The organism is Moraxella sp. K127 (assembly GCF_015223095.1).
Taxonomy (GTDB): Bacteria; Pseudomonadota; Gammaproteobacteria; order Pseudomonadales; family Moraxellaceae; genus Moraxella.
Genome location: NZ_JADFBZ010000003.1, coordinates 1 through 57,671 on the forward strand (window position 1 = coordinate 1; position 57,671 = coordinate 57,671).

The following is a 57,671-nucleotide window of genomic DNA, read 5'->3' on the forward strand; positions in this document are numbered from 1 at the left end:
GTGTTTTTGTTTGGGGTAGGCTAGTCATTGACAGGCTCGCCGTCGCCTTCGGGGATAATCTCATCGCCAGAGCTTTCGGCAATGTCTGTGCCTAAGAACTCATCGGCAAGGGCTTGCTCGGCTTCTTCTCGTGCCAGCTCTTCTCTTTCTAGTTCGTCTTGGGCAATCTCTTCGATGGCTTCGGCTTCGTTGTCATCGGTGATGCTGATGACTTTTTGCTCGGTCTTTTTGCTTTTGGCGATATTGCCATCATCCACCCATTTGATGGGTTCGCCCCTTAGTTGGTGTCTCATAAAATCAGTCCAAATCGGCATGGCAAGTGTGCCACCAAAGGCACCTGAACCAAGTGATGCTGGCTCATCATAGCCCAGCCAAACCACTGCCACATGATTGCGTTGAATGCCCGCAAACCACACGTCTTTGGCTTGGTTGGTGGTGCCTGTCTTGCCCCCTAAGTCAGAGCGAAAGTTGCCCCTTCTGCCGGTGCCACTTGTCATCACGTCTTTTAACATGCTACTCATGTATCGAGTGGTACGCACCGATAGGATGCGTGGGGCTTGCTCTGAGATGCCGTACTGAATGGCTTGTTTGGGGTTTAGGCGGTCAAAGATGGGGGCGGCATCCAAAGTTGGGTGTTCGTTGCGATGGTCGTCTTGACGTGATTGCAATTCTTTTTTGGCGGCATTGGCACGGGCGATTAGAGCTTTGGTGCGGTCGGCACTTTGTGGTGGGTCTTGTTCTTTTTGATTGGATTGGCTGTCGGTGTTGTCGTCTTTGTCTTGGACTGATTTGTCATTTTCTGTATGACCAAAGCCATCTAGCAGGCGAGTATTTACCTTGCTTAGTTCTTTGTTAAAGCATACGGCACAGGCTTGGACGGGATTGGCTTGGAAAATGGTTTCGTTGTGAAAATTATAAATGCGTTCGATGATATAAGGTTGAATGCGATGACCGCCATTGGCAAATGTGGCATAAGCGGTTGCCATTTGTAAGGGTGTGGCATCGGTTGCCCCTAGTGCCAATGCCAAAGATTGTGGCAGACGGTCTTTTTCTAGGCTGAAATAAGACAACATCTCACGGGTGGGCTCAACCCCTGCTCGTTGCATCATGCGGATGGAAGGTAGGTTAAGTGAGCGTGCCAAAGCGTTAGAGATGGAGACAGCACCGCCTGCACCCCCGCCAGCATTTTTGGGTCGCCAGTTGCCGATAACGATGGGGTCATTTGAAATGATGTCGCTGGGGCTTAGTTTGGTGTTCTCAAAAGTGGCGGCATAGACCAATGGCTTGATGATGGAGCCCGGTTGGCGATAACCTTGGGTGGCACGGTTAAATTTACTTTGGTTAAAGTGAAAACCACCAACCACGGCTTCTAAGGCACCATTTTGGGGGTTCATCGCCACCAATGCCCCTTGGGTGCGTGGCGGTTGAGTCACATACCAGCTGTTGCCTTGTTTGCTGACTCTGATGATGTTACCCACTTCAATGGCGGGTTTTAGCTCTTTTCTATCACCAGCGACCAAATTGGTGCCAAAGCCACGACGCTTGCCCCCGACTCTGCTGTCAGCGTAATGCATGTTCATGATGACACGCACGGTCTCGCCTGATTGGAGCTCGGCTCGGATTTGACCGTTTTTGACTTCTACCACTTTGGCGGGGAGCATATCACGAAATCGCTCACCATCTCTAAATGTAAAGGGTTTAAAATTGGCTAAGTTGCCTGTCAATGCTTCAACACCACGATAAGTGGTATTGGCAGAAGCGTTGTGACCATAAGTGCCATTTAAAATGGATTGCCTTGCTTTGATTTGGTCGGTACTATCAATGGTCAGTTGCACTCGCCAGCCACTGTCCATGACTTGCGTGCCATAGCGTTCAACCAAGGCGGAGCGTGCCATCTCAGCGATATAAGGCAAATTGACATCCAACCGCTCTTGATACATGTTTAGCCCGATGTCAGCAGACAGTGCTTCGTCGTGCTCGGCTTTGGTGATGTAACCTTCGGCAAGCATTCGCCCGATAATCCAGTTGCGTCGCTCTAAGGCACGTTTGGGGTTAATGACAGGATTAAAGTCGGATGGGGCTTTGGGCAAGCCTGCCAGCATCGCCATCTCTGCCACGGTTAGGTTATCTAGCGATTTGCTATAATAACGTTTGGCAGCAGCACGGATGCCATATGCCCCTTGACCTAAATAAATCTTATTGACATATAAGGTCATGATTTCTTGTTTGTTGAGTTCGTTTTCGATTTTTCGGGCGATGAACATCTCATTGAGTTTGCGTTCAAAGGTCTGTTCAGGACTTAAAAAGTAGTTTTTGGCAACCTGCTGAGTGATGCTAGAGCCGCCCGTTTGTCCATCCGTGGTTGAAATCATCTCAGTAATGGCACGCCCAAGCCCCTTGACGCTAATGCCAGTATGTTCAAAAAAGGTGTCGTCTTCTGCCGCCAAAAACGCTTGAATCATGGTCTCAGGAATGTCTTCATATGCCACAGGCAGTGAATACCTGTTGCCATACTGCCCGATGAGTTTGTTGTCTGCGGTGTAGATTTGTAGGGGCATTTCTAGGGGCATGGTTTTTAATTCTTTGATGTTTGGCAAGCTCGGTTCAAGATACATTGCCATGCCATAAAACCCAATTGGAAAAGTTAGCACTAAGATAAAAATTAGAGCAAAAATTGCCAAAATTAGGTTTTTTAGGTAAGAAATCAGACGAACGGCAGAATTTTTTTGAGACATAGCGTTTCTAGGTGGTTAAAATTGTTGTCAAAATGTTGTATCATATTCTTTGTGTAAAGAATGCGTTACAAAGCATGTTAATTTTGAAAAATTCATGTTAAAATTACAGCTAAGTATAGCAGATTTCCAACAAAACTGGTAAATAAAACTGTGAAGTTGGCATCATTGGTGTAAAACAGTAACGCACTGTACTTTCAAAAGCCACTATTATAACCGAAACGATGCTGTTTTTGTTCGGTTGGCATCAAAAATATAAGGATAAAGTCTGTGGGACTATCTTTTTCTCCTAAGGGTCGGCATCTTCTCGGCTTAGATGTCAGTACCACTTCCGTTAAACTTGTTGAACTAACAAAGCAACAAGGAAGACTTCATTTGAAGTCTTATGGCGTTGAGCCATTAGAGCCGGGCTGGGTTGTTGATAAAAATATTGTCAATAACGAAGAAGTGGGCGAGGCCATCGCTCGTTTGGTGCGTCGCTCTGGTGCTGGTGCCAAAGATGCTGCAACGGCAGTGTCAGGCTCGGCGGTCATCACCAAAATCATTGACATGGAAACAAACATGTCTGATGCTGACCGTGAGGCACAAATCAAGCTAGATGCTGAGCAGTATATTCCATATCCACTAGCAGAGGTGAATATGGATTTTGAGGTGCTAGGGCCTTCGGCGACCGACCCGAATTTGGTGCGAGTTTTGCTTGCCGCTTCCCGTTCTGAGAACGTGGAACAGCGTGTTGAGGCTCTCTTGATGGGTGGCTTGACAGCCAAAGTGATGGACATTGAGTCCCATGCCATTGAGCGTGCGTTTAGTTTGATGGTGGATAACCTGCCTAATGACCCACAGGTGGTGGCACTCATTGATTTGGGGCATAAGCAGTCCACGCTATATATCGCCAAAGACGGTGAGTTCATCTATAACCGTGAGCAAGGTTTTGGTGGAGCTCAGCTGACCGAAGAGATTCAGTCACGTTATAGCATTCCTTATCATGATGCCACCATTGGCAAGCACGAACATACTTTGCCTGCTGATTATCATGAGGGTGTGCTGATGCCTTTTATGGAAAATATCGTCCAACAAATCAGCCGTTCATTGCAATTTTATTTCTCATCTAGCGAATACAACAATGTTGATCACATCATTTTGTGTGGTGGTACTTCGGCATTGCCAGGATTGGCACAGATGGTGCAACAACGTGTTGGGGGCATGGTGTCGGTGGCAAATCCTTTTGAGGGCATGTCCATTGACTCACGCATTGATACCGTTATGCTCCAAAAAGATGCACCAAGCCTGATGGCAGCGTGTGGATTGGCTTTAAGGGGGTTTGACTGATGGCACGCATTAACTTATTACCATGGCGTAAAGAACAGCGTGAGCGTAGAAATAAAGAGTTTAATCTTTTAGCTGCTGCCACCGCTGGACTTGCCATTTTAGCGACGATTTTGGTTTTGTCTATTTTAAATAGAGATTTAACCAATCAACAAAATGCCAATAAACGTATTGAAGATGCCAACGCTCAGCTTGATGTCGCCCTAAAATCGATTGAAGATTTGGAAGCTCAACGCGAGCAAATGTTGGCTCAGATGAAAGTCATTCAAGATTTGCAGGGTCGCCGTTCGGTTCCCGTACGTGTGTGGGACAACATTGCCCGAGCCATCCCAAGAGATACCATGTATTTAAATAACATTAAGCGTGAAGGTGATGTTATTAGATTGACAGGTTTTGCTGCCAACCCCAACGTTGTGGCAAACCTAGTGCGTAATCTAAATGCCAGTGAGTGGTTAGATGGTTCGGCGGTAGTGAGTATTAAGAGTGGCATACAAGCGTATCAAGGTACACCTTCTCAGCAAGTGGCTAATGCAGGTGCCCGTTCTGTCTATCCTGAGGATAGCTATGTAGAATTCGTGGCAACCACCAAGATTCAATATCAAGAAGCCAAAGATGAAGCTACTGATTCAGCTGGTGAAGACGTTGCTTTGCCACCTGTCACTGTGGATAGCCAAGGCATGGACAACCAAGAGATGCCCGAGGTGTCAGTGATTGGTGTTGATAATGCCCCAGCTCAAACACCTTCAACCACAAGTGAGACAACACCGCCATCTGCACCTACTAATAACACCACCGTGGATACAGAAGCGACTGATGCTCCTAATACTCAAAATGCACAACCTACACCTACAGATGGTAGTACCCAAGTAGGAGGTCAATTATGAAATCACCTTTTAAAAAATCCAAACCAGCTACCGATGCGGCTGCTACCCCAGAGGAGAGTGGCAAGAAAAAAATTAAACTTGGCAAGCCAAATTTATCAAAGCCAAAAGGCTTGGGTGGCTTGGGTAAATCCAAAGCAAAAGCCAAGGGTAAAAAAGCAGGTTCTAAGCCTAAAAAGCCTGCTTTTGATTCCAAGAAGTTTATGGCGGAGGTTAATTCCTTAAATGGTCAAAACTATGGCTCTGCTCCAATGCCGGTCAAGATCTTTATCTTGGCGATGTTGGTGGTATTTATCTTGGCACTTGCTTGGTTTATGTTGGTCTCCAAAAAGCTTGATGAGATCAAAGCGGCAGAAGCACAGCAATCAGTATTGCTAGATCAGTATAAAGAAAAAGAATCCAAAGCTCGCCATTTGCAAGCTTATGAAGAGCAAGTGGCACAAATGAAAACTGACTTTGCTGACTTACTAGCACAGCTACCCACCGATACTCGTGTGCCTGAATTGGTGGATGGTATTAACATGGTGGGCAGTGGTAGCGGTGTGCGATTCCAAGACATCTCAGTGCAGGCCGAGGTGGAGCAAGAGTTTTTCATTGAACAGCCGATTCAAATCATTGGTTTGGGTGATTACCATCAATTTGGCTCGTTTGTGAGTGGTATTGCGGCATTGCCACGAATCATCACCATGCATGATTTTGAAATTAAAAACCCACAGCCATCGCTTGATAGAATGCCCGAGTTACAACTGGTGTTGCAAACTAAGACTTATCGCTCCAAAGGCGTGGATTTGAATGCAACAACCGAAGGAGGTCAATGATGATAAATAATTCTTCTAAGGTCGGTGTTGGTTTATTGCTGGCATTATTATTAATGACGGGTTGTACTGATCGCATTAGTATTGCTGAGTCTGAGATGCAAAAAATTCGCAGTCAAGGACCGCAAGCCATTGAGCCACCACCAGAGCCACTTCACATTGAAGATTTTGCTTATGCTGCTCAAAGTGAGCCTAGTCCTTTCGTGGCAAAAAGCCTGCGCGAACGCCAGCAAGTCAGAGAACAGGCACCTTCGGTGAAGCCAGATGAGAACCGGATGAAAGAGCCGCTTGAGTCTTATGAATTGACCGAACTGACCTATCGTGGCAAAGTAACCGCTCCCAATGGACAGGAATTTGGATTGGTACAAACACCAGATGGTATGGTTCATGATGTTCAAAAAAACAATTATTTGGGCAAAAACCATGGTCGCATTGCTGAGATTACAGCAACGCAAATCAATCTTATTGAGATTGTCAAAGATGTTGATGAGCAATACGTTGAAAAAACCACTCCGTTGGTGTCACCAAATTAACAGAGCCAACTAGATTTATTCTGAGGACAAAATAATGAATTTTTTAACCAAAAAATCCGCCTTTGCTTACTCTGCGTTGGCAATCAGTTTTATGGCGATTGAGGCACATGCTTTAGCCATTCAAGGTTTATCAGCCAACCAAATCAGTGCTGACACCACACAAATTAAGGTTGCTTTTGATGGTCAGCCTGTAACCCCTGTTGCCTACCAGCAGGCAGGTGGCAAACAACTGACACTTGATTTTAACCAAGTCAGCAGTGGTGGATTGCCAAGAAGCATGCCCATTAACCGTGGTGTGGTCAATGAAGTAACTGCACTAAATAATGGTTCGATGACACGCTTGATGATTGATTTAAAAGAACAGGCAAGCTATACCAGCACCATTGAAGGCAATAATCTCCTTGTAAATGTCAAGCAGGGCAATCAAGTGGTGGTAAATCCATCTGTTGCCCCAGCATCTAATCAGCCAATGACAGTAAGGGTTAATCCGCTACTTGCACCGACCAGCTCTTCTTTGGCGACAAATTATGAAGGCATTTCGGCATTTAATTATACAGGTAATGCTCAAGGTGGCGATGTTGTTGTCAGCTTGACCAATGAATCTATTCCTGTAGATGTACAACGCCAAGGCAACAAATTGGTGATTCGCACCACTGGCACGACCATTCCACGCCATCTATTAAGACGTATTGCTGGCAATGGATTGGTTGCAGATGTTAATGCAACCAACCAAGGTCAAAACGGTGTGATTACCATCAACATGACAGGGGACTTTGAATACCAAGCGTATCAGTCAGGTTCCACCTTAAATGTATCAGTGCTACCACCTAAGATGTTGCGTGAGCCTACCTTAGAAGAGAAGGTTTATACCGGTGAGCCCCTGTCTATGGAGTTTCAGGATGTCTCAGTGCGTACTGTTTTGGATGTGCTGGCTAAGTTTGTGAATGATAACGCCAGTGGCAATCAGGGTTATTTGAATATTGTTGCCAATGACAATGTACAGGGCAATATTACGCTACGACTGATGAATGTGCCATGGGATCAAGCTTTGGATATCATCCTAAAAAGCAAGGGTTTAGGTCAGCGTAAAAATGGCAATGTGATTTTGGTGGCACCTGCTAACGAGATAGCTGCTGCAGAAATCAAAGAGTTAGAAGATGCCAGAAGAGTGGATGAATTAGAACCCATTCGTCAAGAATACATTCGCCTAAATTATGCCAAAGCAGAGGATATCCATGAATTGATAGGCAGAGTGGGCAGTGCAAGTAGCACAATTGGTTCGGCTAACAATCACAATTCACTGCTTAGCCCACGTGGTAATGCCACCTTTGACGCTCGCACTAACACCATCATTATTAATGATACAGCACGAAGCATTAATAATGTACGCCAATTGATTGAAACCATTGATATTCCTGTCAAGCAGGTAATGATTGAAGCTCGCATTGTGAATGCTTCGGATTCGTTCTCCAAACAGTTGGGTGTTAGATGGGGTTTTAATAGAACTGGTAACAAGTTTGACATTCGTGGCATGAATGGTTTGTCTTCTTCAAATACCGAATCACGCTTTGGTAACTTTGCTGTTGATTTGGGTGTTACAGCGACAAGCGGCATATCGTTGGGACTTTTAAACATTGATAACTATGCACTGGGCTTGGAATTATCAGCGATGCAAGCGGATAATAAAGGGGAACTCATCTCTTCACCAAAGGTCTTAACAACCGACAAGCAAACGGCAAAAATATCATCTGGGGTAGAGATTCCTTATCAAGAGGCAGCAGCCAGCGGTGCAACGAGCGTCAGTTTCAAAGAAGCAGCCTTAGTGCTATCTGCCACACCAAATATCACCCCAGAGGGGAAGATTGGTCTAGACCTAGAAATCACCAATTCGGCAGACTCTGGTAGTAGGGTATTGGGCGTGCCAATTCTTAATACAGATGAGATAAAAACTAATGTCATCTTAGAAGATGGTCAGACTGTGGTGTTGGGCGGTGTCTTTAAGAACACCATTGGTAACAACCAAAATAAAGTGCCTTTCTTGGGTGATTTACCAGGGGTGGGTCGTTTGTTTAGAAATGACGTTAGACTTAACAACAAAGAGGAGCTCCTTATCTTTGTTACACCACGCATCGTCAATGATGGCGTTAGTCGCTACTAATCTTGATGATTTAAATAAAAAGCAGGCGATTGGTCTGCTTTTTATTTTGCGTTCACAAAAAATCACTAGCCATAATCGCCCAAACCTTGTATGATAAAGCATTTATTTTTAGCGACATCATTATGAATGTAGAAGAATCGGCAGTGATTGAAGAAGTTTTGGTTGAAAGACCCATTCATCACTATGCCCATCTATTGCCATCCATCTTTTTGGTGGGACCCATGGGGGCAGGCAAGACAACCATTGGTAAACTGCTTGCCAAACATCTAAAACGACCCTTTTTGGATGCAGATTGGTATATCAGCGAAAAGGCAGGGGCGGATATTCCTTGGATTTTTGCCAAAGAAGGAGAGTCGGGCTTTCGTGAGCGAGAAAGCCATGCCATGGACGAGCTGTCTGCCATGCCAGATATTGTGCTAGCCACAGGTGGTGGCGTGGTAGAGCGTGAGTGCAACCGTGAGTATCTGCAACGTGGTTTGGTGATATTTTTAGATGCCAGTGTGGACACCCAAATTCATCGCACCAAAAAAGATAAAAATCGCCCTTTGTTAAAAAATGACAACCCCAGAGCGGTCTTGGAGATGCTTTACCAAAGGCGGGCTCCTTTATACAAAGAAGTGGCGGACATCACTGTTGCAACAGGACGTGCTTATCCTAAACAAATGATGAATGAGATATTAGACATCCTAATTGCTTATGCCAAAGATATTGAGAGTAAATCGAGTGTCATATAAATTAGCTTGATTTGTTTGTTTTAATCCACCCTTATTTTTCCATCATCACTCAGTAGTAAGTACCCATGACACACATTACCAGTACGCTTAGCGTTCATACCCAGAGCCATGATTACCCCATTTTTATCGGTGCCAGCCCCACAGGTCAGATAGATTTGGCAGGCCCTATTTTGCCTTTTATCAAGGGTAAGCAGGTGCTTATTGTTACCAACAGTACAGTTGCTCCTTTGTATTTGACTGATTTTAGCGAGTGTTTGATGGCGACAGGTTTGACGGTGGCGAGCTGTATTCTGCCTGACGGTGAACAGTACAAAAACCAAGAGCATGTCAATGCTATTTATGATGCGTTAATGAAAAATCATTTTGCCCGAGATTGTACGCTCATCGCCTTGGGTGGCGGAGTGATTGGTGACATGACAGGCTTTGCGGCGGCAAGTTTTATGCGTGGCGTGAATTTTATTCAGGTGCCGACCACGTTATTGGCACAGGTGGACTCGTCCGTAGGTGGCAAGACGGGCATCAATCATCCACTTGGCAAGAATATGATTGGGGCATTTTGGCAACCCGTGTGCGTACTGGCGGATATGACGACATTTGAGACATTGCCCAAAAGAGAGTTTGCGGCAGGACTGGCAGAAGTGGTAAAATACGCCCTGATTTTTGATAAAGATTTTTTGGATTGGCTTGAAACCAATGCCACCAAAATCAACGCTAGAGATGCCAACATACTCGGTGAAATGGTATATCGTTGCTGTGATTATAAAGCTCAAATTGTCGCCAGCGACGAGCGTGAATCAGGCGTGCGTGCTTTATTGAATTTTGGTCATACCTTTGGTCATGTTATCGAGACCCACATGGGCTATGGCAACTGGCTCCATGGCGAAGCGGTGGGGGTGGGCATGGTACAAGCATTGGCGATGTCGCATAAGCTGGGACTGATTGGTCGTGATGATGTGGTGCGTGTGGTGGCACTGCTTAGGACGTTTGATTTGCCAGTATGTCCGCCAGCCATTGACCCAGCAGTGGCACTCAATCTGATGGGGCATGATAAAAAGGTGCAAAATGGCTCCATCCGCTTGGTGTTGTTGGAGACGTTGGGTAAGGCGTTTGTCACCAAGGATTTTGAGATGGTACTGCTCGAACAAGTGTTAGATGGCATTGATGGGTATTTATCATAACTATTGCTCCATTCTCAACTTGATATAAGTGCTTGATTTATCAAGGGCGAATATGATTTGCCCCTACAATCCAAAAAATAATTATGAGACAATCAATAAGTTGCTATTTTAGGTTGAGTGTGAAGTATTTAGGGCGTGCTTGCCGTTGATAACATTTTTATAAGATAAGGTAAAAACTTAACATTTTAAATCAATTTTTGCATGAAAAATGGCTATCCGACTACTTAACTGTGTGATTTTAAGATTTGTTTATTTCATTTTTAAAATTAAGTGGTCGGATTGTGGCTCGAAGTCACAGCCCTTGTTGATATTTTAATATCAACTGCGGAGCTTTCCTTGAAAAACGTGCGATTCCCCTGCTTTTTTAAACAGGTATTTTTTCATGGCAAATACCAAAGGCAGGCACGCCCTAATTATTGTTTTTAATTAATTTACATAACAAGGCAAAACCATGACCCAAAGTGTAGCGATGATTAACAAAAAGTCCAGAAGACAGGCGGTGATGTGGCTTGTCATGGCAGGCATCATGCTGATATTGTGGTTCTTAATGTCGCTCTCCCATGGCACGCCAGCGACTGCCAAAGAGCGTCAAAAAACCCAAGCGGTTGCAGAAGACTTTGCTTTGCCGGTGACCATTGACAATTTAAATGAACTCTCCAAGGAAGTGCCACCCATTGATTTTGCGACGGTGGTGCGAGATTTGCGTAATTATCCTGCTGAGTTTAAAGGCAAGAAGTTTTTTGAAGATAACAAAAAACGTTGGACGGTGCAAGTGATGGACGTGGCTCAAAATGAGATTATTACCGAATATCTCAAAGGGCGGAGCGACCGTGAAAAATTTGCTTATTTTCGCTATCATAATGCCAATAACGAACAACGTTATATCCTAACCTATGGCATCATGGGTAGCACCCAAGAAGCATTGGGGACGATAAGAGTGATAGATTTTGGACTGCCAAAAAGCGTGACACCCATGCCTGAAGAAATGGGTCGCTATGTGAGCATGGTGGATAACTATGAACGTCCAGAGACGTTTGTGGATTTTTCTGAAGAAGCACCCCGTTCGGTAAAATTACAACCCACCAAAAAAGAAATCCCTGCCGAAGCACCAAAAGAAGAGAGCAGTCAAGAGACGGTCAAGCCTAAGGCAGTTAAAGAAGAGAATATTGCTGATTTTGGCGAAGAAGCCAAGCCAAATACCAAGCCCAATGCAAAATCTGGCAAGCCTGATGTTGGCGAACAGCCCAAAATGCCACCAACCATCATCCCCAAAGAGATACCAGAGCAGTCTAAGCCGAGTACAAGCAGCGAGACCAAGCCACAACAAGCTGAGCCTAAGCCTGAACAGCCTGTCCAAAGTGCAAATATTGCTGATTTGGCACCAGCACCATCCATGTCTGGTGTAGACACATCTGCCATTCCAGGTGATGAGTGATGAGCATATGGCAGAGCTAACAAGGAGTTGGAATGAAAAATTTAAACGCCCAAGCGGTGTTAGCACAATTAAAAGCGGGCAATTTGCGTTATGTAGAAAAAATCAAAAACGCCAAAGAACATCATCAGCCCCCACCGATACTTGTGGAGGAACAACTGCCATCGGCGATTATTTTGGGGTGTTCGGACGCTCGTGTGCCAGTGGAGCTGATTTTTGACCAAAAATTAGGCGAATTGTTTGTTATTCGAGTGGCGGGCAATGTCGTTGCTCCATCACAGATTGGTTCGGTGGAGTTTGCTGCCGAGAAATTCGGCACCGAGCTTGTGGTGGTGCTAGGGCATAGCCACTGTGGGGCGGTAACGGCGTGCGTGGAGACACTTATTAACCCCGAGCAGTATTATTCGCCCAACCTGCAATCCATTGTTGATAGGATTCGCCCCAGTGTGTATAATTTACATGAGATACTCACCGCAAACGATGGCGAGATAGACATGGATGAGTTCATTGACCGTGCCGTGCGTGCCAATGTCCGACTGTCGGTAAGCCAGTTAAAATCAGGCTCACGCAGTTTGGAGGACATGGTTAATAGTGGGCGATTAACCATTGTCGGAGCAGAATATGATGTTGCCACTGGTAAAGTGAACTTTTTTGAATGATTTTATCAATAGGTTTATTAAAATCTACCGATGTGGCAAAATCTTGTTGCCTTATCCCAACTAAGTGTTTTATCGATTAAATGTCAATCAAATATCAACCTAAATGGAGAAATTAATGACTTTCATACCCCAGCCTGACCAAGCCTTGACCGCTGATGGTGTCAAAGACATTCCAACAGCATCTGAGAACTTTACTTTTAATCACACCATGCTACGTATCAAAGACCCTACCAAATCACTAGAATTCTATACTGGCGTGCTTGGAATGACCCTATTACGCCACAGTCAATTCCCTGATGCCAAATTTGACCTATATTTTTTGGCAAAATTGACCAAAGATGAGCGTGAGAATTTGCCTGCCACAGAGAACCTGACCGCTTATGTCTCTCGCCAACGCGGTATTCTAGAACTTACGCACAACTACGGCACCGAAAATGATGCTGATTTTAGCTATCATGACGGCAACAGCGACCCCAGAGGCTTTGGACATATTTGCTTTGCCGTGCCTGATTTGGCAGAGGCAGTAGCGTGGTTTGATGAGAATAATGTCGTATTCCAAAAACGCCCCGAAGACGGTAGCATGAAAGACATCGCCTTTATCAAAGACCCAGACGGCTATTGGGTAGAGATTATTGAGCTAAAAGGCTAAACACAAAAAAACACGCTTTTGGGCGTGTTTTTTATGATAAATAAATGGCGTGCCTGGCGGGAATTGAACCCACGACCTTCAGCTTCGGAGGCTGACACTCTATCCAACTGAGCTACAGGCACATTTAAGGGCGATATTTTAGCAAATTTTTGCTAAAATTACCATGTTTTTGTAAAATTACCAAAAAATCTTGCTAATTTTTTACAAATTACATAAAAAACGTGGCATTTTATCCCTATTTTCCCTTATAATAGTAGGGTAAATTTCCCAAACCCAGAATAACAAGATTATTCAAGGCTAAACGAGATAAGACAATGAAAAAAATTGTAACTTTATCTTTTGCCACATTGTTGGCAATCTCTGGCGTGATGACCAGCCAAGCAAGTGAAGCACCTGCCAATGCAAAAGCAACGACCGAGACTCAGGCAGAGACCGCGATTGCAGAAGCACCAAAAGCAGAAGCCAAAAAAGAAGCCATCCCTGAGGATAGTGCTCAGGTCAAAAAGCTCATCGCCATGTACCCACAACTGGTGGCACGTATCGCCCCTGTGGGTAAAGTGTGCTTTGATGGTGAAGAATGTGATATCAACATCACCGTACTGGCTCCTGCGGTAGAGGGTGTGGCTCGTCCAGGTGACCAGCTTTATAAAGCCATCTGTGCCACTTGTCATGATGCAGGTTTGGTAGGAGCTCCTAAAATAGGTACCTCTGACTGGGCTCCACGTATTGCCAAAGGCAAGACAACTTTGTATGACCATGCCATCAATGGCTTTAATGCCATGCCTGCCCGTGGTGGTGCAGACATCTCTGATGATGAAGTAAAAAATGCGGTTGATTATATCATCACTCAATCTCAATAATTTATCTAATGACACCAAATGGCTTAGGTGGGCAACCACTTAGGCGATTTGTCTTTGCTGTGTTTTGGTAATTTTTATATCATATTTTTATACCATATAAGATAACACCCATGCAAAACATGACTGACCAAACACACCTAGCCTAAACATAATTTTAAAAACCATGACCATGCCAGCTTTAACAATATCCAACCTTAAAAAAACCTATCCTAACGGCTTTACCGCCCTAAAAGGTGTGGATTTGACTGTGCCACAAGGTGAATTTTTTGCTTTGCTTGGTGCTAATGGGGCGGGTAAATCCACCATGATTGGTATTATTAGCTCATTATTTCCACAAACAGATGGTACGGTGCAGATTTTTGGTGTGGATTTGCACAAAAATCCAAGCCTTGCCAAATCCTATTTGGGCATTGTTCCCCAAGAATTTAATTTTAATCAATTTGAAAAATGTTTGGACATTCTCATCATTCAAGCAGGCTATTACGGCATAAAAAAGAAAGATGCTCTACCTCGGGCACAATTTTTATTAAAAGAATTGGGGCTTTGGGATAAACAAGATGAAAAGGCTCGTTCGCTCTCTGGCGGTATGAAACGCCGTTTGATGATTGCTCGTGCCTTGATACACCGCCCCAAACTGCTCATATTAGATGAACCAACCGCAGGGGTAGATATTGAATTGCGTCGTTCTATGTGGGATTTTATTGAACACTTGAATAAAAATGAAGGCACTACCATTATTTTGACCACTCACTATTTAGAAGAAGCTGAACAGTTATGTAAATACATTGCCATATTAAATCATGGTGAGATTTTAATTAATACCGATATGAAATCACTACTTACGCAGTTATCATTAGAAACTTTTGTATTTGATTTAAAAGATGAATTAAATAACACGCCAACCATCAATAATATCAGCCACATAACTTTATCGGATAATAAAACCCTAGAAATTACACTTAATAAAAACCAAAATCTAAATGATGTATTTTGCCAATTAAATGATTTTAATATCCAAATTGTTAGCATGAGAAATAAAAACAACCGCCTAGAAGAATTATTTATGGGAGTGGTAGACAATCACTCTCAAAATAGCAAATAAATGACGGAAAAAATATATTAATATTATTAAGGAAAATCATGAACAGTCAATTAGTCGCTTTTAACACCTTACTATTTAAAGAAATAAAACGCATTGTCCGTATTTGGCCTCAAACTTTATTGCCCCCTGTTATTACCATGACGTTATATTTTGTAATATTTGGACAAATGATAGGCTCTCGTGTCGGAGAGATGGGAGGCGTGAGTTATATGCAATTTATCGTGCCTGGTCTTATCATGATGTCGGTCATTACCAACAGTTATTCTAATGTGGTTTCATCATTTTTTAGCACCAAATTTCATGGCAGTATTGATGAAATGCTGGTGTCGCCCATATCTAAGCACGCCATATTATTAGGCTATGTGGGCGGTGGCGTGTTTCGTGGGCTTGCCATTGCATTAATTGTGAGTATTGTGGCATTATTTTTTACCCAATTAACAATCAGTCATTTTCCGATCATGCTTATTACCATTATTGGCACATCTGTGTTGTTTTCATTGGGTGGATTTGTTAATGCAGTATTTGCCCATTCTTTTGATGATATTTCTATTGTGCCAAGTTTTATTTTAACGCCCTTAACTTATTTGGGCGGTGTATTTTATTCATTGGAGAATTTATCATCTTTTTGGCAAAATTTATCTTTGCTAAATCCCATTGTATATATGGTCAATGCTTTTCGTTATGGCATATTGGGGCATTCTGATGTCAATGTCGGTTATTCGTTATTGGCGATTTTGGTATTTTGTGCGGTGTTTTATGGCGTGGCATATAAAATATTAAAAGACGGTAAAAGAATTCGGCTTTCTTAGTTTAATAAACTTCCTGTAAAACTAGTTTTCCGTTCGCCCTGAGCTTGTCGAAGGGTGGCGGAAAACCGTCATGGTTCGACAGGCTCACCACGAACGGTTTTCCTTAATTTGGGGTTTTGCAGGAAGTCTAATATAAATCAAATAAAAAAGGTAAAATATGAGCATTCACGGCGTACTGGGCGAAAGCACCACCTATTCAAAAACTTATGACCCCACTATTTTATATCCCATTTCTCGGCAAATCGGACGAGATGAGATTTTAAAAGACGTGGGATTTGATTTTAATAATTACCATGACGAATTAAAAAAAGGCGTGGATATTTGGCAAGCCTTTGAATTGTCATGGCTAAATCCGATTGGTATTTCACAAGTGGCAATGGCTCGTTTTGCCATTCCTGCCAATTCGCCAAATATCGTAGAATCCAAATCATTAAAGCTCTATCTGAATAGCCTAAACTTTACTAAATTTAGCAGTATTGATGAATTAAAAATCACGCTACAAAAAGATTTATCCGCTTGTGTTGGTGCGAATGTGGACGTTGAGATTATTGATTTAAATAGCGATGAATTAGCTATCGTAAAACCTATTGGCATTTGTATTGATGATGTATTAAATCATTTATCTGATGAAGTCATTTTAAGCGATGATATTGATAGCAAGTTTTTAAAAAATGCCAAAAAAGGCGAATTAAAAGCCTATCAATTTTATAGCAATCTTTTACGTTCAAATTGCCCTGTTACCAATCAGCCTGACTGGGGGACGGTGCAAATTGAGATGACAAGCGAATACGCATTGGATTTTGGCGAATTTTTAAAATACATTTTGTCATTTAGACAGCATAACGGCTTTCATGAGCAATGCGTGGAGCGGATATTTGCCGATATGATGATGTATTTTAAGCCGACCTCTTTAAAAGTGTTGGCGAATTATACAAGACGTGGTGGGATTGACATTAACCCTGTACGGGTATTTAATGCGGATAAGGGGCGGATTAGACGGCTTATTCGTCAATAAAATAAAAGTAAAAAATAAACCCTGTAATGACAGGGTTTATTTATTAGGGTGTGCCTATCTTTTGTATTTGCAATGAAAAATGAGAAAAATCGCACGTTTTTCAAGGAAAAAACTTGCTTGATAGTTATTCTATCAAGCAAGTTTTTGACGAAGAAAAACAAGATTTAGCCATTTTTCATGCAAAAACGGTTAATTTATCTCTAAAATATTTCTGAATTGCAAATAGTGTTATAAAGGGTAGGCATGCCCTAATCAACCAATCCCACGAGCCTTTAACAGAGCATCGTTTTGGGGTTTGCGACCCATAAACTGCTCAAACAGCTTCATCGGCTCATCCGCACCGCCTTGGGATAAAATGGCATTGACAAAATCTTGCCCTGTTTGTCGTTTAAGCAGTCCTTCTTTGTCAAAGCGAGTAAAGGCATCGCTTGCCAGCACTTCCGACCACAGATAGCTATAATACCCTGCCGAATAACCGCCTGAAAAAATATGGTTAAAACTGTGAGCCATCCGCACCCAGTCAGGTTCACCGAGTACCGAGACGTTTTGGCGGATGTCATCACGCAGACGAGAAAGTGTTTTTTTGTCGCCTTGCTTATGCTCAACGTGCAAACGAAAATCAAATAGGGCGTACTCTAACTGACGGACGATAGAAGTCGCCGATAGGTAGTTTTTGGCGGTTTGCATTTTTTGAACCATGTCCATAGGAATAGGTTCGCCTGTCTCATAATGAGCCGAGATAAGGGCAAGCACGTCTTTATCCCATGTCCAGTTTTCTAGCATTTGGCTTGGGAACTCCACGGCATCTCTTGGCACACGAGTACCCGACAGGGCAAGCACGTCCACCTGTGTGAGCATGTGATGTAAGCCATGCCCAAACTCATGAAACAGCGTTTCTACTTCGCTATGTAGTAGCAAGGCAGGTTTGTCGCTGGTTGCTCCGCCAAAGTTGCACACGAGCATGGAGACAGGTTTTTGGGTGTCGCCAGTGGATTTTTTAAAATGCCCAATCGCTGTGCTATGCCACGCACCGCCACGCTTGTTTTCACGAGCAAATAAATCCAGATAAAATGATGCGATGTGTTTGCCGTCTTGATACAGCTCAAAAAAGCGAGTGTCGGGGTGGGGCAAGGACACGCCTGTTTTTTCACGCACGTCCACGCCAAACAGACGGCGAGTTACTTCAAACATGCCGTTTAACACTTTATCCACAGGGAAATACACCCGCAGGGCTTCTTTGTCAATGTTATAAAGTGCTTGCTTTTGTTTTTCGGATAAATAGGCAAAATCCCACGGCTCAATCTTATCATCTTGACCCAATACGCCAATATCACGTCCGTATTGTTGCAACTCTTGCATTTGTTTTTTGGCGGTGGGGCGAGTTTTGGCAAGCAAATCTTTTAAAAAGCCAAGCACTTCATCGGTGTCTTTTGCCATGCGTTTGGCAAGCACATATTGGGCGTAGTTTTTGTAGCCAAGTAGCTGGGCAAGTTCCAACCGCAAATCAATAAGTTCGTTGATGATGGGGGTGTTGTCCCATTTGCCAGCATTTTGACCTTTGTCGGATGCACGAGTGCGATAGGCTTCGTACATTTGCTTGCGTAGCTCTCTGTCATCGGCGTAGGTGGTGATTGCCAGATAGCTTGGCACGTTTAGCCCAAAACGGTAGCCCGTTTTGTTTTTGGATTTGGCGGATTGTTCTGCTTTTTGTAGGGCGATGTCGCTAAGTCCTGATAGCTTGGCTTTGTCGTCAATGACAAGCTCCCAGCCCATGTCGGCATCTAGTACGTTGTTGCTAAATTGGGTGGATAGTTCGGACAAGCGAGCAACCACTTGGGTATAGCGTTTGGCTTTGTCGCCTGTCAATGCCACGCCTGATAGTTTAAAATCCAGCAAGGCATCGTTTATCGCTTTTTGTTGGGCTTGGGTGTAGGTTTTGAACTCATCGCTTTTGGCAAGTTTTTTAAAGCCTTCATATAAAGGGCGATACATACCAAACCACGACTCATAGTCGCTTGTGCTTTTGGTGATGTCCTGATATACCGCTCGCAGGGCATCTGAGTTTTTGACCGAATGCAGATGAGCGACCACGCCCCACACACGGTCTAGTTTGTTTTGGGCATCTTCTATCGGGGCGTAGAAGTTGTCCCATGTGATACTTTTTTGGGCACAGACACGCTTGACCACGTCTTTGTTGTGTTTTAATAAAAAGTCAATGGCAGGCGTGATGTGCGAAATCTCAACCGCCCCAAAGTTGGGCAAGCCGTCAAAGTGTAGTAGGGGGTTGTCTTGTAAGGTGGTGGGCAAATCTAAGGGTAGGGGGTGTGCCATGCCAAATTTGGGTAGGCTCATGGCAAGAGCGGTTCCTAAGCTAAGTTGTAAAAATTGACGGCGTTCCATGATGTCTCCTGATAAAAAACTTTATCTTACGCAAAGTGATTTAAAAAATCAAGAATAGTTATGGATAAAAGGCAGTGATTGCGGGGCTTGATTAGGAATGACTTGGGCTGGGCATAAAAAAGCCCTGCAAATACAGGGCTTTTGGTTTTAGTCTCTATCAAGTTTGGCCTGCAGATTTTTTAAGTTGGGATAATCTAGACGGATATCGTATTTTTTGCCGTTTTTGATGGCTTCGGTTTTGACATATAGCTTACCACGCTTCTCATCGATTTCTAACTCGTCAGTGATTTGGTAGCCTTGTGCTTTGATGATGGTGCGAGCTTTTTCAAGGTTTTGATGAACTGCTGGGTCTTGATAAGCGGTGCGTTCTAGATGGTCATCATCTGCGTGAGCCATGCCGACACTTGCAGTGGCTAAGGCTAGGGCGATGGTTAGGGCTTTTGTAATTTTCATGATATTTCTCTATGATAATGGTATGATAAGCCTAATTGGCTTGGTCTTATTATATAACAAGACCAAGCCAATTATGAGTTATTTTTGTATAAAAAGTTATAATGATTGTTTCTTTAAAACTTCGCAAGCACTTCATCAAGCCCCAACAGCTCTTTATCATCACTCCCACGCTTGGCGTATTCGTATTTACCCTCAGCAAGGTTACGCTCGGACACCACGATACGATGAGGGATACCGATGAGCTCCAAATCGGCAAATTTCACGCCCGCCCGCTCGTCTCTGTCGTCTAATAGGACGTTTACGCCTTTGGCTTTTAGGGTGCTATACAGCTCGTCCGCTTTGGCTTCTGCTGAGCCGTCTTTGGATTTCATGGGGACGACCGCCACATAGAAAGGGGCGATATTATCGGCAGGGTCTGGCGTGTCCGCCCATAGACAGCCCTTGTCGTCGTGGTTTTGTTCTAGGCTTGCTGAGATGATACGGCTAACCCCAATGCCATAACAGCCCATCATCAGCGTAACAGGCTTGCCTTCTTTACCAAGGACGGCACAGTTTAGGGCGTGCGAGTATTTATCGCCAAGCTGAAAGATATGCCCCACTTCAATGCCACGCTTGATTTGTAGCACGCCTTTACCGTCAGGGCTTGGGTCGCCGTCCACCACGTTGCGAATGTCGGCAACCTCTGCATAGACCGCATCACGCTCCCAGTTCATGCCTTTTGTGTGTTTGTCTGCTACATTTGCCCCACTCACAAAATCCGCCATGACGGACGCACTTCTATCAGCGATGACAGGTATGCCATATTTTGCCAAGTCCACGCTGATATAGCCTTTGATGAGACCTGCTTCTTTCATCTCATCTTCGCTTGCCATTTCTAGCGGTGCTTTGATTTGGGGTAACTTCTCAGCTTTTAGCTCGTTTAGGGTGTGGTCGCCACGCAACACAAGGGCGACAAGTTTTGGCATATCGGGCGTGTCTTCTGAATACGAGCCTTTGACGATGAGCGTTTTTACCGTGCGTGATAGCTCAATGCCCAAATGCTCTGCCACTTCTTCACAAGTGGGCATATTTGGCGTATCTACGTCCGTGCGTGGCTCACTTGGGGGCTGGCGTGTGGCGGTGCAGACGGCTTCGGCAAGCTCTACGTTGGCTGAATAATCCGACTCGGTGCTAAATGCGATGTCGTCTTCTCCGCTGTCGGCTAGGACGTGAAATTCATGACTGGCAAATCCGCCAATAGACCCCGTGTCCGCTTGCACCGCCCTAAAATCAAGCCCCAAACGGGTAAAAATGCGAGTGTAGGCTTCATAAAAGTCTTGATAAGTCTTGGCAAGGCTGTCTTTATCAATATGAAAAGAATAGGCGTCTTTCATGGTAAATTCCCTTGCTCTCATCACCCCAAAACGTGGGCGAATCTCATCACGGAATTTGGTTTGGATTTGATAATACGTAGCAGGGAGCTGTTTGTAGCTTTTTAATTCGCCACGAGCGATGTCGGTGATGACTTCTTCGTGGGTAGGTCCTAGCACAAAATCACGGCTATGGCGGTCTTTAAAGCGAAGTAGCTCCGCCCCATAATCTTCCCAACGCCCACTCTCTTGCCACAGTTCGCCAGGTTGGGTGACAGGCATGAGTAGCTCTTGGGCACTGATGCGTTCCATCTCTTCACGGACGATTTTTTCCACTCGTTTTAGCACACGCAAGCCTGTTGGCATCCACACATACAAGCCTGAGGCAAGTTTGCGAATGAGTCCTGCTTTTATCATAAGCTGGGCAGAGATGATGTCGGCATCGCTTGGGGTGTTGCGAAGGGTGGCTAGGGTGAATTGACTGGCTTTCATAAAATTCTCGCTGATTGGTGTTTGGTATTGTGGATTGTCATGCTTTGGGCAGATTTGTAGGGGTAAATCACATTTGCCCTGTAAACGCATTGATTTTTTGAGCGAATACATTGCTCTTACGCATCCAAATTTTTTACAATATCTCTTGGTTAAACAATCCCAAATCTTAAATTTAGTAAAAACGTATTATATTAAAGTAAACTTTGGTAACTGTGCAAGTCTTTTTATAAAAATTTTAAAAATTTATTCCCATAAAGTGCTATGATGATCCAACTTATCAATCTTTCTCTTTCATTTTACTCCATCCAATCTTAAGGAGACACATGAGCATATCAACCCCAAAATCCAAAAAAGCCAATAAATTCACCCTATTTTGTATCGTGGCGGTCATGGCAATGATTGCATTTTTGGCAGTTTTTTGGACGTTAAAATTGACCGAAGAGCCTGCCGTATCCGCCATTAGCCGAGACGGTGTTGTTACCGAAATCCAAAAAATGGCTCGCCTAAATACCGTTGCTTTTGGCGTGGACACGGTCATCACTGCCCAAAAAGAAGGCAATTGGTACAAGCTATGGCAGGACGAACAAAAGGGGCTGTTTGTTGCTCGTGGGCGGGTTTTGGCAGGCGTGGATTTGGGTAAAATCACGGCGGACAACGTGCAAGTTACCTTTGACCCCCAGACCGACCCAAAAGTCGCCCCACACGCCAACATCACGGTAACACTCCCGCCATCGCAGGTGTTTGAGGTGTTCCTTGATGACATACAGGTCTATGACTGGAAAACAGGGCTGTTTGGCGTGGTGGATAACGACCCTGAGATTTTAAATCAAGCCCAAACATCCGCCAAAGCCGAAGTACTAAAAAAAGCGTGCCAAGGCGACATCATGACCCTTGCCACCGATAACGCCACCGAACAAATCAAGGGCTTATTTGCCTTGACAGGGGCGACTGTGGTGGTCAATGGCGATGTGGGGGCGTGTCGAATTTAAATAAATGTTATTAATGCATGACATTTAAAATGTTAAATAATAACATTTCATCAAATTGATAAAATGGATAAATGTGTCCATAAAATCATCAATTTGCCCAAATAATACACAAAACATACTTAATTTATACCCATAATATTTTTATGGGTATAAAAATATTGCTCAATGGTAAAATATTTTTACTGTTTGGTATAGCCGTAAACCAAATTATGTTATAAAATATAATCAGCAAATTAACAACCTAAATTTGCTGTTTTATCTCTGTTATTATTTAAAATTAATGTTTTGGCGTGATATCATGTCAAAATAGCCGTTAAATGTGCCTGATTTTGGTAATTTATTGATTAAAATTAATTTTTTATCAAATGCTAATCAATAGCGATAACGAATTTTTGATAAATTTTATAACTTATCGATAATTACTCTCATTTGTATCATGAAGCGACATCATTTTAAATAAAAAATAAAGCACTCATTCTAACTGCCATACCAAATTTTTTAACATGATATTAGATAATGGTATTTTATTAAATTTTAAAATTTTCTGACCGAATTTTTAAAATTTTATTTAAAATCAACAATTATCACCAATGGTCGTATTAATTAAATGTGATATTGGGATAAAAGAAAAACATAAATCAAATATTGATTTATGGTGTATCGGGTTACTTATAAAATTAAGCAGATATTTTCTTTATCAAAAAATATCAGGACAATGGCGTTAGGCAATTTAGACTAATAATCTCCAAGCAATTGCTTTGGTTGAGAGTAAATCATGACGAGTACTGATAGCAAAAATACGATGCGTATTGCCATGGTTGGTATCAGCCCTGCCGACCAAATTACTTTTAAGGGTTATCTGCGTGTTTTATTACGCTTGGATGTGGATTTGGACTGGGTATCTGCTCAGGTTGATGATGTGGATTTATATGTCATCAATCAAGATTTTAAACATTCTGCCAGCGTACAAAAACTCATTGATGCCCATCCACGCACCCCCATTTTATACCTTTGTCGTAATCTGGCAGGCGATGGTGGCATCACTGATGATTTGTTGGTGTTGCCCCTAAAACAAATCAACAACCTAAATCAATGGCTACACCAAAAAGTAAGCGTCTTAAAAGGATTGGCTTATCAGACGCCAAGCACATCTGAGACGCCCATTAAGACAGCCCAAACAGCCGAGTCTACTCAGACAGCACAACAAGCACAGCCTGTCACAGCAAAGATGAATGATTTGATAGAGTTGGTTAAAACATTGCATACTCGCCCTAAGTCTTTATTTGAGCTGACCCAAGATGGTGAGGTGTTGGCTGTCATTGATGGGGCACGCCAGTTGGTGTGGCTAAAAAGTGCCAAAGTGGCAGATGTAACGGCGTGGCGACTGCGAGTGTATGGCGGGATGGCAGGTGAGTCTAAGCATGCCATAGACATGAATCAGTGGCTTTATCAGATTGCATGGGTAAATTCCGATAAGTTACTACCGCTTATCAATCCCCAAGCCCGTTACCAGTTGCGTTCGTGGGCAAAACCTGATAACAATGCCGACAGACGCATCATTTTGCGAACGATGGTTGCCTTAGAAGATACAGCACGCACGGTAGATGAGATTGTGGTACGTACAGGACTGAGCCGTCTTATTGTTCAAAAGGTGATTGTCTCACTGCTGTTCTCTCAGCATTTGACGGATAATAGTTACCAAAATATCAGTACCACCATTACGCCAGTACCGACCGTACCAGCACCGACCGCCCCAGTTGCCAAACCCATTCCCGCCAGTGAACCCAAACCTGAACCAAAAACCACCGAGCAACAAGAGAAGTTGGGTTTCTTATCACGTCTGCGTCGTAAGTTGGGATTATGATGATATCTTAATTTGCAATATCTGTATTTTTATCATACAATTATCGTCGTTATTTGTATTTATTATTTAGGTAGTATTTATGCAGCGTCTAAAAATCGTATTTAGTGGTCCGATGGGTGCAGGTAAGACCCAAGCCATTTCTAGCCTCTCCGACATTCCTGTTGTCTCAACAGAGGTTATGAACACCGACCTTGACACTAACGCTAAGCTCTTGACCACGGTTGGTATGGATTATGGTGAGCTTACCGTTGATGGTGGGGCAAGTATTGGACTGTATGGCACCCCAGGTCAGGAGCGTTTTAAATTTATTTGGCCCATTTTATCGCAAGGTGCTTTGGGTGTGGTGATTTTGATTGACCATTCAGCGGCTGACCCTGTGGCGGATTTGACGCACTATTTAAAGATTTTTGATGACATTTATGATGGTCGTATCGTCCTTGGTGTTAGTCAGGTTGATAAAATGCCTGAGCGTGAGCTTTCTATTTATCGTGATTATTTGGCAGGTATTGGACGTAATTTACCGCTATTTCCTGTGGACATGCGTAAACGTGAAGATGTTTTATTACTCGTTGAGAGCATCATCGCCAGTTTAGAACAGTCTGAATGATTGATGTCATAATACTGATACAAAAATAAACATATTGGAGTAATATCATGAGTCTTAGTCCTTTTAAATTGGATTCTAATCGCATCAAACCTGCCGAACAGTTCGTTACGCTCTCCAAAGAGACTTTGCATGAATTGTTACATTCTACCACGGGTGTGGATGGCGTGTTATTGGCATCAACTGATGGTTTTGAGGTGTCATCCATTTTTCAAAAAAACTATGATGGCAATAAACTCTCAGCGGTTGGTTCATCTATTTTGGCATTGGTACAAGCTTGGACTGCCGAAGCACAGTTGACAGGATGTCGTTCGGTGATTTTGGATGCTGAAAATGGTAAAATCATGATCAGTTCTGTGCCAAATGCCAACCAGCCCATGATTTTGATTGTGGTAACCAAACAGCAAGTACTGCTTGGGCAAATCATGCATGCCATGAATAAAGCAACCGCTCGCTTGGTAGAGCTTGACAGTCAGCACCATGGCAAATAATATATCTCGTTCCCAAGTTTATATAAGCAGTTGATTTATTAAGGCACGTTGAACATTTATAACGCAATTTAAAATTTAGAAATATTGTAGAAATAAATAATGTTTTTGCATAGAATAGAAATGGCTAAATCTTGTTTTTCATTATCAAAAACTTGATTGATGGAATGACTATCAATCTGTATTCTTCCTTGAAAAACGTGCGATTTTCTCATTTTTCATTGCAAATACAAAAGTTCAATACCCCTTAATATGTTTTTAGATTAGTATGATTTTTTCTTTATTAGATTGTAAAGGTGTTTGTAATGAAGTTAACTTATTTGTGGTTACTAGTAAGTGCAGTCTTGTTGGGGGCTTGCTCAAATTCAATGAATCAGGTGCAGATGAGCAATTATCCGCAATCAACCGTGGGTCTGACAATCAGCAATACTCAAAACGAATTTTTTAAAGCCTTTTATGATGCCTATGAGACAGAAGTTACAGCTCAGTCATCTGTAACTGCATTTTTGGATAATGCGAATAACAATCAAGAAGCGCAAAATCAGCAGATTGAGAGTATGATTAGTAAAGGTGCAAAAGCACTGGTTATTAACTTGGTTGATGTCAACCAAGGTGAGGCGGTTATCCAAAGATATTGCGACAAAGTTTCGTTGGTATTTTTTAATCGTAGCCCAGGGGATAAGGCACTTGCCAAATGCCAGAATGCCTACTTTGTGGATGGTGATGCCACGCAGGCAGGTGTTTTGCAAGGATTGAAAGTACTTGAGTTGTGGAAAGAAAATCCTGATTGGGATAAAAATAAAGATGGCAAGATTCAGTTTGCTATGTTGGAGGGTTTGGTTGGGCATGCAGGAGCTCAGGCTCGCACCAAGTGGGCAATGAGTACTATGGAAAACTATCCAACACTGGGTGTGCCGACTGAGTTGGTGCTTCATGAGCATGCCATGTTTAATCAAGATGTAGCGAGAAACGTGGTTGGTCAATGGATTTTAAACCCTGAGTTTGCACGTGTAGAGGTTGTCTTGGCAAATAATGATGCGATGGCATTAGGTGCCGCTGAGGCTTTGTCAGAAAAACAGATCAACGTACCTCTTTTTGGTATTGATGCAACGAGTAAGGCTCTGGAAGCTGTGAAGTCAGGTCGAATGACAGCAACTGTGCTAAATGATGCAAAAAACCAAGCAAAAGTCGCATTGAGACTGGCGTCAAATTTGGCGGCAGGAACCGATCCTTTAGATGGAATAGATTATCGTATGGAGCACCGGATAATTCAAGTGCCTTATCAAGAAGTACAGTAAAGGAGGGTGGTTGCTATGTCTCGAGATACTTTACAAACATTTCAAAAATCAGGTATTGTTAAATACCGTTCTTTGATTCTATTGTCATTAGCATTTTTTGCACTTGTTATTATTTTATCTGGTTATACCTTGGTCGCATCACAAAGAATTGCGAATGCAACCAAGGAATTAGAGCTTGCCGCTCAGCAGACAGTTTTGGTTCAACGTTTATCCAGGAAACTATTGGACTTAGATTTGTATCTAAAAGCAGTACAATCACAAAACACGATTAACTCAGAACAGCCTGTAGTTGTTGATCAAAATAATATTTCCATTGATCTGTTGCCGCAGACGGCTATTTACCAACTCAATGAGCTAAAAACAGAAACCCAAGAGTTTACCCAGGTTTTACATGCACTAAAATCAGGCGGTACAGTTAAGAATGCTTTAGGTCAAGAAGTGGTTGTTAAGGCAGTTGATTCTAACGATTTGCAAAAAATCTTGTTGGATATTGAAACCATTTGGACTCCCTACTTAGGTTTGCTTGACAGATTTGTTGAGGGTTCTGAAAAAGGAGTGATTTCAAAGAAAACCAGTGATTACTTGGTGGATTATACCCGTTTGTACAGCAATGCATTGCAGATAGAAACGTCTGATTTTACGAGTTACAGAGGTAGTCTTATTCAAAATAGCACCGACCAACTTAAAATGGTTCAGGTTGGCGGTATCTCTATTGCATTCATACTGTTTTTGGCAATCATATTTGGTTCGCTCCGTCAATTATTGCAATCAGATACGAAGCTTTTATTGGCTCAACGCCAAACTACCAACATTTTAGGTACGGTACAAGAAGGCTTGTTCTTGATTGATAAAAACTTTGTCATCTCGGATGTTCATTCAAAGAACCTAGAAATCATTTGGGGGCGCAAAGACATCGCTGGCATGACCCTAACCGACTTATTACAAGGCATGATTGGGCGTGAAGACGTGGAGGCGACCAAGCTATTTGTGGAACAGCTGTATAACCCTTGGGTGGTGTCAGAGTTGATTAGTGATTTGAACCCACTAAGACAAGTTAAGGTCAGCGTGATCAATGAGCAGGGCGAAACAGTGGTCAAATACCTGTCGTTTAGCTTCTTGCGTGTTCAAGAGAGCGAAAACGACGAAGTCGAAGAAATCTTTGTGAGTGTCGTTGATGTAACCGATTCTGTATTGCTTGAAAAAACTTTGGAGAGTGAAAAAGCTCAGCACGACCGTCAGATTGAGATGATCGGGCATATTCTAAACGTGGACATCAACGTGCTAAATCAGTTCATCAACAACACCTATGAGCGTGTGAGCGAGATGAACGAGATTCTAAGAGTTGAAGGTCAGCTACACAATAAAGCCCAAGCTCTGTTTAGAAAAATGCACAGTCTAAAAGGCGAAGCATCTGCCATTAAGATGGGTAGCTTTGTGCGTCTTGCCGAGCAAGGCGAAGAAAATCTGGCATTTATCCGTAACCAATCAACGGTATCGGGTCAGGACTTTTTGGGCTTTACGGTCATCCTAAATGAAATTTTGGATTTGAACCAATTTGTAGAGAAATTACTACAACGCATCAGTAGCGTTGCCAAAGAGATTGCCCCAGAGCCTGTGACTACAAGCAATGATGTGGTCGTACAAGAAGATGTCGCCAAGCCTTTTTCATCGAGCGAGCGTGAGCGACTCCATGAATATTTTAGCGACTATGCCGACCAAATCGCCGAACGTCAAGGCAAGAAAGTTAAGGTAAACTTAACAGGCTTTGAAGACATTCACATGACCGAAAAGCTCAAAAAATTCTGCCAAGATGTGGGCATTCAACTGCTCAAAAATGCCATCGTGCATGGCATTGAGACCCCTGATGTGCGTGTACAGGCAGGCAAAAGTGACGTGGGTAAAATCACGTTAATGCTCCTAAAATACGGCAATCAGCTACGCATGAGTATGATTGACGATGGGGCAGGCGTGGATTTGCAAAAACTGCGTCAAAAAGCCGTTGAGATGAATCTCATGAGTGCCGAACAAGCATCAAGCCTGCCCGACAGCCGTCTATATGCTCTCATGTTCCGCTCTGGTGTCTCAACCGCCAATGGTGTGGATGAAGACAGTGGGCGTGGTGTGGGCATGGACATCGTGCGTGAGTGGGTCAAAGAAGTCAATGGTAAGATTAACGTGGAGAGTCAGCCGGGACTGAACACGAAAATCATCATTAACTTTGATGCACTATAACCCAGTTGGCGTGTTACACTTTTGATACGCCCCATAGCCACAACTCATCGGTCGGTGAGTTGTGGATTGATTTTTTATAAAAACACGCCACAAGGGCGTGATATTGTTGATTTTTTAATCTATTGATTTTTGGAGTACATGATGGCTTATCGTCTGATGATTGTTGATGATTCTAATATTATTCGTAACCGCATTGAGCGTTGTTTTGCAGGCAGTGACATTGAGATTGTGGCGACTGCCAATAACGGTGTGGATGCGGTGTTAAAATTTGATGAATTTCGTCCTGATTTTATCGCCATGGATTTGACCATGCCACAGATGGATGGGCTTGAATGCATCAAGCGTATCGTGGGCAAAGGAACGGGCGTGAGTATTTTGGTCGTCTCGGCACTCTCTGACCGCATGACAGCACTACAAGCCTTGCAAATCGGGGCAAGGGGCTTTATCTACAAGCCGTTTAATGACGAAGAGCTGATTGCGGGCATGCAACGCTTGATTGAGCTTAGTGCCAAAGCTAAGAAATGAGTAAAAAGAAATAAGTAGCCAGTTGTGAGTATTGGGGTCATTGTCGTCATCGTTGCCGTGCTGTTTGTGCTTGGCAACATCATGGGCTTAAAGCCAAAGATGAGTGAAGTGCGAGTGGGCGACATGCGAATGTTTGCTCGCAAGATAGACTTGCACCCCAAACTGGTTGCCACGCCTGATTGGCTAAGGCAGTACAAAGAGAGCAGGCAAGATAAACAGATAGGCAATCACGGCATGATAGCCCAGTACACCGTCATCGATGACAGCTGGCAGTTGCCTGCCAAACGCCTGCTGTGGACAGGGGGTGACTGGCAAAACGAAGATGGTGTGCCTGTCAGTGTGGGCATGCCCCCCGAGCCACTACTGTCCTATATCCAAGGACTGACCACCAAAGCCAATAGCATAACCATTTACTGGTACGATGAAAAATACGCCAAAAGTTTTGCCATCAAAGACGAGCAAGCGATGGCAATCATGGAGCAGGATTTGCTCGCACTCAAAACTTTTTTGCAAAGCGTGCAAAATATCAATACCCCAAAATCGTCCCACTAAGCGACCACTTGTATATAAAATTGTTAAAATATTTTACCAAACTATTGACAAAATGCCAAAGCCCCCTTATAAAGTGAACATTTTAACATTATAAGACAAATAGGCAACTCATGGCACTTCCCAAAAAACCCAGCACACGCACCAAAAATACCGTCAAAGCCACAAAAGCACCCGCCAAAAAAACGACCAAAACCGCCAAAGACGACATGGCGGACACCCCCGTGTCAGGCAAAGGCAAAGCCCTAGTTATCGTGGAATCCCCTGCCAAAGCCAAAACCATTAACAAATATCTAGGCTCGGGCTATATCGTGCGGTCTAGCGTGGGTCATGTGCGTGATTTGCCTGTGTCAGGGACGGGCAAAGCCGAAAAAGCGGACGAGTCGGGACTGTCTCGTGAACAAAAGGCGTATAACGCTCTGGTTCGCCGTATGGGGGTCAATCCTGAGAACGGCTGGCAGGCTCATTATGAGATTTTGCCCAACAAAACCAAAGTCATCAAAGAGTTAAAAGCCCTTGCCAAAGAGGCGGACACCATTTATCTGGCAACGGACTTAGACCGTGAGGGGGAGGCGATTGCGTGGCATTTAAAGGAAGTCATCGGCGGAGCGGACAGCAAATACAGCCGTGTGGTGTTTAACGAGATTACCAAATCCGCCATTACCGAAGCCTTTAAGCACCCCAGTAGCTTAAATTACAACCGTGTAAACGCCCAGCAAGCACGCCGTTTTCTTGACCGTGTGGTTGGTTTTATGGTGTCGCCCCTACTGTGGGCAAAGGTCGCTCGTGGCTTGTCGGCAGGGCGTGTGCAGTCGGTTGCCACTCGCCTTGTCGTAGAAAAAGAGCGTGAGATTCGTGCCTTTACGCCCACCGAATATTGGCAAATTCATGCCGATACATTAAGCAGTTCAAAAGAAAACATTTATCTAGAAGCCGTCCGCCAAAATGGCAAAGAGTTAAGCCTTGCCAATGAGAAAGAAGCTATGGCGGTGGTTGATATTTTAAATAATAACCCCTTTATCGTGTCCGACCGTGAGCAAAAGCCCACCCAGTCCAAGCCGTCCGCTCCCTTTATCACGTCCACCTTACAGCAGTCGGCAAGCACACGCCTTGGCTTTAACGTCAAAAAAACGATGATGCTCGCCCAACGCCTGTACGAAGCAGGCTATATCACTTATATGCGTACCGACAGCACGTTTTTGAGTGCGGACGCTTTATCAAGTGTACGAACGTACATTGAAACCAATTACGGCAGTCAATATTTGCCAAAATCGCCCAACGTCTATGGCAACAAACAAAACGCCCAAGAAGCCCACGAAGCCATTCGTCCGTCTGATGTGGCAGTCTTGTCCGCTCATCTAAAAGACATGGAGCGAGATGCCCAAAGGCTTTATGAGCTGATTTGGCGACAGTTTGTGGCGTGTCAAATGCCCCCTGCCCAGTACCTATCCATGACCTTGACCGTGTCGTCTGGCAATGTGGAATTAAAGGCAAAAGGGCGTGTCATGACGTTTGACGGCTACACCAAAGCCCAGCCCCCTGCCAAAAGCGATGATGTGCTACTGCCCGATGTCAACGTGGGCGAGAGCTTGACGGTAAACGAGATTATCCCAAGCCAGCATTTTACCAAACCGCCAGCTCGTTATACCGAAGCCAGCCTTGTCAAAGAGCTTGAAAAACGTGGTATCGGACGACCGTCTACCTATGCGTCTATCATCTCCACCATTCAAGAGCGTGGCTATGTCCGCACCGAAAACAAACGCCTATTTGCCGAAAAAATGGGCGACATTGTAACCGACCGCTTGACAGGCAGTTTCCCTGATTTAATGGATTACACTTTTACCGCCAATTTGGAAAACAAACTTGACCATGTGGCAGAGGGCGATGTGGATTATAAGGCGGTGCTGGATGAATTTTATGGCGATTTTAAGGGCAAATTAGAAACCGCCAAAGCCAAAGACGGCATGAAACCCAACGACCCCACCGATGTCCCTGATGTGCATTGCGATTTGTGCGGTCGCCCCATGCAGATTCGTACAGGCGGTACGGGCGTGTTTTTGGGCTGTACAGGCTATAACTTACCGCCAAAAGAACGCTGTAAAGGCACAAAAAATCTCATGGCGGTAGAAGCCTTTGCCAATCAGACGGCAGACGATGAGTCGGACGAGATTTTGTCGTTATTAGAAAAAAAGCGTTGCCCAAAATGCCACACGGCAATGGACGGCTATATCGTGGATGGGGGATTAAAGTTGCATGTTTGTGGTAATAACCCCGATTGCGATGGGTATTTGCTAGAAAAAGGCGTGTTTGAAACCCACAAAGGCAATGACGCACCAACCATTGACTGCGACAAATGCGATGGGCAAATGGAGTTAAAAACGGGGCGATTTGGGGCGTATTTTGCTTGCCAAAAATGCGACAACACCCGTAAAGTCCAAAAAGACGGACAACCTGCACCGCCACGCATGACGCCCATTTTAATGCCACATTTACGTTCAGTACGGTTTGATGACCATTATATCTTGCGAGAAGGAGCGGCTGGGCTGTTTTTGGCAGCGAGCAAGTTCCCCAAAATCCGTGAAACTCGTCCGCCCAAAGTGGCAGAATTGCAAGCCATACAAGGCGAGCTTGATCCCAAATTCCACTATCTACTATCCGCCCCCACAGCTGACAATGACGGCAATCCGACTATTTTAAGATGGTCTCGCAAAAATGCCGAGCAATATATCGGCTCAGAAAAGGACGGTAAGGCGACCAAGTTTGCGTTGGTGTGGAGAGATGGGACTTGGGTGAGTGAGTGATATGAAAAAGTTGGCGGTACTCATTGATGCAGATAATACATCTCACAAGACCATAGGGCTTGTACTACAAGAGATTGCCAAATATGGCGTGCCAATCGTCAAGCGTGTCTATGGCGATTGAAGTAGCGAGATTAATGAAAACGGCAAGCCAACCAATCGCCTACACGTTTGGCGTGATGTTTCGCTATCGCATGCCATTACACCCATTCAGCAGTTTGCCTACACCAAAGGCAAAGATGCCACGGACATGATGCTTATCATCAATGCCATGGATTTGCTGTATGGCAATCAATTAGATGGCTTTTGTATTAGACTTCTTTCCAAACCCTGATTTTTATGGATTTTTAAAAACTTCAACCCCAATACTTATAAGGGTTTATTTTTAGTTTGGAAAGAGATTTATTATATCAAGCGACAGCGATTTTACTCCGCTTGCCAGTCGTATTCGTGAAAGTGGCTTGACGGTTTATGGATTTGGCAAAACCCAAACACCAAGTGCTTTTATCAATGCGTGCGACAAATTTATTTATATAGAAAATCTAACTCAAAACTATGTGGAAAATGATACCAATGAAATACTTGATAATAAGGAAAATTCATCACTACTGATGAAAAAAATAAAACAGCAGACAACGCAAATACACCGCCAAAAGACAGCACTAAACAATCGTCTAGTGATATTAATCAAAAACCAACAACCATGCCTAATCAACAAGTTGAGGTAGACGAGCCAACTTTGCAACTTATTTATAAATCCATCAAAGATGTTGCGGATGATGATGGTTGGGCAAATTTATCTACGCTAGGCAATCACTTGGCAACCATTAAGCCTGATTTTGATACAAGAACTTATAGGCGTGCCAAACTATCAGGATTATTGCAGGCATTAGATTTGTTTGAGATAAAACTAGAAGGTTCACAAAAATTTGTAAGGAAAAAACCCAGTTTCGCCAAGGTGCTAAAAATCGTTCATGATGTGATAATAGATTATCGTGGTTTAAATGAGTGGACTTCTATCAATCTTTTAGCAATTGAGATTGCTAAAAGAAACCCAGATTTGAATCCTAGAATTTTTGGCTATCAAAATATTCAAGAAATTATCAAAGCCATCGACAGTAAATATTTTGAATTAGATACAGATAAAACACAAATTAAACTGCTATCAATAAAAGAGAAATAATTGCAACAATATTACCTTGTATTTTATCCAATTTTTGCGTACAATGGTTGAATTAATTTTTAATTTTCTTTTTTATTTTAACCACGCTTCTAAGGAGCTGTCATGAAAAAACTTGCATTAGTACTAACGGCTGTTGCTCTTACACTAACAGGCTGTAACAATGCCAAAACACTTAACCAAACTGCCACATCAGCGGTTGTTTTGCCAGATTATCAACCATTTTCCAAGGTTTTCTCGTGCGATAACGGCATGACCCCATCTTTATACTATCCCAATGACAACCAAGTTGAACTGACTTTGCAAGGTGCGACCACTACTCTAAATGCTGCAACGAGAGGGTCAGGCTCACGTTATGTGTCAAATACTGGCATCTTCGGTCATGGTGGCGAATGGCATGAAAAAGGCGACATGGCAATATTTAGTTATCCAGGCGTACACGGCACAGCTGAGGTAAGCTGTACTGCACAATAAGGCACGCCCTAAGTTGTAAGATACCAACACAAAACACCGCTCGTTCGGTGTTTTGTTTTATCATTTGTTTTATTTTATTATTGATGAATAACGCTTTTTAAATCAGGAAAAATCATGACAAAGCTATTGCGTTTGGTGAGTTTTTTGGAGGGGGTATCCTTCATCCTGCTTTTGGGGATTGCCATGCCTTTAAAGTACATGATGGGCAAACCATTTTTGGTATTATATGCAGGCATGTTCCATGGGGTGATGTTTGTGTTGTTTATTGTGCTGCTACTTTTGGCGTGTCAGGTAAAGGGCTGGTCATTAAAAGTTTTTGTCATCGGACTTGTGGCTTCTGTTTTGCCATTTGTTCCATTTTGGTTTGAAAGATACATTCATAAGCTAGAACTGGCAGATGCCAAACTGCTGGATGCGACAGATGAGTGATGAGTAAAAAGCCCTGATGAGATTCAGGGCTTACAATATGGCGGTGACGGAGAGATTCGAACTCTCGATACGCTATTAACGTATACACACTTTCCAGGCGTGCGCTTTCAACCGCTCAGCCACGTCACCAATATCTAACAATTATAACAGGATTTTTTAGTTTTGTCATCTTTTTTATTCGTTATTGGACAAGATTTAAGATGAAAAATGCCCATCGCCAACTTGTTAATTTTATCAAATTAAGATAGAATATCAACCATTTTGATTTAAGAGAAAACCTGTGCCTAGCTTGCCTGATTTTCTAAGCCATATTCTACAAGATAAAAATCCAGACATTCCCATGGCGACCGTTATTGCAGTGGCGGTACATGTCTTTGTGATTTTTGGGGTGAGTTTTAATGCAGATGTGTTGCCCAATGAGATGGCACAAGAAGTGGCGACGGTTTTAAGTGATAATAAAGAGAAAAACAAAGAAGCACGTTTTGTGGCAAATGCCAGTCAAGAGGGTGGCGGAGAGGTGCGTCAGCAGTTACGCCAAGAAACAACCATGATCAGTCCTGATGTCAGTGATGACATGGAGGAGACCCAAGACATTATTAACTTGCAAAAACAAAGCCGTCAAGAGGCCTACCAAGAAAATTATCTACGTACCACACTGTCTGTCCGCTATGTAAACAACCAAAATGACAACAATACCAAAAAAAATCAAAACGATTTGGAGTCCCAAGAAGAACGTATTCGTAAAAAAATTCGTACACTTGAAGCTCAACTGTCTCAAAAACAGCAAGTTTTTTCATCCAAATCCAACATTCACACGGTTAATAGCAATGCAACCACACATGGGGTTGCGGCAGGATATTTGGAAAATTTTCGTCGCCATGTTGAGCGTATCGCCAATCAATATTATCCTAATGAAGCACGTCGCAATAATATCATGGGCGATGTTCGTTTGATGGTGATTATCTCACCCGATGGTTATGTCAAAGCGATTCGTCTGCTTGAATCGTCAGGTTCTGCCATATTAGACGAAGCTGCCAAGCAATCGGTTCGTCAATCTGCTCCTTATGGTCATTTTGATGAAGAGATGGGTAAGCTTAGCGAGATTAGAATCATTCGTACATGGCGATATAGTGATAAAATTGAAGTAACCAATTAACACAATTTTGATAAACCCTAAATTATGACAAAACAAACCCCCGCTCCGATTCTTGACGAACTGAAAAATAGTGCCGAACAGTCCGCCGAACGCCTAGAAAGCACCGCATCAAAAACAGGCGAGATGGTGGCGGAGACTACCCGAGAGGTTGTTACGGGTACGACCAAAACCGTAGAGACCGCCAGTGATTATACCCTAGAATTGCTCGGTATTACGGTGGATACTCGCACGCTCATCGCCAACTCTGCTGAATTTGCCATCAAAGCCGTGCTTGCCATTATTATCTTTTATGTGGGCAAGTGGATTGGCAAACGCATTGTTAATCTTGCCAAACGTGCCATGGTGCGTAGCTCGATGGACGGCACGGCGGTGAGCTTTTTGGGCAATTTGCTTTATGGAGTCATGCTGGCAGCGGTCATCTTGGCATCCCTAAACCAGCTTGGTATTAGCACCACATCCTTTGTGGCGGTACTTGGTGCCATGACTGTCGCCATTGGTGTGTCCTTAAAAGATCAGGTATCAAACCTAGCGGCAGGTGTGCTGATTGTGGTATTTCACCCTTTTCGCCGTGGCGACTATGTGGAGATTGGAGGGCATACAGGCACTGTTCAAGAGATTACCTTGGTAAGCACTCGCATACGAACGCCCAATAACCATGAGGTCATCATCCCTAACGGCGACATCATGACATCAGCAAGCACCAACTATTCATCTTTACCTAACCGCCGTGTGGAGGTGGCTGTGGGTATCGGTTATGACAGCGATATCAAGACCGCACGCCATCTTATGATACAAGTTGCAGATGAGCATGAATTGGTATTAAAAGACCCCAAACCCATTGTGCGTGTAACGGAACTTGCTGACAGTTCGGTGAACCTTATCCTGTATCTGTGGACCGATAATGATAACTGGTGGGTGGTACACTGTGATCTGTTAGAACGCATCAAATATGTCTTTGATGAGCAGGGCATTAACATTCCTTTTCCCATTCGCACATTGCAAATCGATGGGCTTGATGACATGTTGATGACCGCCAAAGGTATTGATAGCCATGAAGTCAAGATGAAATAAACAACAAAACAATCCACTTTTATTTGGTTTGTTCATCAATCACACAAACCCAGTCCATAATTTAATAAGCATAAAGCAGAATAAAGACAAATTACAGGTGTTCTATGGGTCATCTGTAATTTGTAATAAAATAACTTGTAACACCACTCATGCCCAGTGATTATCTCGGCTCATCCAAGTAATCATCCAAGTAACCATCTAAGCAACCATCTACTACAATGGCTATCATCATGACTACCCCAAAATCCATTCTTTTTGTCTGCCTTGGTAATATTTGCCGTAGCCCATCTGCCCAAGCAGTTATGGAAAAACTTGCAAAAAATCAAGGACTTAGCATCCATTTTGACTCAGCAGGTACGGGCAATCATCATGTGGGCGAAAAGCCTGACCCACGTGCGATAGACGTTGGCGGTACGCTTGATTTTGACTTAACTTCTCTTAGAGCAAGACAGCTATCCACGCAGGATTTTTATAAGTTTGACATAATTTTTGCGATGGATAACAACAACTTAGCCAATATCAAAAAGGTGATGCCGACCAATGCCACCGCCCAAGTTATGCTGTTTGATAAATTTACCAAACAAGAAGTTGCCGACCCATATTATGGCGATGTGAGCGATTTTCGGGCGATGTTTGGGCATATTGAGCGTGTCAGCCGTGCATGGCTAGACCTTTGGCAGGGCGGAAAATAACATGGCTAACATTCTAAATAACCACGACCTATCGCACAACAACACCATGGCACTGTCCTGCACCGCTCGCCATGCGATGATTTTGGATGATATTGACACGCTTGGCGATGACATTGCGACCGCCATAGCCTTTGCCAAACGCCATGATTTACCGCTGTTTGTGCTGTCCTACGGCAGTAACGTGATTTTGCCAAGTGTGCTAAACGCCCTTGTCTTATTGCCCAAGATACAAGGCATTGAGATTTTGCAAGAAGATGATGAGCGTATAACCTTGCAAGTTGCTTGCGGGGAAAATTGGCACGATTTTATCAAAACTTGCCTAGACAAGGGCTATTTTGGGCTTGAAAATCTTGCCCTAATTCCGGGGCTTGTGGGGGCGTGTCCTGTACAAAATATCGGAGCCTATGGCGTGCAAGTCTCTGATTTTATTACAAAAGTCATCGCTTACGATTTGACGGACGGTCAAAAATATGAATTTGACAACACCGCTTGCAAGTTTGATTATCGCCACAGTTTTTTTAAGGACAATGCAGGGCGGTATTTGATTAGCCATGTGGTATTTACGCTTCACAAAACCCCCAAAACCTTAACCAACTATGGCGATTTGGCAAGTTTGGCACAAGAGCTTGCCAACAAAAACGGACGGGATACCCCCCACCCCATTGATGTATTTCATGCAGTCATTGACATTCGCAACAGCAAACTGCCAAACCCTGCCGTTTTGGCAAATTGTGGCTCGTTTTTTCAAAATCCGATTATCCCCATGAGCCAGTTTACCGCCCTAAAAGAGCGGTTTGCCGATTTGCCAAGTTATCCTGTCAATGACGATATTATCAAAATCCCCGCAGGCTGGCTCATTGACAAGGCAGGGTTAAAGGGTAAGGGGGTCGCTCCGATTTTGACACACGACAAGCAAGCCCTTGTGCTAACCAACCACGCCCCACACACCGCCACACAAGACGACATTCGCACGGCTCAGGATTTTATCGTGAATGCCGTGCAGGACAAATTTGGCGTAACTTTGGTGCGTGAGCCTGTGTGGGTGGACTGATGAGTGTAAGGCGGTGGATTTGGCGGACGGTTAAGACGGCGGTAGTGGTCGGTGGACTGACTGCCTTGTCTATTTTTACGCCCATTTTTGCCAATGTGGGGGTATTTGCCCTTGATGTGTTTAGCAAAATTACCCTAGACACCGCCCAAAATCCCACCGCCATGACGGTACTGGGGGGCGGACTTACCAAAAAAGATGGCGTGATTGTGCTAAATCATTATAGCCAAAGCCGTGCTGATACTGTCATTACATTGTACGCACAAACGCCCCTGCCCATCATCACAAGCGGAGCTGAGTCGCCGTGGCTACGAGAACACATAAAAACCGCCCACCCCGAAGCGGTCATCGTAAGCGACAACGCCAGCATGAACACCTGCGAGAATGCCATCTTTACCGCCAAACTCATGAGCCATCACGAACTGCCCAAAAGCGTCTATCTCATCACCGACCGCTACCACATGGCACGAGCAAGGCGACAATTTGCACGGGCTGGCATTGCCACAGCCCCCATCATCGCCCCCCTTGCCATCGCCCCTGACTGGACGGATTGGAGTAATAACTGGGTGCATTCACGGCGGACGATTTATGAGATGGTGGCGTTGGCACGGGATATTTTTCGCCCACAGGATAACTGCCGTACGTCTGATGAAATTAGCCTAGAAGAGATTAGTACACCCAGACGTGAACCAAAAGTATTTTTCTAGGGTTGAATGCTTTTTAAAAATATTTTTAAAAATTTACAAAAAAGGCTTGCATTATTTAAAAATTTAGCTATAATACGCACCCATGGAAGCTTGGCAGAGCGGTTGAATGCACCGGTCTTGAAAACCGGCGTGGGTTCATAGCCCACCGAGAGTTCGAATCTCTCAGCTTCCGCCATTATTTGAAAAACCGTCCTTTTGGGCGGTTTTTTTGTGCTGACTGGGAAGGGAATGATGTTTACGCATATTTTTCATGGATTTTGGGTGTCATTTGGGTTGATTGTGGCTATCGGAGCTCAAAACGCCCATGTTCTAAAACAAGGACTGCTAAAACGGCACGTTTTTTGGGTGTGTCTGACCTGCTTTTTGTGCGATGCGGTGCTGATAAGTGCAGGCGTACTGGGATTTGGCACGCTCATCGGACAGAGCAAGACTGCCTTGCTGAGCCTTGCCGTGGTTGGCGTGCTGTTTTTATTTTGGTATGGCTTGCGTGCGTTCAAATCAGCTTGGCAGGGTGGGGCAAATCTTATGGTGTCGGCTGAAAGTGATGAAGATGGCGGTGGCAAGAGCATCAAGCAGAGCGTGGGCATCACCTTGGCACTGACCCTACTAAACCCCCATGTTTATCTGGACACGTTAGTGCTTGTCGGGAGTATCGCATCCCCTTTGACCGCCGACCAAAAACAGTTATTCTTGCTGGGAGCGGTTGGAGCGTCAGGGGTGTGGTTCTTTGGTTTGGGCTATGGGGCAAGGCTACTGATACCGTTATTTAGTAAGCCCAAAACATGGCAAATGCTAGACACGCTCATTGGTGTGGTGATGTGGGCGATTGCACTGGGGCTGATAAAATATGCTTATGGGGTGTGGGTAGGTTAAAATTATCATTATGGTTTAAAGGTGTTTTAAAATAAAATCGCCTTTTAAATCAACCCAATCTGCCAAACCCAACCACACCATTTGGGATAAAGTCATTTATTTTTGGGCGGTTTTGGGCTAAAATGTGTGAAATTTTTCCCAAAAATCATCATGTCCCTTATCCGTAAACGCAAACTCACCAAAAACCAAACTCGCCAAATCCAAAAAAACCAAGAAACCATCATCGATGACGGCACTTTTGCCACAGGGGTGGTGGTGTCGCATTTTGGCAAACAGTTAGATGTGCAAATCACCGCCTTGCCTGACATCATGCCACAGACAGCGTTGGCACTCGGGCAGATATGGCGGTGTCATGTTCGCACCAATTTGCCCATGCTGACCACAGGCGATACGGTCAAGTTTAGCATTGATGATGTTGCAGGTACAGGACGCATTGAACAGCTACTGCCACGCACGACCCTAATCACTCGCCCTGACCGTTATCATAAAGTCAAGCCTGTCGCCAGTAACGTGGCGATTTTGGCGATTATTTTTGCTCCTTTACCAAAGCCTGCCACAGGGCTGATTGACCGTTATATTCTTGTGGCACGACTGGCGGGCGTTACGCCCCTGCTTGTGCTAAATAAGGCGGATTTGTTAGATGAACACCCCGATGTGGTGCAGATTTATCAAGAATATCAAGCACTTGGGGAGCGATACGGCTTTGATGTTATCCAAAGTTCAAGCATGGACAGGACGGGGTTAGATACCCTGATGTCGCACATCACAGGCAAACTTGCCATTTTTGCAGGGCAGTCAGGGGTGGGTAAATCAAGCCTAATCAACCAAATCCTGCCCCATGCCGAGCAGTCCACGAACATCATCTCGGTAGGCTCGCAGTTGGGTCAGCACACCACGACCACCAGTCGCCTTCTCGCCTATGATGTGAGTGATTTGACCCAAGGCGGGATTATTGACACTCCTGGTATTCGTGAATATGGCATTTGGCATTTGTCGGCAGATGATATTTTAAAGGGGTTTGATGAGTTAAATGATTTGCATGGGGCGTGCCAATTTCGAGATTGTAGCCATGCCCCCAACGCCAAAGGCTGTGCGTTTTGGCAGGCGGTGGCGGACGGGGCGGTGCTGTCTCGGCGTGTGGAGAGCTTTAATGGGCTGGTCGCAGAAGCCAGGCAAGGGGCAAGTGTGATAAAATAGCCCAAAATAAGTGCATTTATGACAAATAACAGGTATAATATCAGCTTTTGAAATTTTGGAGCAGTCATGGAGCGTTGGTTTGAGTTTATGGGCAATCACCCGTTTTTATTCGGGCTACTCTTTGTCCTTGCCATCATGTTTTTTAGTATTGAGAGTAAACGTAGCGGTAAAAAAATCGCCCCCCAAGCGTTGGGGCTACTGGTCAATAACGACAATGCGACGTTGATTGATATTCGCCCTGCCAATAAATTTGCCACAGGGCACATCGCAGGCTCTCGCAACATTCCTTTTACCGAGCTAAAAAATCATCTGTCCGAGTTACAAGCGATGACCGCCCCCATTGTCTTTATCTGTGATATCGGTATGCAGGCAGGCATGGCGGTGCAACTGGTTGCCAAGCCCAATGCCATGCGACTAGAAGGGGGTATTGCCAATTATCAAGCACAAGGCTTGCCACTGGTTGGCGTAAAAACAACCAAAAAATAACCCCTTGAAATCGCCAAATCCGTCATTATATAATGGCAATACACAACATTTAGAGTAATTATGAAACCTGTAACCATTTATGTCAAACAAACCTGCCCCTATTGCATTAACGCCAAGCGACTGCTAGAACATAAGGGCGTGATGTACACTGAGTTTGACGTAACCAAGATGAGCGAGACAGAGCTTGAAGAAGTTGCCGTTAAGACCAATCATTACCGCACCGTGCCAAAGATTTTTATTGGCGACACCTTTATCGGCGGTTTTGATAACCTAAACAAACTAGACAGAGAAGGTAAACTTGACGAGATGTTAAGTGCCTAAATGGTTTAATTTAGTTTTAATGTAAGTTTAATTTTAAATCAGAGGAGGCTATCATGGCTGACGAACAAACCGCCCCACAACTGGGTTTAGAGCGTATCTATGTCAAAGACATCTCACTTGAAGTTCCAAGTGCCGAAGTGTTCACCAAAGAGTGGCAACCTGAGCTGGACATCGGTCTGACCACCACCAGCTCTGACCTAGACGAAGACCACAAAGAAGTGGTATTGACCGTGAGCGTTACCGCCAAAAATGCAGGTAGCACCGCATTCATCGCTGAGGTACAACAAGCAGGTATTTTCTTGCTACGCAATATCCCAGAGGCGGACATGCCACATCTATTGAACGCCTACTGCCCGAACGTGCTGTTCCCTTATGCTCGTGAGGTCATCAGCGACATCATCGCTCGTGGTAGCTTCCCACAACTTCTGCTTGCTCCTGTCAATTTTGACCAAGCGTTCCTACAAAGCCAAGCCCAAGCCGAAGGCAATGCCTAATCGCTAGGCTATTTTATCATTTGATTGATAAAACAAAAACCCAAAAGTCTCATGCTTTTGGGTTTTTTCGTGCGTGATAATATCAAGCAACAATCTCTACCGCACCGTGGTCATCGCAGTGGTCGCCATGCTGATAGTGCAAACGTCCGTTCACGATATAGCAAATGTGGTCGCCATGTGGCACGGCTTCATGTCCACAGCCTTCGCCATGAACGTGACCCGTGCAGTGGTGAGCTTGGTTGCACTCGGCAGGGTTTTGCTCGCTGACTTCTAGGACGTGTTCGTCCACGTGGTCGCCATGCACATGGTGAAAATGTCCGTCATGCAGATAATCTACATGGTCGCCATGACGAATGGCGGTGTGTCCACAGCCTGTGCCGTGAACGTGGTCGTGATTGGCGTGAATGGTGCAAGTCATGATGTATTCCTTAGAGTGATGAAAAATAAACGGTATTGATGATAATCAATGTCAGTATTCTAAGCACATCATGCCACAAAGTAAAGGTTATAGAATTTCAAAAGGGTGAATTTTTGAGATATTCATAATAACTTTTCATGTATTTTTATTTTTAAAAATAAAAAATTATAGCTCTGGTAGTTCCTCGCCAATACTAACAAGTTTTTTTAAAACCTGAATATAATCCTCTTTTTGTTTTAATAATTCATCCCTGTGAGCGATGATTAAATTTAATTTTTCCATTTCTAGTTTTAATTTGTCAATTTCGGTTTGTAGTTTTTCGTTATTATTATAATAATTGTTGTTGCCGTGATAATTTTCGCCAATTTGATAAACGACATTTTGACCATCTAATTTTAATAATTCAAACAATTTCACCCCAAATAAGCCTGCGATTTCATCCAATCGTTCAAGACTGGGCATGCTTTTTCCTGTTTCTATTTTGGCATAGCCGTTGCGAGTTAGCCCCAATTTCTCTGCCATTTGTTCTTGTGTCCATTGGCGTTGTTCTCGAAGTTCACGAATGGTGTCAAAATCAATCATAAAAAACCTATTTTTAATAAAAGACTACTGTCAGTTGGCAGATGTAGAGTGTGGGTTGGTTTAACTTTTTAGTAAATTATTGTAACATATCAGAAATTTTTTGACAAATTAAATTCCATTAAAATGAATGATATATCCCAAGTCATCTCACTGCTAAAAAGGCATACAAAGATCATTGGCAATCAGTTTATTATCTCTGACTACCAACATCAATCCATCTGGTCTTCTGGTGTGTTAGAGGAAGTCTCTTATCTGCTTTTGATTGCTTATGTCAATCTGATGCAAAGTGACGGTATGGATACTCATAAACGAGTATTGATTGATAAAGTGGTTGATGAATGGACAGGGATAATAACTGGTATTTTAAATCATCAAAATACACCACAAAATAAAATGATGATTAAGCAAAGATTAAATGAAAAATCCATCAAATATACACCCATTATTGATCAAATGCTTGGCGAGCGATTAGATAATAATCCTGATGACGAAGTATTTTATAAATATGAACTCTATGAATTGTTTATAGAAGAAATTAAAGACAATTTTAATACTAGATTTTGCCAAAGACCCGAAGATGGCTTGGCAGGGGCAATGGATTTTATCAATTTGTCCGAAGATAATAATATCATTTGCCAAGAAGTTTTTGATGAAAGATCGGTGGTGATGTTATCACTTAAATATGATGATGTTGATGAGATTAACGAACACGATAAGATTGCCATCACAAAAAATCAAAATAAAAAAGACATCAGAAAGCGAGCTTTGGTGATAAGAGATGGTGTCGTGAATTTTTTGACAGAATGTGCTTATCAAGTTACACAAAAAGGCGGTAATTCAAAAGAAAACTTTTATGACAATGACGATATTCAAGATGAAGATGGTAAAAACAAGGGATCTCAGCTTGGATTATTTTTTATGCCTGCTATTATGACATCTTTATTATCAAAGCTGTTATTTAGTGCTGGTATTATTTTTGGATTTATAGCTACTTTATTGACATTTGGAGTTTGTTCGGGTTGCTATTCTTATACTTATGAGAAAGTACAATCAAACAAATTTATTAAAGAGTTTTTCGCTATTTTATCTGGAATTTTTGGGTGTATTTTATGGGTTGTTTTTTTATTTTTTATTGCTGATATATTTGATTATAAGCAATCAAGTCATAATGTGAAATCTAACACAACATCTCAAAGTGTACTCAACGATCAAAATACACAAAATGTCAATATCTCGCCCAACAACATTCAAACAGCTAATACCAATAACGAGCCACCATTAAATCCACAGCTTATTTTGGCAGAGGCTCAAAAAAGATATGAAAAATCTGTTACCAATATCAATGCGGTATGGAACAGCCTACACCCAAGCACCCAAGATTTTTTGCGAGCAGAACAGCGAGCGATAAATAAAAAACGAGAGGCTGATTGCACCGCCTACGGCAATAGCCAAAGTAGCGACAAAGATTTGGCAAAGGCATATCGTTATTTATGTGAAATTCCAAAGTTAGATGAACGAGCAGACTATCTAAAAACACAAATCAATACGGTGGTAACACCACCTGAACCTAAAAATGTTGGACCTGCTTATTATCAAAATCAGCAAAGCAGTCAAAATGGCTATCATTTAAATGATTTAATCAATGATACGGTTAAAAAATCTTTATTATTTTTAGATAGAGACAGTGCCAGTTATGATGGGTATAGTCATAAATTAGAAAGTCAGGATATTACTTATGCCGATGTTAATAATGATGGTATCAAAGATGCGGTAGTGGCACTTCGTTATTGCGAAGTGGCAAATTGTCATATGACAACCAAGTCATCAGAATTAGCGGTATATTTAGGAGTTGGTAATAATCAGTATCTTTATGGTGATATTCGTACGCTAGGTATTGATTTAAGTATTAGGGTAGCTCATGATGGTGTGATTAATACTCAATCCAAATATTACAGCGAACACGAAGACCCTGCGTGTTGCCCATCCATGGTGATTAATAATAGTTTTGTTTTTAATCATAGTAAGCTAAACGAGATTTATTAATATGAGAAATATAATTGGTGCGATAATTGGCGGTATTTTTCTATTGCTATTCGTCTTATTTTTATATTTAAATAATGGTCAGTGGTTATTTAAATATTATAAGGTAGATGGCATTTGACTGCTCGGACAGTCAACAATATTTATATTACCATTTTTTTAGTGATGGCATGTCGTATGTTATCAAATCTAGCAAAGATGGTAAGGCGGTAGACATGGCAAAATATGACTATCAGATTGTTTTGGGTCGTGATCTTGGTGGTGGGTTTTGGCAATTTCCAAAGCCATATTTTATCACCCCAATATTTTCCACTAGAAAACTGGATGATGATGAGATGGCGGCTAAGATAGAATATAAGCTTATCAATAAAGTTGGCTATGGCTTATCCGACAGTACTTTCGGTAGTATCGGTAGTCATGGCTATAAAAAATCATTTTGTCAGAGAGGCATTTAAAAATAAATGGTGTTACTTGTCCTGCAACTGTCATTCATCCCATGCAATTAGATTTAATTACCAATCTTTAAGGAGATTTTATGAAAAAATTTTTCTTAGCATTAACGGCATTATTTTTGATAAATAATGCCCATGCTTATGAGATTAAAAATATCTGTGCCAAATATATGACCAATTATAGCTGGTCAAAATCCTATCAGGTGCAGACGCAGATTTATACAGGTCAAGAGTTAAATCAAGCCACAGGCAATCCCTTTTTTGGCAATTATGACATGTTTAGTCATTATGCGGTGATTTGGTGGGATAGGGGTCAAGCCAGTATTATTAAAATCAATGATATTTATGTTGCTGGCGGTATGTTATTTAATACCAATGGCATAGACCAAAATGGTAGACAATGGCAAATCTCTGACAATAGTTATGGGTTTTGTTATTGATTTTTAAAATTTTTTATTTAGGAGCTTTTATGAAAAAGTTAATGTTAGCAGGTTTTATTTTGGCAAGCAGTCAAATGGCGGTGGCGGTGAATTGGATAAATGCTAATGCAAATAGCGTAGCAGATAACGAAACAAATTATATTGATTTTGATAGCATTCAAGGTTATTATTTTAATAACTCTGATAAAGTCAATTACTACATCACTGCTTGGGTAAAAGCAGTGTATCCAACATTACAGACATTAGAAGAAAGTGGTAACAAATACAAAGAAAGTGTGCATTTGTATTATATAGACTGTAATCGCAATAAGGTATTTAATAGTGAAGTTCATTTTTATAATGCATCAGGCATTGCGGTCAATGGAGCAAAACGACATATCAATACCTATTCTTTTGATTCTTGGGATGAAATAATCCCTGGTACTGTCAATTATTACCTTACGAAAAATATTTGCTCAATGTATCAATCCAAATAATACTCATCAAAAATAAGGAAACCCTATGAAAACCCTATCCAAACTCACTTTATCAACTTTATTATTATCCACTCTCACCGCCCATGCCATGTATATCCCCAACTTATTCGGTGCTTATGAGCAAGGGGCGAGTCGTGCCAGATATGAAAATGCCCAAGATGCGTATTATTATGAAGAGTTAAGACGACAGCGGTTAGAAAGACAAAGGCTAGAACAAGAATTGGGCAGACGACTTGAAAGATATGAGCAGGCACAAGAGCCCAGACTGTATGTGCAAGTCATCAATCAAAAAACAGGCAAACCCAAAGGTCATATGAATCTATCCTTAAAGAAAAATGACATGCTGTGTTGGGCGGTTACCCCTGTCAATGGCTCTCAAACTTATGAAGTCAGCGAGCTATTTACCATGCCAGTTCATACAAGCTTTACAGGCAATGCAGGACAAAATGACAATAATCAATTAACCAGCAGCGTACAAACAAGCTCAAATACCGCCAAATTTGCCAGACAAATTTACGCCACCCAAAATCAGCTAGATGCTTGTTGGTTTTTTGCCGCCAATACCCTAAAAGGCATTTATCATATCCGAGTTGGGGTGGGGGGTGCTGAGTTTGGCACGCAGTCGTTTAAAGTGGTTGATTAACTGTTTATAAAATAAACGCATTCATATTTTTATCATTTTATTTATATAATTTATTCGGATTGGTATTAGCATGTTTAAGCAGATTTGGTATTTTTTGACCTTTAAGATTTATCAAGGTAATTTATTAACAGCAGGGGGTGCAAATTACCTGACGGTCATCTCGGTGATTGTTTTTTGGCGGCTCTATCAGAGGGTTTTGCTTGGGGTCATTTTGGCAGTACCTTTACACCTGACAATCCTTATTTGGGGGGTGTGGTACTTGGGTCGTTTATCTTTATGCTGTTTTGGTTTTTTGACCGCACCATGGTAACCCAAGACATGATGACCGAAGAACATGCCAAAACCTTAGACGGTGAAGATTATGTTCCCAATTTTTGGGAAAAATACAAACCTTATTTTGTTTTTGTGGCACGCTTGGGCATTGTCATCACATCGCTTATTATCACCGCACCTTTTTTGACGCAGCTTGTGTTTAAAACTGACATTGAAAATGAGATGGCAATCCAATATCAAAATAGCATCAATCAAGCCAAAGATGAAACGCTGGGAAAAATTGAAGAGAAAATTAATGAACAGCAAACCTACATTCAAAAATTGCACGATAAATTACAAAATGAGATTGCAGGTAAAAAAGGTTCAAAATACGGCAAAGGCCCTGTGGCACAAAGCATTCAACAAGAGATTGATGAGGCAAATACACATCTTGATGAATTAAAAACAAATTTTGAAAATGACAAATTAAAACTAGAAACCGCAATTGTCAATAATGATGAGCAAACATTAAAAAGTTTTGGCATTTTAATGGTAAAAGACAGTCCTATTTTTCGTGAAAATGCCATTAATAAATTCAAACAAGAACCTGCCTTTAAAAATACTCAATATGCTGTTGATGGATTTTTGATATTGGTGGGGGTTATTTTGATTTTATCTAAATTGTTGCAGCCAAAATCTTTAAAAATGTATTATTCTTCCAGATTACAAGAGGCGTGGTCAAGTTATGTCGATGGCAACTATGATGATTATCTGCCAGAGAGTGAAAAAAGCAGTCATATGGCTCATATGCCAATGCCACAAACTTTTGAAAATATCGCCATTCGCTATGCAAAAACCTTAGAAGAGCGAGAGCAAGATAATATCAAAAAAAGAGAGCAAAAAAGACAAGCCATGTTAGATGAAGAAAATCACATGAAAGCACTAAAAAATGGTGAAAAATCCCATTATGAACGCTATGCCAAAGAAGCTCAAAACTATGAATACCAAAACAAAGTGGTTAAGGACAAAAAACAAAGAATAGAAAAAGCACTCAAAGAAGCCTGTAACCAAAAAGAGCAGTTTTTACAAGAGAGTACACCGCAAAGAGAGCAGCTTAACATAGAAAAAAAGCAGGTTGAGGAGCTGTATTTTGAGGCAGAAAGATTGTATCAAAGTAAAGGAGAGGACAGCGAAGCAAGGCATAAAAGAATGCAGGAGGCCAATAAAAAATTGCTTGAATTACAAGAGATTGTCAATGATTTTGCCAACAAAGACAGAAACAGCCCAGAGCGGGTGCGTGCTTATATTGCCGCAGAGGAGGCGGTATATGCCCAAAGCCAAACCATTAAAAATATGAAAGATAATTATCTAAGTTTTGAGCGAGACATGAATATTCACAAACAAAAGGTAGATGACTTAAAAAAGCAACTCGATGACATCATATCAAAGCTGGATAGAATTTCTCAAATTGAAAAATATTGGAATAAAACCATTTTAAATTTGGAATTAAAGCAGATAGAGTTATTATCAAGTTTTTCTGACATGGAAACGCCTTATATCAAGGGTGATGAGGCAGAGATTGCATTTATCGCCGAACAGCACAAAAAAGAAGGAAAATACAAATACACTTATTATGTCAATAAAGATGATGAACAGGACAAATAAATGATTTATTTTTTAATGCTTATTTTCTTTGCCATCGGAGCATATTGGCAAAGCATCAAAAATAAGCCATTGGCTATTATTGTAATATTGTCTGTATTTTTTGGTTATGTGTTTTTAAATAAAAAAGAAAACCATCAAAGAGACCATTATTATCACACCCAAAAAAATAAAGTAGAAGATACTTCATCAAGTAAGCATTATGGTTATGACAATCAATGTACCGCCATTTGTAATGACGGCACGTGTTCTAAAAGTTTGGGCAGGCGTGGTGTTTGTTCATCACATGGCGGTGTCAAGCATTGGCTTAGATAGGCTTTACATGCGTGGGGATAAAATGCCCCATTCTTGCCCCTTTAATCGCCAAATATTCGGCATTAAATGGATTGACACCCACCAGTAACGGCACTCGCTCCACCACATCAATCCCCAGTTCTTGCAAATAGGCAAGTTTGTTAGGATTATTGGTCAAAAGTTTGGCTTTGGTAATGCCAACGTGTTTTAACATAATCTCACACATCTCATAGGTGCGTACGTCTGCTGGCAAGCCAAGCATGAGATTGGCGTCCAGCGTGTCATGCCCTTGGTCTTGTAGGGCGTAGGCTCGGATTTTGTTTACCAGTCCAATGCCACGCCCTTCTTGGCGTAGGTAGAGTATCGCCCCCGAGCCGTGAGATTGTATCATTTGCATGGCGGTGTTGAGCTGAGGGCCACAGTCGCATTTTAACGAGCCAAAAGCGTCCCCCGTCAGACATTCAGAATGAATGCGAATGAGTGGGATTTTGTCGGGGTCGGTGGACGGCAAGCCGACACTTAGTAAGACGTGTTCTTGACCGTGTTCATTTTCAAACGCATGAATGATAAAATCGCCATGCACGGTAGGCAAGTTGGCTTTGCTGATAAATTGATACAAAATTTTCCCCAAAACGTACAATGATGGGGCGTGCTGTCCTTATTGTGTCATCAATGTTGGCACGCCCTGATTAACTTGTGAATAAATTGTGAATAATTTGTGAATTAAATGGTGCTGCTATGGCAAATTAAAAGGCTATCTTGTAAAATAAACCACTCATTTAAGTTTAAGTTTGGCTTTGCCATCATCAAGTTTGGCATTATACCCCAAATTTGTCATGATTTAACATAACTTTGCAAAGATGACTTTTGAAAAATCAAAATCTGGAACACTAGCCTTATGCCAACCTCTGTTCACACCCCACGCACCTTTACGCACCTACCCATCTCTCGCCCAACGACACCACTTTTGGATAAAGTGAATTTACCCAAAGATTTAAAGACGTTAAGCACCGATAAGCTGTGCCAATTATCGGACGAACTCCGTGAATATTTGCTCTATTCGGTCGGTCAAAGTGGTGGACATTTTGGGGCAAATTTGGGTGTGGTAGAGCTGACGGTTGTTTTGCATGCCATTTATGACACACCTTATGATAAACTTGTGTGGGATGTGGGGCATCAAGCGTATGCCCATAAAGTGTTGACAGGTCGGCGTGATGAGCTTTTGCATATCCGTGCCAAAGGCGGTTTGACGGCATTTCCTGAGCGAGGTGAGAGTGAGTACGACACCTTTGGCGTGGGACATAGCTCCACGTCCATATCGGCAGGACTCGGCATGAGCCTTGCGAGCCGTATCAAGGGCGAAAACCGCAAAGTGGTGGCGGTCATCGGAGACGGGGCGATGACAGGGGGCATGGCGTTTGAGGCGATGAATGACGCTGTTCAGCAAAATGCTGATTTGACGGTGGTGCTAAACGATAATGACATGTCAATCTCGCAAGCCATTGGCGGATTTAGTCGCCATTTGGCACGTTTATGGCAACGTGGGCTGGCTTTTGACATTGATAAGCATGGCAATATCTTGATGATAAAGCGTGAGATTAGCCCTGATGACAGGCGGGTTCGCCATTATATACACATGGCAAATGGGGCAAAAGAAACCCTAGAAAAAATCCCTGCCAAACTCGGTGGCAATCTTGTGCAAAACATTGGCAATCTCTTTGGTAAAAATGCCCCGCCCATGCCCTTGTCTGATAAAATCGCTGAAAAAGTGCATGACCATATTTTCCCTGATAACCTATTTAAGGCGATTGGTTTTACCTATCTTGGGCCCTTTGATGGACATGATTTGCCAAAACTTTTACAAGTATTTCGGCGCACCAAACAGTTAAAAGGGGCGGTGCTGATTCATGTGCATACGGTTAAGGGTAAGGGCTTTTTGCCTGCTGAGGCTGACCCCATTACCTATCATGCCATTGGTAAATTACCCAAAAACGAGCCGCCAAAAACTGATAAAACAGACCCTGCCTCAAAACCCCAAAAGTACTCGGACGTATTTGGGCGGTGGCTTATGGATAACGGCACAGACGAGTGCATGGTTGCCATTACCCCTGCCATGAGTGAGGGTTCGGGGATGGTGGCATTTGCCAAGGCTTATCCTGATAAATTTTTTGATGTGGCAATAGCCGAACAGCATGCCGTAACCTTAGCAGGGGGTATGGCGACAGGTGGATTAAAGCCTGTGGTGGCGATTTATTCTACCTTTTTACAACGTGGCTATGACCAATTCATTCATGACATTGCCTTACAAAATCTGGATGTAACTTTTGCCATAGACCGAGCGGGACTTGTGGGCGAAGATGGTGCAACTCATGCAGGCGTGTTTGATTTGGCGTATTTGCGTTGTGTGCCAAATGTTGTCATTGCTGCTCCAAGCGATGAACATGAATGCTATCATTTGCTTAGTGCTTGTTATGCCTATCAAGGCACAAGTGCCATTCGCTATCCCAGGGGTGTGGGTGTGGGGCGACAGATTATCAAGGACAGTGATGAGAGTTTCGCCATTGGTCGGGCGAGGGTGGTATGGCAATCAGACGGTTTTATCGCCAAAGATAAAAAAGCATCAGACAAAAAAATCGCCATGCTTGCCTTTGGTACACGCCTACATGACACTCTGTCAGCAAGTCAAACATTCGCCCAAACGACAGACACGCCCATGACGGTGGTGGACATGCGGTGGGTCAAACCGCTTGACAATGAGCTGATAGATGAGCTTATCGGGCAGGGCGTTACGCATTTTATCACAGTAGAGGAGCATCAGCGTATGGGTGGGGCAGGCTCTGCGGTGGGCGAGTACTTGGTAAGTGTGGGCTATGGTGGTTCTCTTGTGCAAATTGGTATTGATGATGTGTTTGTTGCCCATGGCAGTCATGAAGAGCAGTTGGCGGAATGTGGGCTAGATGGGACAGGGATTTTGGAGTGGTTGAATAAACCAAAAAGATAGATTGATTTAAAAATTTTGTATAAAATAGCAATCCAATCAATTTGTTTTACAAAGGTGTGAATAAATGAACTGTCCTGAAAAACCTGTAAAGGGTTTTAAGATTGAGCGTGTGTATTAAATGCGATAGCAAAGAAATGATGGAAATTGCGAAATTCAAAAAGAAGTCGGTTAATGCAGATGGTAGCAGTTGCTACACCATTCAAGCCACTTGCCCAAAATGTAACTATGTCAATGGAGAGTGGAAGCCTATGTGGTGGGACTTTTATGAATTAGGTGCAATGCAATGGTAGTTAAAGTATCTGGCATTGTTAATTACCCACGCCCAAAATAGATTTGTCGGGGCAAATCATATTTACCCTGACAAAATATCATCTTTTAAAAAACCACAAAACCCAATCATCTCTTATCGTCTAAATGCTCTTTTGCCATATCACGCATTTGTTGACGTAAATCATCATTATCCAGCACTGATTTGTCAATCAGACCATCCAAGTGTTTTTGATGGGTTTTGTCAAAATGTTGGTCATCATCGTGTTTTTGTACCATAAGGTCAAAGATTTGACGGCGACGTAGGCGTTCTTCTTTGATGATGTGGCGATTTTTTATCCAAGTGGTTGTCAAGACCAACAGCATGAGCATGCCAATATAGCCCAAAATCGGAAATACAGTCGCCACGAGTGTTTTAAAGCCTGCAAAACTTAGCCCAAAACCGACCGCCACAAAGATGACCATGAGCTTTTTAAAGCGAACATCATCCGCTCCTGAAAAACGTTTTGCCAGTGAATAATACAAACTGATGGCGGTATTAAAAATCATGCCAAAAATGATGATTGACATGAATGTGCCAAAGATGGGATGGATTTGGGCGACTAAGGCTTGCATGGGAATGGCAACTTGACTGGCAAGCTCAATGTTGGCAAGTAAGATAAAGGCGGTGCAAGTGGTAATCACGCCAATAATAGCTCCACCAATCAGTCCGCCTCGCCAACATACATCTCATTACCGCCCAGCACAAAGGACATCGCCGCCGCTGCCATGATACAAATGGCATAGTAGTTGACGACTGACACCCAAATATTTGGCAGAGCCTTTGGCAAGGTTTTGGCAAAACCATCTAAGGCTACCCAATCATAAGATTTTCCCCAAAATGTATAAATGGCAAGCAACACAATAATTCCCACAATGATGGGCGTAAATACACCAATGGCTTGGGTAACACGTTCAAAGTTCATCATACTCACAACGACGACCAACACCGAGCAGAGCAATGCCCCAACCCATGTGGGCAGACCAAACTCTTGGTTTAGATTCGCCCCAGCCCCTGCAATCATCACAAAGCCCAGCACAAATCCACTCAAAATCAGTGAAATATCCAACAGGCGGTACACCAATTTGCCCGTAATTCGCTCTAAAACCGCACTGTGTTCACGAGCTCGGTAGTATGAGCCGAGTGTCAAAATAATCCGCCCAAAAATGGCGTGTAAAATGCCAACAAGCACCACACCAACCAAACCAATTGTACCAAAATTGACAAAGTACTGAAAAACTTCTTGACCAGATGACAGTCCTGCCCCTGTAACCACACCGACATATGCCAATGCAATCATGATAATGCGTTTGTAATTCATAAAAAACCTTAAAAATTTACATGCCCCAAAACTCTACATAAAACTGTGATAAGCAAAGATTTGCAAAGCGGGTCTGGGTTGCAAATCTTGACAAAATGAGCGTTTTATGGTGGGTTATCTATCATAAAAAAATATGAAATTATAACATAAAATGATAAAATAGGGCAAATTAAGCATAAATTAGCATCAATCTGTTGCATAAAATGGCATGGGTGCTGGTGCTGAATAAAAGTCTTGGTATTGACGAATAAAGTTTGATAAAATCTGTTGTTATTGGCTGTTTGACTGATTTGGTCATGCCATTTGTACCACGCCACGTTTTATGTACCACGCCACTTTTACGCCACTTTTATGCCATTTTACTCATGTCAATAATCAAACCCCCTTTGCTGTGCCTGCCGATATTTGTTTTGTTAATGCCTGTTTTGGGTGCTTATCAAATGGCAATGGCTCATGACTGTGTCATGCCCAAAGTCAGCGATGAATATGACGGCGTTGAATGTGTGTTAGATGGACTCATCAAAGTTGCCCAAAATGGCAAATATGGTATGATGGATGACAGAGGGATTATTATTGTGCCAATCATGTTTGATGAAATTGGTCAATTTAACCATCAACTGGCAAGGGTAAAATACCGAGAAAAATTTGGTTTTATCAATCATCAAGGACTGCTGGTTGTACCACTAAAATATGATGATGTGGGGTTTTTTAAAAATGGCACGGCATTGGTTCGCAGGGATGATGAGTATTTTATGGTGGATGGGCAGGGTCAAAGGGTGCTAGATGAGACACCTGTCATGCCAATACCTGATACGGTCGATGTGCCTGCCGTGGATTTGGCTCATGAACTGCTCTCTGGTGAGCCTGTGATACCAGAACCAAGTTACTAGGTTAATTTGGCAAGTGGCAAATTTTGGTCGCAATTTTGCCCATTTTGGGCTATAATGGTCGTCTTTGCATGATGAATGCAAAAGCATTATTTAAATTCAATAAACGTTTGTAAGGTGTGTTATGGAACCTATGGTGGTGATTGCGTCCGAAGTGGCGAAAAAAGTCGGTTATGAGATTTTAAAGGCTCATGAGAACCGTCATCGTATTGATTTGGGTGTTGAGTCCAAAGGGCTTGATGGCTTGGTAACGAAGATTGACCGTTATGCCGAAGAGCTGACCATTTCTTTGTTAAAAGAAAGCTATCCTAAGCACTCATTTTTGGGCGAAGAATTTGGCTTGCAAGAAGGCAAAGGGGCGGATGCTGATTGGTGCTTTGTCATTGACCCACTAGATGGCACACAGAACTTCGTGCATGGCGTACCGCATTTTTGTGTGTCTATCGGCATTCAACATAAAGGCGTGACCGAACATGGCGTGGTCTATGACCCTGTGCGTGATGAGCTGTTTACTGCCAGTCGTGGACGTGGGGCGAGATTGAACCAGCGTCGTCTGTCGGTCTCAGAGCGTACCACGATAGCAGGCGGACTGTTCACCACAGGACACCCTTACGAGCGTATGACGGGCGAGACTCGCACGAGCTTTATCCGTCAGCACTTTGCCAGTTTGGCGGTGATTTGTGAGCAGGGCGGACAGGTTCGTCGCACAGGGTCGGCGGCATTGGATTTGTGCTATGTGGCGGCAGGGCGTTTTGATGGCTATTTTGAGATGAGTATCAAGCCGTGGGACGTGTGTGCAGGCGAGCTGATTGCCAGTGAAGCCAGAGCGGTGGTGGTTGACCACAAAGGGGCAAACAACGCCATGCGTACAGGTTCGGTCTTTGCCTGTAATGCCAAACTGTTAAAACCACTCATGCAAGCGGTCATCCCGACATGGGAAAATGCATTGGCGTGATAAGATATTAACATTATATTAAAAAATCAAAAAACCACCAAACAAGGCATTTGGTGGTTTTTTTGACTGGACTAAGGCATGCCCATCCTAAACTGATGAATATTATTTAACCAACTCAATCACGCCTTGGGCTTCATAATTAAGACGACTTTCACCGCCTTCATAACTTTGGGCAGAGACCGAGCTTTCGGGTGCTGCAGCCGCAGCATACATCATGGGACTGACACTAAAACGACCGCCAGCATTATTCAAATTCACTTTTACAATTCTATAATCGCTCGCCCCAAAGGCGGTGCTGATGGTTTTGGCTTCATCGGTGAATTTTTGGATGGTTTGGGCTTTGAGTTCATTTTCTACCGCCTTTTGGGTAGCTTCGGACACGCCAAAATCAAGACTGCTAAGCGTCATAAAGCCTTGTAGCTCAGCGATGAGTTCACTGGCTTCTTCGAAGTTTTGGCTTTGGATGTTGACTGATGATGAGCCTGTAAAGCCATTGATTTTGCCTTTGTTGTCATAGCGTGGGTAGGTGTGATGGCGACCTGTGGTGACTTTGACATTGGGGTATTTTTGGGCGATGGCTAGGGCTTTGTTGGCGGTGGTGTTTAAGGTATTTGCCAACGTTTTGGCATTGGCGTTGTTCGCTGATTTAGTGAGCGTGGCAGTCAGCTCATCGTTGGCGATAGTTTTAGCAGTCTCGACATTAAAGCTGATTTGGTTGTAGCTTTGGGCGTGGGCGTGAGTGCCTGCCAGTGCCAGACCGAGCAGTAAAGGTAGTGTGAATGCACGCATGAGTGACTCCGTGATAGAATATAACATAAAAAACCAACTTATTGTAATACAGTTTATTCTTGATTGTTGTGCTAATTTGTATCTGATTATTGCTTTTATT

55 protein-coding genes, 3 tRNA genes and 2 pseudogenes are annotated in these 57,671 nt (G+C 43.0%); 48 read left to right on the top strand and 12 right to left on the bottom strand.

All coding sequences use genetic code 11. The annotated features are described in order from the left end of the window. Positions 1–20 precede the first annotated feature (20 nt). Complete coding sequence (locus IM753_RS00945) at positions 21–2,735, bottom strand: penicillin-binding protein 1A (protein ID WP_065255324.1); 2,715 nt, start codon at positions 2,733–2,735, stop codon at positions 21–23. Positions 2,736–3,002: 267 nt separating this feature from the next. Here IM753_RS00945 and IM753_RS00950 point away from each other — a divergent pair, with 267 nt between their 5' ends. The 10 genes from IM753_RS00950 (at position 3,003) to gloA (ending at position 13,097) form a co-directional block, all read left to right on the top strand. Further along, positions 3,003–4,061, top strand: a complete 1,059-nt coding sequence (locus IM753_RS00950; RefSeq protein WP_194092607.1) for a pilus assembly protein PilM — start codon at positions 3,003–3,005, stop codon at positions 4,059–4,061. Next, positions 4,061–4,942, top strand: a complete 882-nt coding sequence (locus tag IM753_RS00955) for a PilN domain-containing protein (protein ID WP_194108438.1) — start codon at positions 4,061–4,063, stop codon at positions 4,940–4,942. Before IM753_RS00950 ends, IM753_RS00955 begins: the two co-directional genes overlap by 1 nt. Next, positions 4,939–5,757: a type 4a pilus biogenesis protein PilO gene (locus IM753_RS00960; protein WP_083108163.1), complete on the top strand. Its 819-nt coding sequence runs from the start codon at positions 4,939–4,941 to the stop codon at positions 5,755–5,757. The genes IM753_RS00955 and IM753_RS00960 overlap by 4 nt, the downstream gene beginning before the upstream one ends. Further along, positions 5,757–6,287, top strand: a complete 531-nt coding sequence (locus IM753_RS00965; RefSeq protein ID WP_227713033.1) for a pilus assembly protein PilP — start codon at positions 5,757–5,759, stop codon at positions 6,285–6,287. Before IM753_RS00960 ends, IM753_RS00965 begins: the two co-directional genes overlap by 1 nt. Positions 6,288–6,321: 34 nt before the next feature. Continuing rightward, a complete protein-coding gene (locus IM753_RS00970; protein ID WP_194108440.1) occupies positions 6,322–8,445 on the top strand; it encodes a type IV pilus secretin PilQ in 2,124 nt (707 codons plus the stop codon). 122 nt (positions 8,446–8,567) lie between these two features. Continuing rightward, positions 8,568–9,179, top strand: a complete 612-nt coding sequence (locus IM753_RS00975) for a shikimate kinase (RefSeq protein ID WP_194108441.1) — start codon at positions 8,568–8,570, stop codon at positions 9,177–9,179. 65 nt (positions 9,180–9,244) lie between these two features. Further along, a complete protein-coding gene (aroB, locus tag IM753_RS00980; protein WP_062498569.1) occupies positions 9,245–10,357 on the top strand; it encodes a 3-dehydroquinate synthase in 1,113 nt (370 codons plus the stop codon). Positions 10,358–10,808: 451 nt separating this feature from the next. Next, positions 10,809–11,792, top strand: coding sequence for a hypothetical protein (locus IM753_RS00985; RefSeq protein WP_194108442.1), 984 nt, complete (start codon positions 10,809–10,811; stop codon positions 11,790–11,792). A gap of 32 nt (positions 11,793–11,824) precedes the next feature. Beyond that, positions 11,825–12,448 carry a carbonic anhydrase gene (locus IM753_RS00990; protein WP_194108443.1) on the top strand — a complete coding sequence of 208 codons (624 nt, stop codon included), beginning with the start codon at positions 11,825–11,827 and terminating at the stop codon, positions 12,446–12,448. Between the two features lie 115 nt (positions 12,449–12,563). Next, a complete protein-coding gene (gene gloA / locus IM753_RS00995; protein WP_065255317.1) occupies positions 12,564–13,097 on the top strand; it encodes a lactoylglutathione lyase in 534 nt (177 codons plus the stop codon). 45 nt (positions 13,098–13,142) lie between these two features. On the opposite strand, the gene IM753_RS01000 is transcribed toward gloA, so the two are convergent. After that, a tRNA-Arg gene (locus tag IM753_RS01000) sits at positions 13,143–13,219 on the bottom strand. Between the two features lie 192 nt (positions 13,220–13,411). Here IM753_RS01000 and IM753_RS01005 point away from each other — a divergent pair. From IM753_RS01005 to queF, 4 genes are all read left to right on the top strand, one after another. Then, the gene (locus tag IM753_RS01005) at positions 13,412–13,957 is read left to right on the top strand and encodes a cytochrome c5 family protein (RefSeq protein WP_062498552.1); all 546 of its coding nucleotides are present in this window, start codon (positions 13,412–13,414) and stop codon (positions 13,955–13,957) included. A gap of 169 nt (positions 13,958–14,126) precedes the next feature. Beyond that, positions 14,127–15,059, top strand: a complete 933-nt coding sequence (locus IM753_RS01010; RefSeq protein WP_370582798.1) for an ABC transporter ATP-binding protein — start codon at positions 14,127–14,129, stop codon at positions 15,057–15,059. 38 nt (positions 15,060–15,097) lie between these two features. After that, a complete protein-coding gene (locus IM753_RS01015; RefSeq protein ID WP_194108445.1) occupies positions 15,098–15,868 on the top strand; it encodes an ABC transporter permease in 771 nt (256 codons plus the stop codon). Positions 15,869–16,025: 157 nt separating this feature from the next. Continuing rightward, positions 16,026–16,883, top strand: a complete 858-nt coding sequence (gene queF, locus IM753_RS01020) for an NADPH-dependent 7-cyano-7-deazaguanine reductase QueF (RefSeq protein WP_194108446.1) — start codon at positions 16,026–16,028, stop codon at positions 16,881–16,883. Between the two features lie 252 nt (positions 16,884–17,135). Here queF and IM753_RS01025 read toward each other — a convergent pair whose 3' ends face one another. From IM753_RS01025 to IM753_RS01035, 3 genes are all read right to left on the bottom strand, one after another. After that, positions 17,136–19,283 carry a M3 family metallopeptidase gene (locus IM753_RS01025; RefSeq protein WP_194108447.1) on the bottom strand — a complete coding sequence of 716 codons (2,148 nt, stop codon included), beginning with the start codon at positions 19,281–19,283 and terminating at the stop codon, positions 17,136–17,138. Between the two features lie 147 nt (positions 19,284–19,430). Then, the gene (locus IM753_RS01030) at positions 19,431–19,736 is read right to left on the bottom strand and encodes a PepSY domain-containing protein (protein WP_194108448.1); all 306 of its coding nucleotides are present in this window, start codon (positions 19,734–19,736) and stop codon (positions 19,431–19,433) included. 113 nt (positions 19,737–19,849) lie between these two features. Then, positions 19,850–21,577 (bottom strand): proline--tRNA ligase, encoded by a 1,728-nt coding sequence (locus IM753_RS01035; protein WP_194108476.1) that lies wholly within the window; start codon positions 21,575–21,577, stop codon positions 19,850–19,852. A 323-nt stretch (positions 21,578–21,900) separates the two neighbouring features. Here IM753_RS01035 and IM753_RS01040 point away from each other — a divergent pair, with 323 nt between their 5' ends. The 13 genes and pseudogenes from IM753_RS01040 to IM753_RS01095 all read left to right on the top strand — a co-directional run bounded on the left by IM753_RS01040 (position 21,901) and on the right by IM753_RS01095 (position 35,007). Next, a complete protein-coding gene (locus IM753_RS01040; protein ID WP_065255492.1) occupies positions 21,901–22,566 on the top strand; it encodes a DUF4230 domain-containing protein in 666 nt (221 codons plus the stop codon). A 775-nt stretch (positions 22,567–23,341) separates the two neighbouring features. Beyond that, positions 23,342–24,430 carry a hypothetical protein gene (locus tag IM753_RS01045; RefSeq protein WP_194108449.1) on the top strand — a complete coding sequence of 363 codons (1,089 nt, stop codon included), beginning with the start codon at positions 23,342–23,344 and terminating at the stop codon, positions 24,428–24,430. 79 nt (positions 24,431–24,509) lie between these two features. Continuing rightward, positions 24,510–25,037: an ATP/GTP-binding protein gene (locus IM753_RS01050; protein ID WP_066888851.1), complete on the top strand. Its 528-nt coding sequence runs from the start codon at positions 24,510–24,512 to the stop codon at positions 25,035–25,037. Between the two features lie 47 nt (positions 25,038–25,084). Then, positions 25,085–25,525, top strand: a complete 441-nt coding sequence (locus IM753_RS01055; RefSeq protein WP_194108450.1) for a roadblock/LC7 domain-containing protein — start codon at positions 25,085–25,087, stop codon at positions 25,523–25,525. A 302-nt stretch (positions 25,526–25,827) separates the two neighbouring features. Next, positions 25,828–26,820 carry a galactose ABC transporter substrate-binding protein gene (locus IM753_RS01060; RefSeq protein ID WP_227713034.1) on the top strand — a complete coding sequence of 331 codons (993 nt, stop codon included), beginning with the start codon at positions 25,828–25,830 and terminating at the stop codon, positions 26,818–26,820. 129 nt (positions 26,821–26,949) lie between these two features. Then, entirely contained in the window at positions 26,950–29,052 is a 2,103-nt protein-coding gene (locus IM753_RS01065; RefSeq protein ID WP_227713035.1) for an ATP-binding protein, read from the top strand. A gap of 141 nt (positions 29,053–29,193) precedes the next feature. Further along, positions 29,194–29,577, top strand: coding sequence for a response regulator (locus IM753_RS01070; protein WP_194108452.1), 384 nt, complete (start codon positions 29,194–29,196; stop codon positions 29,575–29,577). Between the two features lie 24 nt (positions 29,578–29,601). Continuing rightward, positions 29,602–30,129 carry a hypothetical protein gene (locus tag IM753_RS01075; protein ID WP_065255486.1) on the top strand — a complete coding sequence of 176 codons (528 nt, stop codon included), beginning with the start codon at positions 29,602–29,604 and terminating at the stop codon, positions 30,127–30,129. Between the two features lie 110 nt (positions 30,130–30,239). Further along, positions 30,240–32,927: a type I DNA topoisomerase gene (topA, locus tag IM753_RS01080; RefSeq protein WP_370582799.1), complete on the top strand. Its 2,688-nt coding sequence runs from the start codon at positions 30,240–30,242 to the stop codon at positions 32,925–32,927. Between the two features lies 1 nt (position 32,928). After that, a pseudogene (locus tag IM753_RS01085) lies at positions 32,929–33,864 on the top strand (NYN domain-containing protein); the annotation flags it as partial. Positions 33,865–33,900: 36 nt separating this feature from the next. After that, a pseudogene (locus IM753_RS12905) lies at positions 33,901–34,107 on the top strand (OST-HTH/LOTUS domain-containing protein); the annotation flags it as partial. A 102-nt stretch (positions 34,108–34,209) separates the two neighbouring features. Beyond that, positions 34,210–34,578, top strand: a complete 369-nt coding sequence (locus IM753_RS01090) for an MliC family protein (protein ID WP_062499490.1) — start codon at positions 34,210–34,212, stop codon at positions 34,576–34,578. 114 nt (positions 34,579–34,692) lie between these two features. Continuing rightward, positions 34,693–35,007: a DUF3817 domain-containing protein gene (locus IM753_RS01095; protein ID WP_227713036.1), complete on the top strand. Its 315-nt coding sequence runs from the start codon at positions 34,693–34,695 to the stop codon at positions 35,005–35,007. 38 nt (positions 35,008–35,045) lie between these two features. Here the strand turns inward: IM753_RS01095 and IM753_RS01100 are convergent. Further along, positions 35,046–35,136: transfer RNA gene (locus IM753_RS01100), tRNA-Ser, on the bottom strand. Between the two features lie 151 nt (positions 35,137–35,287). On the opposite strand from IM753_RS01100, the gene IM753_RS01105 reads away from it, so the two are divergent. The 11 genes from IM753_RS01105 (at position 35,288) to secB (ending at position 43,052) form a co-directional block, all read left to right on the top strand. Then, positions 35,288–36,163: an energy transducer TonB gene (locus IM753_RS01105; RefSeq protein ID WP_062499486.1), complete on the top strand. Its 876-nt coding sequence runs from the start codon at positions 35,288–35,290 to the stop codon at positions 36,161–36,163. 24 nt (positions 36,164–36,187) lie between these two features. Next, the gene (locus IM753_RS01110; RefSeq protein ID WP_227713037.1) at positions 36,188–37,234 is read left to right on the top strand and encodes a mechanosensitive ion channel family protein; all 1,047 of its coding nucleotides are present in this window, start codon (positions 36,188–36,190) and stop codon (positions 37,232–37,234) included. 230 nt (positions 37,235–37,464) lie between these two features. Then, positions 37,465–37,926: a low molecular weight protein-tyrosine-phosphatase gene (locus IM753_RS01115; RefSeq protein WP_194108453.1), complete on the top strand. Its 462-nt coding sequence runs from the start codon at positions 37,465–37,467 to the stop codon at positions 37,924–37,926. Between the two features lies 1 nt (position 37,927). Continuing rightward, the gene (murB, locus tag IM753_RS01120; protein WP_194108454.1) at positions 37,928–38,977 is read left to right on the top strand and encodes a UDP-N-acetylmuramate dehydrogenase; all 1,050 of its coding nucleotides are present in this window, start codon (positions 37,928–37,930) and stop codon (positions 38,975–38,977) included. Continuing rightward, positions 38,977–39,681, top strand: a complete 705-nt coding sequence (locus IM753_RS01125; RefSeq protein ID WP_194108455.1) for a YdcF family protein — start codon at positions 38,977–38,979, stop codon at positions 39,679–39,681. Before murB ends, IM753_RS01125 begins: the two co-directional genes overlap by 1 nt. A gap of 84 nt (positions 39,682–39,765) precedes the next feature. Continuing rightward, a tRNA-Ser gene (locus tag IM753_RS01130) sits at positions 39,766–39,856 on the top strand. Positions 39,857–39,909: 53 nt separating this feature from the next. Then, positions 39,910–40,554 (top strand): LysE/ArgO family amino acid transporter, encoded by a 645-nt coding sequence (locus IM753_RS01135; protein WP_370582534.1) that lies wholly within the window; start codon positions 39,910–39,912, stop codon positions 40,552–40,554. Positions 40,555–40,704: 150 nt separating this feature from the next. After that, positions 40,705–41,751: a ribosome small subunit-dependent GTPase A gene (gene rsgA / locus IM753_RS01140; RefSeq protein WP_065255540.1), complete on the top strand. Its 1,047-nt coding sequence runs from the start codon at positions 40,705–40,707 to the stop codon at positions 41,749–41,751. A gap of 66 nt (positions 41,752–41,817) precedes the next feature. Further along, on the top strand, positions 41,818–42,237 hold the full coding sequence (locus IM753_RS01145) for a rhodanese-like domain-containing protein (RefSeq protein ID WP_065255477.1): 420 nt from the start codon (positions 41,818–41,820) through the stop codon (positions 42,235–42,237). Positions 42,238–42,297: 60 nt separating this feature from the next. Continuing rightward, positions 42,298–42,558, top strand: coding sequence for a glutaredoxin 3 (gene grxC, locus IM753_RS01150; RefSeq protein WP_062498975.1), 261 nt, complete (start codon positions 42,298–42,300; stop codon positions 42,556–42,558). 53 nt (positions 42,559–42,611) lie between these two features. Further along, a complete protein-coding gene (gene secB, locus IM753_RS01155) occupies positions 42,612–43,052 on the top strand; it encodes a protein-export chaperone SecB (protein WP_029103669.1) in 441 nt (146 codons plus the stop codon). 82 nt (positions 43,053–43,134) lie between these two features. On the opposite strand, the gene IM753_RS01160 is transcribed toward secB, so the two are convergent. Together IM753_RS01160 and IM753_RS01165 are read right to left on the bottom strand one after the other, a co-directional pair. Beyond that, complete coding sequence (locus IM753_RS01160) at positions 43,135–43,470, bottom strand: hypothetical protein (protein ID WP_194108456.1); 336 nt, start codon at positions 43,468–43,470, stop codon at positions 43,135–43,137. Positions 43,471–43,635: 165 nt separating this feature from the next. After that, positions 43,636–44,052 carry a helix-turn-helix domain-containing protein gene (locus tag IM753_RS01165; protein ID WP_062498977.1) on the bottom strand — a complete coding sequence of 139 codons (417 nt, stop codon included), beginning with the start codon at positions 44,050–44,052 and terminating at the stop codon, positions 43,636–43,638. A gap of 123 nt (positions 44,053–44,175) precedes the next feature. Here IM753_RS01165 and IM753_RS01170 point away from each other — a divergent pair, with 123 nt between their 5' ends. From IM753_RS01170 to IM753_RS01200, 7 genes are all read left to right on the top strand, one after another. Next, positions 44,176–46,095 carry a lysozyme inhibitor LprI family protein gene (locus tag IM753_RS01170; RefSeq protein ID WP_194108457.1) on the top strand — a complete coding sequence of 640 codons (1,920 nt, stop codon included), beginning with the start codon at positions 44,176–44,178 and terminating at the stop codon, positions 46,093–46,095. 167 nt (positions 46,096–46,262) lie between these two features. Further along, positions 46,263–46,547, top strand: a complete 285-nt coding sequence (locus IM753_RS01175) for a hypothetical protein (RefSeq protein ID WP_227713038.1) — start codon at positions 46,263–46,265, stop codon at positions 46,545–46,547. Positions 46,548–46,627: 80 nt separating this feature from the next. After that, entirely contained in the window at positions 46,628–46,984 is a 357-nt protein-coding gene (locus IM753_RS01180; protein WP_065255472.1) for a hypothetical protein, read from the top strand. Between the two features lie 29 nt (positions 46,985–47,013). After that, entirely contained in the window at positions 47,014–47,460 is a 447-nt protein-coding gene (locus IM753_RS01185; protein ID WP_194108459.1) for a surface-adhesin E family protein, read from the top strand. Between the two features lie 25 nt (positions 47,461–47,485). Then, on the top strand, positions 47,486–48,103 hold the full coding sequence (locus IM753_RS01190; protein WP_194108460.1) for a hypothetical protein: 618 nt from the start codon (positions 47,486–47,488) through the stop codon (positions 48,101–48,103). A gap of 174 nt (positions 48,104–48,277) precedes the next feature. Further along, a complete protein-coding gene (locus IM753_RS01195) occupies positions 48,278–50,020 on the top strand; it encodes a DUF4407 domain-containing protein (RefSeq protein WP_227713039.1) in 1,743 nt (580 codons plus the stop codon). Continuing rightward, positions 50,021–50,332 carry a DUF3761 domain-containing protein gene (locus IM753_RS01200; RefSeq protein ID WP_062498982.1) on the top strand — a complete coding sequence of 104 codons (312 nt, stop codon included), beginning with the start codon at positions 50,021–50,023 and terminating at the stop codon, positions 50,330–50,332. Here IM753_RS01200 and ribA read toward each other — a convergent pair. Continuing rightward, complete coding sequence (gene ribA / locus IM753_RS01205) at positions 50,325–50,933, bottom strand: GTP cyclohydrolase II (protein WP_194108480.1); 609 nt, start codon at positions 50,931–50,933, stop codon at positions 50,325–50,327. The two genes, IM753_RS01200 and ribA, sit on opposite strands and share 8 nt — an antisense overlap. 276 nt (positions 50,934–51,209) lie before the next feature. Between ribA and IM753_RS01210 the strand changes: the two genes are divergently transcribed. Then, positions 51,210–53,312 carry a 1-deoxy-D-xylulose-5-phosphate synthase gene (locus tag IM753_RS01210; protein WP_065255467.1) on the top strand — a complete coding sequence of 701 codons (2,103 nt, stop codon included), beginning with the start codon at positions 51,210–51,212 and terminating at the stop codon, positions 53,310–53,312. A gap of 396 nt (positions 53,313–53,708) precedes the next feature. Here IM753_RS01210 and IM753_RS12910 read toward each other — a convergent pair whose 3' ends face one another. Together IM753_RS12910 and IM753_RS12915 are read right to left on the bottom strand one after the other, a co-directional pair. Further along, entirely contained in the window at positions 53,709–54,263 is a 555-nt protein-coding gene (locus IM753_RS12910) for a branched-chain amino acid transport system II carrier protein (protein WP_370582800.1), read from the bottom strand. 20 nt (positions 54,264–54,283) lie between these two features. Further along, the gene (locus IM753_RS12915; protein ID WP_227713040.1) at positions 54,284–54,940 is read right to left on the bottom strand and encodes a hypothetical protein; all 657 of its coding nucleotides are present in this window, start codon (positions 54,938–54,940) and stop codon (positions 54,284–54,286) included. Positions 54,941–55,194: 254 nt separating this feature from the next. Here IM753_RS12915 and IM753_RS01220 point away from each other — a divergent pair, with 254 nt between their 5' ends. Then, positions 55,195–55,830: a WG repeat-containing protein gene (locus tag IM753_RS01220; protein WP_227713041.1), complete on the top strand. Its 636-nt coding sequence runs from the start codon at positions 55,195–55,197 to the stop codon at positions 55,828–55,830. A 121-nt stretch (positions 55,831–55,951) separates the two neighbouring features. Continuing rightward, on the top strand, positions 55,952–56,782 hold the full coding sequence (locus IM753_RS01225; protein ID WP_194108462.1) for an inositol monophosphatase family protein: 831 nt from the start codon (positions 55,952–55,954) through the stop codon (positions 56,780–56,782). Between the two features lie 102 nt (positions 56,783–56,884). On the opposite strand, the gene IM753_RS01230 is transcribed toward IM753_RS01225, so the two are convergent. After that, positions 56,885–57,571 carry an SIMPL domain-containing protein gene (locus IM753_RS01230; protein WP_194108463.1) on the bottom strand — a complete coding sequence of 229 codons (687 nt, stop codon included), beginning with the start codon at positions 57,569–57,571 and terminating at the stop codon, positions 56,885–56,887. Between the last annotated feature and the right edge of the window lie 100 nt (positions 57,572–57,671).

Coding starts and splice junctions, on each gene's coding strand:
- IM753_RS01010 (WP_370582798.1), top strand. CDS start 14,127: ATGCCAGCTTTAACAATATCCAACCTTAAAAAAACCTATCCTAACGGC.
- IM753_RS01225 (WP_194108462.1), top strand. CDS start 55,952: ATGGAACCTATGGTGGTGATTGCGTCCGAAGTGGCGAAAAAAGTCGGT.
- IM753_RS01115 (WP_194108453.1), top strand. CDS start 37,465: ATGACTACCCCAAAATCCATTCTTTTTGTCTGCCTTGGTAATATTTGC.
- secB (WP_029103669.1), top strand. CDS start 42,612: ATGGCTGACGAACAAACCGCCCCACAACTGGGTTTAGAGCGTATCTAT.
- IM753_RS01040 (WP_065255492.1), top strand. CDS start 21,901: ATGAGCATATCAACCCCAAAATCCAAAAAAGCCAATAAATTCACCCTA.
- murB (WP_194108454.1), top strand. CDS start 37,928: ATGGCTAACATTCTAAATAACCACGACCTATCGCACAACAACACCATG.
- IM753_RS00985 (WP_194108442.1), top strand. CDS start 10,809: ATGACCCAAAGTGTAGCGATGATTAACAAAAAGTCCAGAAGACAGGCG.
- IM753_RS00990 (WP_194108443.1), top strand. CDS start 11,825: ATGAAAAATTTAAACGCCCAAGCGGTGTTAGCACAATTAAAAGCGGGC.
- IM753_RS00945 (WP_065255324.1), bottom strand. CDS start 2,735: ATGTCTCAAAAAAATTCTGCCGTTCGTCTGATTTCTTACCTAAAAAAC.
- IM753_RS00960 (WP_083108163.1), top strand. CDS start 4,939: ATGAAATCACCTTTTAAAAAATCCAAACCAGCTACCGATGCGGCTGCT.
- topA (WP_370582799.1), top strand. CDS start 30,240: ATGGCACTTCCCAAAAAACCCAGCACACGCACCAAAAATACCGTCAAA.
- IM753_RS00955 (WP_194108438.1), top strand. CDS start 4,061: ATGGCACGCATTAACTTATTACCATGGCGTAAAGAACAGCGTGAGCGT.
- IM753_RS01185 (WP_194108459.1), top strand. CDS start 47,014: ATGAAAAAGTTAATGTTAGCAGGTTTTATTTTGGCAAGCAGTCAAATG.
- IM753_RS00975 (WP_194108441.1), top strand. CDS start 8,568: ATGAATGTAGAAGAATCGGCAGTGATTGAAGAAGTTTTGGTTGAAAGA.
- IM753_RS01210 (WP_065255467.1), top strand. CDS start 51,210: ATGCCAACCTCTGTTCACACCCCACGCACCTTTACGCACCTACCCATC.
- queF (WP_194108446.1), top strand. CDS start 16,026: ATGAGCATTCACGGCGTACTGGGCGAAAGCACCACCTATTCAAAAACT.
- IM753_RS01095 (WP_227713036.1), top strand. CDS start 34,693: ATGACAAAGCTATTGCGTTTGGTGAGTTTTTTGGAGGGGGTATCCTTC.
- rsgA (WP_065255540.1), top strand. CDS start 40,705: ATGTCCCTTATCCGTAAACGCAAACTCACCAAAAACCAAACTCGCCAA.
- IM753_RS01055 (WP_194108450.1), top strand. CDS start 25,085: ATGAGTCTTAGTCCTTTTAAATTGGATTCTAATCGCATCAAACCTGCC.
- IM753_RS01045 (WP_194108449.1), top strand. CDS start 23,342: ATGACGAGTACTGATAGCAAAAATACGATGCGTATTGCCATGGTTGGT.
- IM753_RS01200 (WP_062498982.1), top strand. CDS start 50,021: ATGATTTATTTTTTAATGCTTATTTTCTTTGCCATCGGAGCATATTGG.
- IM753_RS01145 (WP_065255477.1), top strand. CDS start 41,818: ATGGAGCGTTGGTTTGAGTTTATGGGCAATCACCCGTTTTTATTCGGG.
- grxC (WP_062498975.1), top strand. CDS start 42,298: ATGAAACCTGTAACCATTTATGTCAAACAAACCTGCCCCTATTGCATT.
- IM753_RS01025 (WP_194108447.1), bottom strand. CDS start 19,283: ATGGAACGCCGTCAATTTTTACAACTTAGCTTAGGAACCGCTCTTGCC.
- IM753_RS01135 (WP_370582534.1), top strand. CDS start 39,910: ATGATGTTTACGCATATTTTTCATGGATTTTGGGTGTCATTTGGGTTG.
- IM753_RS01175 (WP_227713038.1), top strand. CDS start 46,263: ATGTCGTATGTTATCAAATCTAGCAAAGATGGTAAGGCGGTAGACATG.
- IM753_RS12915 (WP_227713040.1), bottom strand. CDS start 54,940: ATGAATTACAAACGCATTATCATGATTGCATTGGCATATGTCGGTGTG.
- IM753_RS00965 (WP_227713033.1), top strand. CDS start 5,757: ATGATAAATAATTCTTCTAAGGTCGGTGTTGGTTTATTGCTGGCATTA.
- IM753_RS01125 (WP_194108455.1), top strand. CDS start 38,977: ATGAGTGTAAGGCGGTGGATTTGGCGGACGGTTAAGACGGCGGTAGTG.
- IM753_RS01060 (WP_227713034.1), top strand. CDS start 25,828: ATGAAGTTAACTTATTTGTGGTTACTAGTAAGTGCAGTCTTGTTGGGG.
- IM753_RS01180 (WP_065255472.1), top strand. CDS start 46,628: ATGAAAAAATTTTTCTTAGCATTAACGGCATTATTTTTGATAAATAAT.
- gloA (WP_065255317.1), top strand. CDS start 12,564: ATGACTTTCATACCCCAGCCTGACCAAGCCTTGACCGCTGATGGTGTC.
- IM753_RS01070 (WP_194108452.1), top strand. CDS start 29,194: ATGGCTTATCGTCTGATGATTGTTGATGATTCTAATATTATTCGTAAC.
- IM753_RS01230 (WP_194108463.1), bottom strand. CDS start 57,571: ATGCGTGCATTCACACTACCTTTACTGCTCGGTCTGGCACTGGCAGGC.
- IM753_RS00970 (WP_194108440.1), top strand. CDS start 6,322: ATGAATTTTTTAACCAAAAAATCCGCCTTTGCTTACTCTGCGTTGGCA.
- IM753_RS01110 (WP_227713037.1), top strand. CDS start 36,188: ATGACAAAACAAACCCCCGCTCCGATTCTTGACGAACTGAAAAATAGT.
- IM753_RS01050 (WP_066888851.1), top strand. CDS start 24,510: ATGCAGCGTCTAAAAATCGTATTTAGTGGTCCGATGGGTGCAGGTAAG.
- IM753_RS01170 (WP_194108457.1), top strand. CDS start 44,176: ATGAATGATATATCCCAAGTCATCTCACTGCTAAAAAGGCATACAAAG.
- IM753_RS01165 (WP_062498977.1), bottom strand. CDS start 44,052: ATGATTGATTTTGACACCATTCGTGAACTTCGAGAACAACGCCAATGG.
- IM753_RS01015 (WP_194108445.1), top strand. CDS start 15,098: ATGAACAGTCAATTAGTCGCTTTTAACACCTTACTATTTAAAGAAATA.
- IM753_RS01090 (WP_062499490.1), top strand. CDS start 34,210: ATGAAAAAACTTGCATTAGTACTAACGGCTGTTGCTCTTACACTAACA.
- aroB (WP_062498569.1), top strand. CDS start 9,245: ATGACACACATTACCAGTACGCTTAGCGTTCATACCCAGAGCCATGAT.
- IM753_RS01030 (WP_194108448.1), bottom strand. CDS start 19,736: ATGAAAATTACAAAAGCCCTAACCATCGCCCTAGCCTTAGCCACTGCA.
- IM753_RS01005 (WP_062498552.1), top strand. CDS start 13,412: ATGAAAAAAATTGTAACTTTATCTTTTGCCACATTGTTGGCAATCTCT.
- IM753_RS01190 (WP_194108460.1), top strand. CDS start 47,486: ATGAAAACCCTATCCAAACTCACTTTATCAACTTTATTATTATCCACT.
- IM753_RS01160 (WP_194108456.1), bottom strand. CDS start 43,470: ATGACTTGCACCATTCACGCCAATCACGACCACGTTCACGGCACAGGC.
- IM753_RS01035 (WP_194108476.1), bottom strand. CDS start 21,577: ATGAAAGCCAGTCAATTCACCCTAGCCACCCTTCGCAACACCCCAAGC.